Genomic DNA, 55,028 nt, shown 5'->3' with positions numbered 1-55,028 from the left:
GGGCACTCAGCCCCGGCCTGACACAGGCCGCGCAGCAAAAAGCCGCCCGGAGGCGGCTTCGAGAGGCGGCGGAAGGCCGATCAGGCCGAGAAACTCGAGCCGCAGCCGCAGGTGCTGGTGGCGTTCGGATTCTTGATCACGAACTGGGCGCCCTGCAGGTCTTCCTTGTAGTCGATCTCGGCGCCGAGCAGGTACTGGTAGCTCATGGCGTCGATCAACAGCGACACGCCGTTCTTGGTCATGGTCGTGTCGTCTTCGTTGGTGATTTCATCGAAGGTGAAACCGTACTGGAAGCCCGAGCAGCCTCCACCCTGCACGAACACGCGCAGCTTGAGCTCGGGATTGCCCTCTTCGGCGATCAAGTCGGCCACCTTGGCGGCCGCGCTGTCGGTGAAGACGATCGGCTCGGGCATTTGGGTCTGGATGTTTTCGGCAACAGCGCTCATGGGGGGTAACTCCTTGGGGGCCGTACATGCGGCCAATGAACCAATGCTACTGCAATGCCGCATTCCTGGGTGGACGGCGGCACCGAGCACCCATTGGAAGTGGGGTCGAACGCCGCCGGACCAAGGCGCGGTAGAAAAAAGAAAAGCCGCCCGGAGGCGGCTCGTTCTTGTTCGCAGCGAACAGAATCAGCGCTTGCTGAACTGCTTGCGGCGGCGTGCAGAGTGCAGGCCGACCTTCTTACGCTCGACTTCACGTGCATCGCGCGTGACGTAGCCGGCCTGGCTCAGCACCGGCTTGAGGCTTGCGTCGTAGTCGATCAGCGCACGGGTGATGCCGTGGCGCGTGGCGCCGGCCTGGCCCGATTCGCCGCCGCCCGCCACGTTGACCATGACGTCGAACGCTTCGGTGTTGTTGGTCAGCACCAGGGGCTGCTTGGCAATCATGATCGAGGTTTCGCGGCCGAAGAACTCTTGGATGTCCTTGCCGTTGACCGTGATCTTGCCGGTGCCCTTCTTCAGAAACACACGGGCGACGCTCGATTTGCGACGGCCGGTGCCATTGTTCCATTCACCAATCATTCTCAAGGCTCCTTACAGTTCCAGCACTTTGGGCTGTTGGGCGGTATGCGGGTGCTCTGCACCACCGTACACCTTGAGTTTCTTGATCATCGCGTAGCCAAGCGGACCCTTGGGCAGCATGCCCTTGACGGCCTTTTCCAGGGCGCGGCCCGGGAACTTGGATTGCATGTCGCGGAAGTTGGTGGCACTGATGCCGCCCGGGTAGCCCGAGTGACGGTAGTACACCTTGTCGATGGACTTGGCGCCGGTGACGCGCAGTTGCGCGGCGTTGATGATGACGATGAAGTCACCGGTATCGACGTGAGGCGTGTAAATGGCCTTGTGTTTGCCGCGCAAACGGAGAGCAACTTCGCTGGCTACTCGTCCGAGGACCTTGTCGGTCGCGTCAATCACAAACCACTCGTGCGTCACGTCAGCGGGCTTGGCGCTGAACGTTTTGGTCATGAGTTTTCTCTTGAAAAGAGGGTTTGGCGAGCCCTTTTCCACGGTCGGCGTTCCTCTGATGGGAATCTCTTAGGTGGGTTGCACAATGCCCGCAGAGCGGAAAATGCGTCTTCGCCGCGGGACTACTGAAACGCTGCGAAGCCTGCCATTATACGAAGAACCGGCCAATGCGGGCAAATACCTGCCCTGCGACCGCCTTGCCGTTACCATCGACCCATGTTCAGTTACCGCCACGCCTTCCATGCCGGCAACCACGCCGACGTGCTCAAGCACACGGTGCTGATTGCCACGCTCGAGCACCTGCTCGAGAAAGAGACCGCGCTCACCGTGGTCGACACCCATGCCGGCGCCGGCCTGTACCGGCTCGACGGCGACTATGCCGGCACCAGCGGCGAGGCGGCCGAAGGCATCCTGCGGCTGGTGCCGAACGACAAGCCGGCGGCCGCGCCTGCGGCGGAGGCCAAAAAGAAGCCGGCCGCCGCGGCCGAAGCCCCGCTCGCCGATGCGATCGCGCGCTACCTCGGCGTGATCCACGACTTCAACCCCAAGGGCGGCGCGCGCGTCTACCCCGGCTCGCCGTTCATCGTGCAGCACCTGCTGCGCGACCACGACCGGCTCAAGCTGTTCGAACTGCATCCGACCGATGCCCGCACGCTCGACGCCAACATCGCGCAGCTCGAGGCGGGCCGGCAGATCGCGGTGCTGCCCGAAGACGGTTTCGGCAGCGCCACCAAGTTCCTGCCGCCGCCGTCGCGCCGCGCGCTGGTGCTGATGGACCCGAGCTACGAGATGAAGACCGACTACGGTCGCGTGCTCGACTTCACGGCCGAGGCGCTCAAGCGCTTCGCGACGGGAACTTACGCGATCTGGTATCCGATCATTCCGCGCCCCGAGGCGCACGATCTGCCGCGCCGGCTCAAGACCCTGGCAACCAAGGCCGGCAAGCCGTGGCTGCACGCCACGCTCACGGTCAAGTCGAGCAAGCTGAGCGTCACGCCCACGGGCGAGACCCAACGCCCTGGGCTGCCTGCCAGCGGCATGTTCCTGATCAACCCGCCGTACACGCTGAAACCGCAGCTGGCCGCTGCCCTGCCGCAGCTCGCGGAACGGCTCGCGCAGGACCGAAACGCGGGGTTCTCGCTCGACGCGGGCGGCTGAGGCACCGCTCGCAGCCCCTTACGGGCGGCGGCGTTTCTGTGCGCTCACCTTGCGGCGCGCCGGCTTGGCCGGCGCTTCAGCATCGGTTCCTGGCGCCTGCGCCATCGTGGTCTCCCCCGGCTCCACCGACTCGCCGCCGCAGCGCATGCCGTCCTGGTCGATGATGGTCAGCGCCACCTGCTTGATGCCGAGGCTGATCAGGTCGATGCGCTCGGCGGCCGCGCGGCTCAGGTCGATGATGCGTCCCTGGGTGAAGGGCCCGCGGTCGGTAATGCGCACCAGCACCTCGCTGCCATTGACGAGGCTGCGCACGCAGACGCGGGTGTTGAACGGCAGCGTCTTGTGCGCCGCCGTCATGGCGCCCATGTCGAAGAGTTCGCCGCTGGCCGTCTTGCGCCGATGGAACTGAATGCCGTACCACGAGGCTCCGCCGCGCTCGAAGATCTTGCGCGGCGCGCTGTCGCCCGGCACGCCGTCGTCCTCGGGCCCGTCCATCTCGGACACCGCCAGGTCGTACCGAACCGACGGCACGTTCGAGCGCGGCGCGGCGCCCGCCGGGACCGACAGCTTGCGCTGGAGCGGCAGCAGGCGGACTTCGCTTTCACTCTTTTCGCCCGTCGTTGCCGCGCCTTCTGTCGCAGGCGGCATGGCGCAGCCGGCCAGCGCGCAGGTCACGGCGACGAGCGCGACGCGCAACGGGTTTCCCGATCGCACGCCCCACGCCATCAGTCGAGGCGCTCCAGCACGGCCAGCGTCGCCGCCGACTGGTTCATCGTGTAGAAGTGCAGCGCCGGCGCGCCGGCATCGCGCAGGCGCGCGCAGAGTTCGGTCACCACATCGAGGCCGAAGGCCTTGATCGATGCGGTGTCGTCGCCGAAGCCTTGCAGCCGCAAGCGGATCCAGCGCGGGATCTCGGCGCCGCAGGCGTCGGAAAAACGCATGAGCTGCGTCGAGCTGGTGATCGGCATGATGCCGGGCACGATCGGCGTATCGAGACCGAACTTGCGCACGTCGTCGACGAAGCGGAAGTACGCCTCGGGGCTGAAGAAGTACTGCGTGATTGCCGAATCGGCGCCGGCCTTCACCTTGGCGGCGAAGGCTTGAAGGTCGGCTTCGGGCGAGCGCGCCTGCGGATGCACTTCGGGGTAGCAGGCCACCTCGATGTGGAAGTCGCGGCCGGTCTCCTCGCGGATGAAGGCCACGAGGTCGCTCGCGTACATGAACTCGCCGCCGACGCCGTAGCCGCTCGGCAGGTCGCCGCGCAGCGCCACGAGGCGCTTGACGCCCATGGCCTTGAGCTCGGCCAGCTGCTCGCGCACGGTGGCGCGCGTGGCGCCGATGCACGAGAAATGGCTGGCGGCGTCGACGCCTTCGGACAGGATCTCCTGCACCGCACCGAAGGTGCCCTGGTGCGTGGAGCCGCCGGCGCCGTAGGTCACCGAGCAGAACTCGGGCTTGCGCGCATAGAGCTGCTGGCGCACCGCGCGCAGCTTGACCGCGCCCTCGGGCGTCTTGGTCGGAAAGAATTCGAAACTCAGCGGAAGGCGCACAGGCGTCCCCTCAGGCGCCGTCCGCAGGGACGGCATGGATGAAAAACTCGCGGTTGCCGTCGCCACCGGCGATCGGGCTCTCGAACCACTGCACCACGCGCAGGCCGAGCGCCTCGCAGGCGTCGCGCAGGCGCTTCTCGACGATCTGGTACATCGCCGGATCGCGCACGATACCGCCCTTGCCTACCTGCCCGGGCTGCAGCTCGAACTGCGGCTTGACGAGCATCAGCAGGCGGCCGTCTGCGGCCAGGAACTGCACCACGGCCGGCAGCACCAGCGTGAGCGAGATGAAGGACAGGTCGCCGACGATCAGGTCGAAACGCGGTTCGGCTGGCGCGTCGGTCTCTGCGGCGCCCTCTTCCTCATCCTCGCCCTCTTCCAGCAGGTCCTCCGCCGACAGCGCACGCGCATTGACACCCTCGATGGCGAGCACGCGCTCGTCCTCGCGCAGCTTCGCATGCAGCTGCCCGTGGCCGACATCGACGCCCACCACCCGGGCCGCGCCGCGCTGCAGCAGGCAGTCGGTAAAACCGCCGGTCGACTGGCCGACGTCGAGGCACAGCAGGCCGGCCGGGTCCACCCCGCTCACGGCCAGTGCGCCTTCGAGCTTGAGCCCGCCGCGCGAGACGTAGCGCGCCTCGGCCGCATCGTCCAGCGCGAGCTCGGCGGACTCCGGCACCTCGTCGCGGTTCTTCACGACGGTGCGCCATGCGTCGGCCGTGCCCGCATCGCGCCAGCGCATGCCGCCGGCAATGAGCCGCACGGCCTGCGAGCGCGAGGCGGCAAGGCCGCGTTCCACCAGCAGCTGGTCGGCGCGCATCAGTAGCGGTACGTGTCCGGCTTGTAGGGGCCGTTCTTGTCCACGCCGATGTAGGCGGCCTGCGCGTCGGTCAGCTCGGTGAGCATGGCGCCGACCTTCTTCAGGTGCAGGCGCGCGACCTTCTCGTCGAGGTGCTTGGGCAGCACGTAGACCTTGCCGGCCTGGTAGGCGTCGGGCTTGGTGAAGAGCTCGATCTGCGCGATGGTCTGGTTGGCGAACGACGACGACATCACGAAGCTCGGGTGGCCCGTGCCGCAGCCCAGGTTCACGAGCCGGCCCTTGGCCAAGAGGATGATCTTCTTGCCGTCGGGGAAGGTGATGTGGTCGACCTGCGGCTTGATCTCTTCCCACTCGTACTTCTCGATCGACGCGACATCGATTTCGTTGTCGAAGTGGCCGATGTTGCAGACGATGGCCTGGTCCTTCATCTTCACCATCGTGTCGTGCGTGATGACGTCCTTGTTGCCCGTGGTCGTCACGAAGATGTCGGCCTTGTCGGCGGCATATTCCATGGTGACGACCTTGTAGCCTTCCATCGCGGCCTGCAGGGCGTTGATCGGGTCGATCTCGGTCACCCACACCTGGGCGCTCAGCGCACGCAGTGCCTGGGCCGAGCCCTTGCCCACGTCGCCGTAGCCGGCCACGCAGGCGACCTTGCCGGCGATCATCACGTCGGTCGCGCGCTTGATGCCGTCGACCAGCGACTCGCGGCAGCCGTACAGGTTGTCGAACTTGCTCTTGGTGACCGAGTCGTTCACGTTGATGGCGCGGAACAGCAGCGTGCCCTTGGCGCTCATCTCGTTGAGGCGGTGCACGCCGGTGGTGGTTTCCTCGGTCACGCCGATGATCTCTGCCGACTTGCGCGTGTACCAGGTCGCATCGACCGCGAGCTTGGCCTTGATGGCCGCGTAGAGGATGCGCTCTTCCTCGCTGCCCGGGTTGGCGAGCACGCCGAGATCCTTCTCGGCGCGCTGGCCCAGGTGCATCAGCAGCGTGGCGTCGCCGCCGTCGTCGAGGATCATGTTCGGGCCTTCGCCCTTCGAGCCCTTGGGACCGAAGTCGAAGATCGCGTGGGTGTAGTCCCAGTAGTCCTTCAGCGACTCGCCCTTGATCGCGAACACCGGCGTGCCTGCGGCGGCGATCGCGGCGGCGGCATGGTCCTGCGTCGAGAAGATGTTGCACGAGGCCCAGCGCACCTCGGCACCGAGCGCCTGCAGCGTCTCGATCAGCACCGCGGTCTGGATCGTCATGTGCAGCGAGCCCGTGATGCGCGCACCCTTGAGCGGCTGCGCCTTCGAGAACTCCTCGCGGATGGCCATCAGGCCGGGCATTTCGGTTTCGGCGATCCTGATTTCCTTGCGGCCCCAGGCAGCGAGCGAGAGGTCGGCGATTGCCTGGTCGGCGGAGGAGACGGGGATGGGCTTGAGAACAGCGCTCATGAGAACTCCAACAAAGCTGGTTTGAAAGATGCCACTGCGTTCGGGGAAAAAAGACTCACCGCGAGAACAGCGGATGAGCGTGGTTGCGATGTGGTCCGAGCCTCACGCCTGATGGCGCTGCAACGCTCCTCGGAAGCGGGGATTGTAAGCGTGAGGCCTTCCGGGGCCAATCGACGGGACTTCCCACATTGAGAAAAACGGGCGGCCGGCGTATCGTGGCGGCGGCACTTCGCCGCCCGGGCGGCCAAGCCTTTCTCTCTCTTCCTCACACGACGCAACAGGAGATGTCACCATGGCCACTGCCAGGAAAGCCGCCCCCCGCAAGACCACCGCGAGCAGCAACGCAAGCGCCACCGACACGAAGAAGACGCCCCCCGGCGCCGCGGAGATGTTCAACCCCCTCAAGGCCATGGCCGACCGCCTGCAGGACCTCGACCTCACGGGCGGTGCCGGCAAGGTGCTGGAAAGCAGCCGCAAGGACCTGCAGGCGCTGATGCAGGCCAACGAGAAGTCGTTCCAGGGCCTGCAGACGGTGGTGCAGCGGCAGACCGAGATGATCAAGCAGGCCATCGGCGAATGGCAGACCGCGGCCAAGGGCATGCCCGGCAAGGATGCGAAGGAGAACCTCGCCAAGCTCGACGAGCTCGGTCGGCAGTCGTTTCAGCGCGCGGTGGACGACATCCAGGAACTCGCCGGCCTCGCCGCCAAGTCGCAGGCCGACGCGTTCGAGGTTGTGCGCCAGCGCATCCAGGCCAACGTCGACGAAGTGACGCAGATGCTCAAGCGCAAGTAGGCGCGGCCCCCGGCCGTAGGCGCCGGCCGCTCAGTCGATCAGCGCGCGCCGGACGTCTTCCTGGAGGCTGCGCAGATGCTCGCGCATGGCCGCACGGGCACTTTCAGCGTTGCGGGTGCGCAGCGCGCCGACGATTTCGCGGTGCTCGTCGTGGTTTTCGCTGTGGCGGTGCAGTGGGCTGTGCAGCCGGAACAGGCGCGCATTGACGCGCAGTTCTTCCACCAGCCGCGGAAACACCACGTTGCCGCTGGCGTTGGCGATCAGCAGGTGGAAGCGGTCGTCGAAGTGCCAGTGCTCCGTCTCGCTGTGCTCGCCCTCGCCGAGTGCGCGGATCTCGGCTTCGAGCGTTTCGATCTCGGCGTCGGTGATCTTGCCGACTGCAAGCGCGATGGCCTCGCATTCGATCACCTCGCGTGCGCGCATGCAGTCGAAGTACTCCTTGGTGCCGAGCGCCCGCACCGCATACGAGCGCGCATCGCGCCGCACCAGCAGGCCTTCGCCCGCGAGCCGCACCAGCGCCTCGCGCATGGGCGTGCGCGAAATGCGCAGGTCTTCGGCCAGCCTGGCCTCCTGCAGTGGGCTGCCCGGAGAGATCTGGCGGTCGAGGATCAGCATGCGCAGCCGTTCGTAGGCCTGCTCCGCGAGGCTGGCGGAGCGCACCTCCAACGGGGCGATCGTGATGGTGGCGGGTTGCGTGGGACTGGGAAGGCTGGGCATGCGGAGATAGGCGAAAGCCACGAAGGGCGATCGAGCTTAGCAGGGCATGGCGCGCCGCGCCCGCGCGGTCAGAGCCATTTGTCCAGCGGATTGCCGGCGTTCGGCGCGCGCGGGCGCAGGCACGGCAAGAACTGCCCCGAGCCCGGCTCGGCCTGGAAGACGCCGTCCTGCCACACCACGCGCCCGCGCGAGATGGTGAGGCCCGGCCAGGCGCGCAATTTCATGCCTTCGTAGGGCGTGTAGTCGGCATCGTGGTGCAGCATCTCGTTGGCGAGCACTTTCTCCGCGCCTTCGTCGAACTGGTCCCAGACCACGAAGTCGGCGTCGCTTCCCACGGCGATCGTGCCCTTGCGCGGGTAGAGGCCGTAGAGCCGCGCCGGATTGGTCGCGGTGAGTTCGACGAAGCGATGCACGTCGATGCGACCCTTCAGCACGCCTTCGCTCATCAGGAGCGGCAGCCGCGTCTCGACGCCCGGAATGCCGTTGGGGATGCGGTCGAACGATGCGTCGTCGCCGGCCACGCGCTTGCCGTCGCTGCCGCCCATGTTGAAGGGCGCATGGTCGGACGAGACGATGGTGAACAGCCCGCTCGACAGCCCGTTCCAGATGAACTGCTGGTTCGCCTTGTCGCGCGGCGGCGGGCTGCAGATGCAGCGCGCGCCATGCATCGGGTCGTCGGGGTCGATGCCCAGGTCTTCGGCGCTCAGGAACAGGTATTGCGGGCAGGTCTCGGCAAAAATCGGCAGGCCGCGCCCGCGCGCCCAGTGGATCTGCTCGACCGCCTCGCGGCCCGAGACGTGGACGATCAGGATCGGCGTGTCGACCAGCTCCGCGAGCGCGATGGCGCGGTGCGTGGCCTCGCGCTCCACCGCCATCGGCCGCGAGCTGCCGTGGTAGCGCGGCGCGGTGAGCCCGGCCTCGAGCAGCTGCTCGGTGAGCCAGGCGATGCAGTCACTGTTCTCGGCATGGACCATCGTCATTGCGCCATGGCGCCGCGCCGTCGCGAGCACCTCGAGGATCTGCCGGTCGTCGAGCTTGAGATCGTCGTAGGTCATGTAGATCTTGAAGGAGGTGTAGCCCTTCTCGATCAGCTGGGGCAGCTCGCGCTGCGTCACGTCGCGCGTGGCATCGGCCACGATCAGATGGAAGGCGTAGTCGATCACCGCCTTGCCCTCGGCGCGGCGGTGGTAGTCGTCCACGGCCTCCTGGATGCTGTGGCCCTTCTGCTGCGCCGCGAACGGCAGCACGGTGGTGGTGCCGCCGCAGGCGGCCGACCGCGTGCCCGAAAGAAAGTCGTCCGCGAAGCGCGAGCCGTCGTTCGTCGGTTGGTCGAAGTGGCAATGGCCGTCGACGCCGCCGGGCGTCACCAGCCGGCCGCGCGCATCGATCTCGCGTGCGGTGCTGCCCTCCAGGCCCTGGGCGATGGCGCAGACGCGCCCGTCGCGCACGCCGATGTCGGCGTTGTAGCGGTCGCCCACCGTGGCGATGTCGGCGTTGCGCAGGATCAGGTCGTAGCTGGTGCTCATGAGAAGCGGGCGTTTGTCAGCGCTGCTCGAGCGCGGGTTCAGGGGGCATGGCCGGTGCGCTGGCATTGCCGTAGGCGCGGCCGTAGTAGCGCTCGATGCGGCGCTGAATGAAGTCCCAGGCGGTGGTCAGCAGCAGGTAGTAGATGGCCGCCACGATAAAGAGCTCGAGCACCATGAACTTCTCCTGGATCAGCACCTGCGTGCGGCGCAGCAGCTCTTCCATCGAGATCACCGAAGTGATCGAGGTGGTCTTGAGCAGTCCGTTGATGCTGTTGCCCAGTGTGGGCACGATCAGGCGCATGGCTTGCGGCATCACGATGTAGCGCATGGTCTGCGCACTGCTGAACCCCACGGCGCGCGCCGCGTTGGTCTGCCCGGTCGAGATCGACTGGATGCCACCACGCACGATCTCCGCCAGGTAGGCGGCCTCGTTGAGGATCAGCCCGACGAGCGCCGACTCGATCACCGAGAGCTTGAGCCCGAGCTGCGGCAGCCCGGTGTAGATGATGATCAGCTGCACCAAGAGCGGCGTGCCGCGGAACACCCAGATGTAGAAGTGCGCCGGCGCGTTCAGCCAGCGGTGGCGCGACAGGCGCGCGAGCGCCAGCAGAAAGCCCAGCACGAGCCCGCCCGCAATGGCCACGAGCGTGAGCCACAGCGTGGTGACCGCGCCGTTGAGCAGGTACGGATTGAACAGATAGTCGAAGAAGCCCGACCAGCTCCAGCCTTGTCCCATGAATGTTCCTTTTGTGTGCGCTTTGGCTCTACGGCGATGGCGCTGCGGCTCAACCCGCGGGGCCCTTGACGACGACCGTGCCGTCGATGGCCTTGACCCCGTACTGGTCGAACAGCTTCTGGAAGCTGCCATCGGCCTTCATGTCGTTCATGACCTTGGCCATGGCGGCCGACAGGTCCTTGTTGCGCGCGGCCAGTGCCACGGGCGTCGGGAACAGGCCATGCAGCACGCGGTCGAAGTCGCCGCGCTTCTGGTATTCGGCGCCGGTCGAGTCGATCGACAGGGCCACGTCGACCTGGCCTGCGCGCAGCGACTGATAGGCCATCGCGAAGTTCTCGAAGGTGCGAATGTTCATGCCCTTCAGGCCCTTCTCGGTCAGCTGCTTGTCGAGCTCGCGCGCCTTGCGCTCCTCGAAACCGCCGATCTCCACGCCGATGCTCTTGCCCGCGAGGTCGTCGACCTTGGTGATCTTCTGCGGGTTGCCCTTGGGGGTGCTGATGCTGATCGCCTGGTCTTCGTAGACCACCATGTGCATCAGCTTGGCGCGCTCGTCGGTGTAGAAGATGCCGGTGTTGATCACGTCCCAGCGGCCCGCCTGCAGGCCCGGGATCATGGCCGAGAACTCGATGCGAATGTATTCGGGCGTGAGGCACAGGCGCTTGGCGATCTGCTCCCCGAGTTCCACGCGCATGCCCTTGAGCGCGCCGGTCTGGTCGACGAACTGCATCGGCGGCAGCGTCGGGTTGACCGACATGATCAGCGTGCCCTTCTTCACGAGCGCCGAGTCCGGCACGGGCGATTTGCAGGCCTGCGCATACGCGGTGCCTGCGCCGAAGATGAAGAGTGCCGTTGCCGACGCGAGAGCGGGTAGCAGTTTCATGGTGTGGTCCTCCTGAGATTGAACGAACGGGTAGCGAACTGGGAAACGTGAAGCAACGGCTGGCGTTCCGGCGCGGCCTCAGGCGCGGATCGAATCCAGCAACCCGAGCCGGGCGAGTTCTTGGCGCAGATCCGCGGCGTCGGCTTCGGGCAGCGGCAGGCGCGGCGCGCGCGGCTGGCCGACCGGCAGGCCCATCATCGTGAGGCCGTCCTTCGAGGCCGCGACATAGCGGTGGCCGCCGACCCAGCGAACGATCGGCAGCATCTCCTTATAGAGCGCGAGCGCCGCGGGCATGTCGCGCTCGTCGGCCACCAGCTCGAACAGCCGCGCCGACATCCTCGGGATCAGGTTGGAGCACACCGCCACCCAGCCCTGCGCGCCGAGCCAGAACGACTCGTAACCCAGGATGCCGGCAAACACCGTCATGCGGTCGCCGCAGAGTTCGATGATGTCGCGCACGCGTGTGACCTCGAGCGTCGACTCCTTGATGTACTTGCAGTTGTCGATGCGCGAGAGGCGCGCCACCAGCTCGGGCTTGAGGTCGACGTTGGCCGTGGCCGGGTTGTTGTAGACCATGATCGGAATGCCGATGGCCTCGCCCACCTTGCGGTAGTGCGCGAACAGCTCGTCGTCGGTGGGGGTGCTGTAGAAGGGCGGAATGATCATTACGCCGTCGGCGCCCATGGTCTCGGCCTCGCGGCTCAGCCGCACGCATTCGTCAGTCCACTCCGCACCGGTGCCGATCAACACCGGCACGCGTTTTGCTGCCGTCTCCACGCACGTCTCGATCACCAGCTGCCGCTCATCGGGCGTGAGCGACAGAAATTCCCCGGTGCTTCCCAGAGGGATCAGGCCGTGGATGCCCTCTTCGATCTGCCAGTCGACCAGCTTGCGCAGCGCCGGAACGTCGACACCGCGGCCATCGGCGGTCATGGGGGTAATGAGCACCGTGTAGGTGCCGCGAAACGCTGTCATGGGGCGTGTGTCCTTCGGAAGTCGGGGTAACTCGGTATTTGTATACGTCGAGTATACGTATACACTCGATCGCGTCAACGCCCTTCTTGTTCTCGCTTCCCCTAACCCATGCCCGCCCGACTGCACCATTCCTCGATCACCCCGGCCGGCCGCCCCGTGCGCTTCTGGTACGACGGCGCGCCGGTCGACGGGCTGGAAGGCGAGACGATCGCGGCCGCGCTGGCCGCCGGCGGCCACAAGGCGCTGCGCCACACGCGCGCTGGCGAACGCCGCGGTCTCTATTGCGGCATGGGCGCGTGCTTCGATTGCCTGGTCACCGTCGACGGCATGGCCAGCCAGCGCGCCTGCCTCACGAAAGTCGCCGACGGCCAGCAGGTGCGCTCGGCGCAGCCCGCCGGCACCGCCGAGGACCCGCTGCGCCCGCTCGCCCCCGAGGCCCACGCGCAACCGGCGCGCCTGCAGGTCGATGTGCTCGTCGTCGGCGCGGGCCCGGCCGGCCTGTCGGCGGCGCTGGCCGCGCGCCGTGCCGGGGCCCAGGTGCTGGTGCTCGACGAGCGCCTGCAGTCCGGCGGCCAGTTCTACAAGCCGCTCGCGCCTTCGCACGCGGCCGCCACACCGGCGGACCGCCAGTTTGCGCAGGGCCTGGCGCTCGAACGCGAGGTCCGCGCGGCCGGCGTCGACATCCTCCAGGGCGCGCAGGTGTGGGCCGCGTTCTCCGCGCAGGAAGTGGCGGCCATCGTCAATGGCCGCGCCACCGTGGTCGACTGCCGGCAGTTGGTGATCGCGCCTGGCGCCTACGAACGCCCGGTGCCGTTTCCCGGCTGGACGCTGCCCGGCGTGATGACCACGGGCGCCGGCCAGACGCTCGCGCGCGCCTACCGCGTGGCGCCGGGCCGCCGTGTCGTGATCGCGGGCAACGGCCCGCTCAACCTGCAGCTCGCGGCGGAACTGCTCGCGGGCGGTGCCGAAGTGGTCGCGGTGCTCGAATCGGCCGCGCGCCCAACTGCACGCCAGTGGCGCGAACTGCTGGCCGCCGCCCGCACTGCCCCCGACCTGCTGCGCGACGGCTGGCGCTACCTGCGCACGCTGCGTGCGCACGGGGTGCCGCTGCTGTGGGAACACACGGTCGTGGCGGCCGAGGCCGCCGCCGGCGAGGGCCTGCGTGCAATACAGATCGCGCGCATCGACGCGAAGGGCCGGGCGATGCCAGGGACCGAGCGGCAGCTCGATGCCGACACGCTGTGCCTGGGCTTTGGCTTCATCCCGTCCACCGAACTCGCGCGCATGCTGGGCTGCACGCACCACGTGAACCCGCGGCACCTGGGCTATCTCGCCACCGTCACGCAGGAAGACGGCGCGACGAGCCTGCCCGGCGTGTTCGTGGTCGGCGATGGCGCCGACCTGGGCGGCTCGCGCGTGGCGCTGGCCCGCGGCACGCTGGCCGGCACCGCGGCGGCGCGCAACCTGGGGCTGCAGGCGGGCGAGCCCGGCGAGGCGCGCCGGCAACTGCAGCGGGCCGAGTGCTTCCAGCAGGCGCTCTGGTCGCTCTATGCGCCGCCGCCCGTCTCGCTGGCCGCGGTGCCCGACGACACGTTGCTGTGTCGCTGCGAGGAAATCAGCTTCGGCTCCGTGCGCGAACAGATCCGCGCGGGCGCCGACACGCTGGCCGCGCTCAAGCGCAACACGCGGCTCGGCATGGGCCGCTGCCAGGCGCGCTATTGCGCCGCCACCGCGGGCCGCCTCGTCGGCGAACTCACGGGCCGCGCGCCCGAGGCCGAACAGTACTTCGCGCCGCGCCCACCGGCCAAACCCGTGCCGGCCGGCGCGCTCGGCTTCGAGAAGCCCGAGTGGGGCGGCCACAAACCCGCCATCACGCCGAACCTTGCGCGCCCCGTCACGGAGGCGCCGTTCGAGGCGCTGCGCACCGACGTGCTCGTGATCGGCGCGGGCGTGCTGGGCGCCTGCCTCGGCTATTACCTCTCGAAGGCCGGGCAGGACGTGACCGTGGCCGACCGCGACGACATCAACCTGCAGGCCTCGGGCGCCAACGCGGGCAGCCTGCACGTGCAGCTGCTCTCGTTCGACTTCGGCGCCAAGGCGCAGCAGGGCGGCGGGCCGGCCGCGGCCACGCTGCCGCTCGGACCGATGTCGGTGCGGCTGTGGCAGGAGATCGAGGCCGACTGCGGCGAAGACCTCGAGATCAAGATCACCGGCGGCCTGATGGTGGCCGACAGCGAGGCCGGCATGCGCTTCCTCGAGGCCAAGGCGGCACTGGAGCGCAGCCATGGCATCGATGCACAGGTGATCGACGGCAACGCACTGCGGCGCATCGCGCCGGCCCTGTCGGGCGCGCTGCTCGGCGCCGAGCTGTGTCCGATGGAAGGCAAGATCAACCCGCTGCGCGCCACCTACGCGGTGGCGCGGCGTGCGCAGGCGCAGGGCGCGCGCCTGCTGCGCGGCTGCGACGTGCAGGGCATCGAGGCGCGGCCGGGCGATGGCGCGGGCTATGTGGTGCGCACCTCGCGCGGCACCATCCATGCCGGGCGCATCGTCAACGCGAGCGGCGCCTGGTCGAGCACCATCGGCCAGATGCTCGGCGTGGCGATCCCCGTCAAGGGCGCGCCGCTGCAGATGATCGTGACCGAGCCCGCGCCGCCGCTGGTCAACCACCTCGTCGCGCATGCCGACCGCCACCTGAGCCTCAAGCAGGCCGCGAGCGGCGGGCTGATCGTCGGCGGCGGCTGGACCGCGGCCTTCGCCGAGGACATGCGCCTGAACCGCGCGGTGCGCGACAGCATCGAAGGCAACCTCTGGGTAGCGCGCCATGTGCTGCCCGCGGTGCGCGGCCTGCACGTGGTGCGCTGCTGGGCCGGCATGAACGTCAACATCGACGGCGCCCCGATCCTCGGCGAGGTGCCCGGCCACCCCGGCTTCTTCAACGCCGTCACCTCCAACGGCTACACGCTCGCGCCGATCGCGGCGCGGCTGGTGGCTGACCTGCTCGTGCACGGTCGCACCGACGTCGACCTCACGCCTTTCCTCATCGACCGCTTTCTCTGACGACCGCATGACCACCCTGACCGACACCTCCCCGGCGCGCGCCACGCTGCGCGACTTCATCGACACGCATTTCGACGAACAGGTGCGCACCCTCGCCGAACTGGTGCGCTGCCCTTCGGACAACCCGCCCGGCGACTGCGCGCCGCATGCCGAGCTCACGGCCGGGCTGCTCGAGGCGATGGGCTTCGAGGTCGAGCGCCATGCCGTGCCGGCCGAATTCGCGGCCGCGCACGGCATGCGCAGCGCCATCAACCTGATCGTGCGCGAACGCTTCGGCGAAGGCGGCCCCGTGGTGGCGCTCAACGCGCACGGCGACGTGGTGCCGCCCGGCGCGGGCTGGAGCGTCGACCCCTACGGCGGCGAAGTGCGCGACGGCTGGCTCTACGGCCGCGGCGCCGCGGTGTCGAAGTCGGACTTCACCACCTACGCCTTCGCGCTGCGCGCGCTCAAGCACCTGGCCGCCTCGGGCACCGCACTGGCCGGCGCGGTCGAGCTGCACCTGACCTACGACGAGGAAACCGGCGGCATGACCGGCCCCGGCTGGATCCTGTCGAAAGGCCTGAGCCAGCCCGACTACGTGCTGTCGGCCGCCTTCTCGCACCACGTGGTGGTGGCGCACAACGGCTGCCTGCACCTCGAGGTGACGCTGCGCGGCACCTCGGCGCATGCCGCGCGGCCCGACACCGGCCATGACGCGATCGAAGCCGCGGCCACGCTGCTGCCCGCGCTCTACCGCTACCGCGACGGCCTCGCCGCACACCCCTCGCGCACGCCCGGCATCGGCCATCCCACGATGGTGGTCGGCCTGATCGAGGGCGGCATCAACACCAACGTGGTGGCCGACAAGCTGAGCCTGCGCATCGACCGCCGCATCGTGCCCGAGGAATCGCCCGAGGCCGTCGAGGCCGCGCTGCGCGAGGTGATCGAGGCGGCCTGCCGCGGCCTGCCCGGCATCTCGGTGGAGATCCGCCAGATCCTGCTGGCGCGGCCGTTCGCGCCCGCGCCCGGCGCCGACGCTTTTGCCGCGCTGGTGTGCCGCGAGGCCAGCGAGGTGATGGGCAAGCCGGTCACGCCGATCGGCGTGCCGCTCTACACCGACGCGCGCCTCTACAGCGAGGCCGGCATCCCGACCGTGATGTACGGCGCCGGCCCCGAGTCGCTGCTCGAGGCCAACGGCCACCGTGCCGACGAGCGCGTGCCGCTCGACGACCTGCGCCGCGCCACCTGCGTGGTCGCCAACGTTCTCCATCAACTGCTCGCGCGCTGAAGCACTGCGCAGGAACCCGCCATGATCGACATCAGCCACGTCAACAAGCACTACGGCGCCTTCCAGGTGCTGACCGACTGCACCACCCAGGTCCGCAAGGGCGAAGTGGTGGTGGTCTGCGGGCCTTCGGGCTCGGGCAAGTCCACGCTCATCAAATGCGTCAACGCGCTGGAGCCGTTCCAGAGCGGCAGCATCACCGTCGACGGCGTCTCGGTGGGCCACCCCAAGACCGACCTCAACAAGCTGCGCGCGCGCGTGGGCATGGTGTTCCAGCACTTCGAGCTCTTTCCGCACCTGTCGATCGAGGAGAACCTCTCGATCGCGCAGCAGAAGGTGCTGAAGCGCTCGGCCGGCGAGGCGCGCACCGCCACCATGGCGCTGCTCGAGCGCGTCGGCATGCGCGCCCATGCGCACAAATACCCCGGCCAGCTCTCCGGCGGCCAGCAGCAGCGCGTGGCCATTGCGCGCGCGCTTGCGATGAACCCGGTCGCGATGCTGTTCGACGAGCCCACTTCGGCGCTCGACCCCGAGATGGTCAACGAGGTGCTCGACGTGATGGTCGAGCTCGCACGCGAGGGCATGACGATGATGTGCGTCACCCACGAGATGGGCTTCGCGCGCAAGGTCGCGCACCGCGTGATCTTCATGGACCAGGGCCGCATCGTGGAGGACTGCCCGAAGGAGGAGTTCTTCGGCAACCCGGCGGCGCGGTCGGACCGGGCGCAGCAGTTCCTGTCGAAGATCCTGCAGCACTGACGCGGAGGCTGCGCCGATGGGCTAAGGCGCTTTGCCGGCGGCCACCAACTCGGCAAGAAGTGCTGCGAACGGCCGGATGTCCCGCCCGACGCTCGCTGCCTCGAGCGCGGCCATGTAGCGGGTCCGCTGGGCCAGCGGAATGATGGCCCATGGATACCCGCCCGATGCCAGCATCGCATTCATGAGGAAGCGGCCCATGCGTCCATTGCCGTCGAAGTACGGATGGATGTTCACGAAGAAGAAGTGGCCGAGCACGACCCGCACCGAAGCTTCCGGCTCCTCGCGCAGGAGATCGAAGAAGGCGGGCATCAACGCCCGCACGGCTTCGCTGCGCGGCGGCACATGCATGGACTGGCGAATGAACACGGGCCCGCTGCGATAGCCCGCGAGATCCGCAGGCTTCAGGATGCCTGCCGCGACGCTGGGGCCGAACATCTCCCTGTACCAGGTGCCGTGGTCGGCTTGCGCGGCCTCCCCTGCGTTCAGCCCTTGCAGAATCCGGCCCAGCGTTTCCTTGATCTTCTGGAAGGCCTGCCAGTAGCCACGGGCCGCCAGTGCGTCCCGATGCGCGCGGTCTGCCGCGGTGTCGGGGTTCCAGCTGCCGGAACGCACGCGCTCGATCAGTTCGGCGCTGACCCGGTAGCCCTCGATGGAGAGGGAGTTGTACGCGTCGGCCACGTAGACGTCTTCCACCTGGCGCAGATACGCCGCGGCGTCGACGGGCAGGCCGGGCGCACGCGGAAAGCGCTCCAGCACGGGCCCGCGCATTTCTGCCCAGGACATGCGCAGCCGGTTGACGGAGGGAGATGTTTCCCGCTGTCCGATCGCGACCGACGGGCGGTCGTTGAAGGGATCGGTTTCGTTGACGGTGTAGCCAGCCGTGCGCATCGTCGCGGTGATCGTCTCCGCAATCGGGTCGCGGCCGATGTTGCGGAAGGCGCCGGCGAGCCGTCCGGCGATGCTGCTGTGTCCCCCGTCGAGCAGGCGCGCCAGAACGTCGGAGGCATCGGCAATCATGGCGAGTGCTGCCCGCATCTCGACCGCGTGCGCCGCGAAGTGCCCGGGCGCGCAGGCAACCAGGGCCGTGGGCAGGCGCATGAGACGCAGGCCGTCCACCACCTCGATGTCTCGGGCAGCGGGAACTTCGAGGCGCAGGTCGAAGATCGACGTGTCGTGCAGCAGCCCGGTCGGCTTGTTGCCGCCGCGTGTCGCGCGCACGAGGAGCTGACGCGGCACGTCCCAGTTGCCGGTATGCAGCGCGACGGAATGCTCTGCGCCGAGGCACCAGTCCTCCCCGAACCGCTCCGTCAGGTAGGCTGCGCAGAAGGGCCAGAACGAGGCATACCAGTCGGTGCTCTCCCCGGCCGCGCCGTCAGGCCTGGCCGGGACATACCAGCCCTTCATCACTTCACGGATGAAGCCATTCCTGAGCAGGCGCTCCCGATGAACGCGCGTCAGGTCGGAGGCTCGAATGGCGACCGCCCGCGTGTCCTGTAGTGCCTTCAAGGCAGCGAGGGACTGGGCGAGCTTGTCTGCGGGCGTTGCCATTGTTAGGGAATTCTGCTTCGTGATAATTAGGTTTTATTGTTGCACGAATTCTAGGTTTTGATGTCAAGTAATTTTTAGGTTATTATGCTGCATTGCTCCCCTGGAGCAGCTTTGAAAACGCGCACAACTGTGTGCACACAGACAAGAGAGTGATCAATGGCTCACGGCCCATTCACTGATGAAGTCAGGCGCAGACGGACGTTTGCCATCATTTCCCACCCCGACGCCGGCAAGACCACGCTGACCGAGAAGCTGCTGCTGTTCTCGGGCGCGATCCAGATCGCCGGTTCGGTGAAGGCGCGCAAGGCCTCGCGCCACGCCACCTCCGACTGGATGGAAATCGAGAAGCAGCGCGGCATCTCGGTGGCCTCGTCGGTCATGCAGATGCTGTACCGCGACCACGTGATCAACCTGCTCGACACGCCCGGCCACAAGGACTTCTCCGAAGACACCTACCGCGTGCTCACGGCCGTCGACTCGGCGCTCATGGTGATCGACGCGGCCAACGGCGTGGAGGCGCAGACGCGGCGGCTGATCGAGGTCTGCCGCCAGCGCGACACGCCGATCATCACTTTCGTCAACAAGATGGACCGCGAGGTGCGCGAGCCGCTCGACATCCTCGACGAGGTGGAGCGCGAGCTCGGCATGCCCTGCGTGCCGATGACCTGGCCCGTGGGCCAGGGCAAGAGCTTCCGCGGCATCATGAACCTGCGCACGCAGGCGATGACGGTGTTCGAATCGGGCAGCGAGCGGCTGCCGCACGACTTCGAAACCATCCCGCTGAGTGAACGCGACACCCTCACCAAGCGCTTCGGCGCCGATTTCGAGTCGGCGATGGAAAGCATGGAGCTCGCCACCGGCGCCTCCCCCACCTGGGACCGCGAGGCTTTCCTGGCAGGCAAGCAGACACCGGTGTTCTTCGGCTCCGGCGTCAACAACTTCGGCGTGATGGAAGTGCTCGAGGCGCTGGTCGACCTCGCGCCCTCGCCGCAGTCGCGCACCAGCACCACGCTGGTCAACCGGCAGCCGGTCGTCAAGGAGATCCAGCCCGAGGACCGCGACTTCGCGGGCGTGGTCTTCAAGGTGCAGGCCAACATGGACGCCAACCACCGCGACCGCATCGCCTTCGTGCGCATGGCCTCGGGCAAGTACACGCCGGGCATGAAGCTCAAGGTGCAGCGCACCGCCAAGGAGCTGCGGCCGACCAGCGTCGTCACCTTCATGAGCCAGCGCCGCGAGGCGGTGGAAGAAGCCTACGCGGGCGACATCGTCGGCTTCACCACGCACGGCGGCGTGCAGCTCGGCGACACCATCACCGACGGCGCGTCGCTCCAGTTCACCGGCCTGCCGTTCTTCGCGCCCGAGCTCTTCATGACCGTGATCCTGAAGAACCCGCTGCGCACCAAGCAGCTGCAGCAGGGCCTGGCCCAGCTCGGCGAGGAAGGCGCGATCCAGGTGTTCCGCCCCGAGATCGGCGGACCGATGCTGCTCGGCGCCGTGGGCCAGCTGCAGTTCGAAGTGGTGCAGCACCGCCTGAAGGCCGAGTACGACGCCGACGTGCGGCTCGAAGGCTGCCAGTACACCGGCGCGCGCTGGATCACGGCCGACGCGCCGCCCGAGCTGCGCGAGTTCGTCAACGCGTACCCGCAGCGCATGGCGAAGGACGCGGCCGACACGCTGGCCTTCCTGTGCACCTCGCCCTACGACGTGCGGCTGGCGCAGGAGCGCTTTCCGAAGATCCACTTCCATCCGCTGCGCGAGCATGCGGGGTTGGCGCTGCAGAACGCCGGGTAGCCTGCTCTTTGTTCAGCTGCCGGTGGAAGCGTAGCGGCGCAGGCCCACGCGCCACGCGCCGAACGCCGCCGCAAGGAACACGAAGCCCGCGAGCGGCGAGACCCAGCCCAGCCACGGCGGCGCGCCGAGCGGATCGGGCTTGCCGAGGATCGCGAGCACCGGGTAGTAGGCGACGCAGGCCAGCGGCACGATGAAGGTCAGCACGCGGCGGAACCACTGCGCATAGAGCGCCAACGGATATTGCGCCGCCTGCACACCGCCATAGGTCAGCACGTTGGCGAGCTCCAGGCTTTCGACGGTCCAGAACGACAGCGTGCCCTGCAGCACGAGGATGCCGAGGAACAGCGCCACGCCGCCGGCCAGCGCAAACAGCGCCACCGCCACCGCATCGGGCGTCCAGCCGATGCCCGTCTGCGCGGTGCCGAGACCCAGCACCAGCACGCCCTGCAGCAGGCGTCCCAGGCGGCTGATGCGGAAGTCGTGGCCCATCAGTTGCAGCACCAGCGGCCGCGGGCGCAGCAGCAGCCGGTCGAAGGCGCCGGTGCGCAAGAACTCGGTGCCCAGCACGTCGAAGCCGCGCCCCAGCGCATCGGCCACGGCGAACATGCAGTTGACCAAGCCGTAGAACACGGCGACTTCGCCGAGGGTCCAGCCCTGCACGTCGCCGAAGCGGTGGAACAGCGCCCAGACCGCGACCACCTCGATGCCGGTCGCGAGGAACTGCCCCAGCGTCAGCATCAGCGCCGACGCCGGATAGCGGGCCTGCCCGGCGAGCGAGGCGCGCACGAGGCGCAGGAAGAGCGCGGTCGATCCCATCGCTTCAACGCCCCTCAGCCGCCCTGCACTTCAAGGCTGCGCATCGTGCGGTGCATCGCCCGGTGGCCGATCGCGACCACCGCCGCGATCCAGAAGCACTGCAGGCCGAGCGCGGCCAACGCCTGCGGCCCTTGCACCATACCGAAATACAGCCGCGCGGGAATGTCGACGATGCCCGCAAAGGGCTGCAGCAGCAATGCCAGCTGCCACGCATCGGGCAGCAGCGCCAGCGGCAGCAGGTTGCCCGAGAACACGATGACCACCGGTGCCGCCAGCGCATTGATGCCGCGTTCGTTGAGCGCCGCCGCTGCCGCGATGTTGAGCAGCATCACCATCGACGTCGACAGCAGCAGCGCCAGCACCGCCGACGCGAGGAACGCGGCCGCGGCGGCCAGGCTCGCGGGCGGCTGCCAGGCCCAGTTGTCAAACCCGGCCAGAGGCAGCGCGACGGCCGCGAAGGCGGCCATCAGCGCCACGCGCGGCAGCACGCGCGCGGCGATCCAGCCAGCGCTGCGCGCGAACCACAGCGCATAGGCATCGACCGGGCGCAACCGGTCATAGGCCACGGCGCCGGTGCGCACCGCCTGCGCCACTTCGGGGTCGCCGAGCCACGGCAGCAGCGCGAGCAGGCCCTGCGCGAGCCAGGTGTAGGTCACGGCCTGGGCCAGCGACATCGGCGAGCCTGCGACTGCCGCGCCGCCATAGAACGCAGCGAGCACCATCACCTTGATGCCGCCCCACCAGCACTGCGTGGCAAAGCCCGCGAGCGCGGCGGTGCGGTACTGCAGCATCTGCAGGAAGCGCGACGCAAAAGCGGCCGCGTAGGGACGCGCGCGGGTCCGGAGGTTCACGCTTCGGCCGCTCCGTGCATGGCATAGAAGCGCGCGATCACGGCCTCGATCGGCAGGCCCTCGAGGCGGATGTCTTCCACGGCATGCGCGGCCGCGATGCGCGAAATCAGCGCGGGCGCGGCGGTCTTGGCCGGATCGAAGTCGAGCACCAGCGTCTGGCCGTCGCGCGAATGCACCCGCGCGCCGTCCACTTGCGCGGGCAGTTCCGCACCGGCAGCGAAATCGACCACCAGGCGCCGCTCGGCCAGTACCTGCGCGCGCAGCGCCTCCACCGGGCTGTCGGCCAGCACGCGGCCGTGGCCGATCACGATCACGCGCCGCGCCAGCGCCTCGATGTCGTGCATGTCGTGCGTGGTCAGGAGCACTGTGGTGCCGCGCTCGCGATTGGCACGGCGCACGAAGTCGCGCACCGCGAGCTTCGAGGGCGCGTCGAGGCCGATGGTGGGCTCGTCGAGAAACAGGATCTCGGGCTCGTGCAGCAGCGCCGCCGCGATCTCCGCGCGCATGCGCTGGCCGAGCGACAGCTGCCGCACCGGCTGGTCGAGCACGCGCTCGAGCTGCAGCACTGCAACCAGTTCGTCGCGCGTGCGGCGGTAGCGCGCGGCGTCCACGCGGTAGATGTCGCGCAGCAGGTCGAAGCCGTCGCCCACGGGCAGGTCCCACCAGAGTTGGGTGCGCTGGCCGAACACCACACCGATGCGCGCCACGTGGCGTTCGCGGTCGGCAAAAGGATCGCGCCCGTCGACCGTCACGCTGCCCCCGTCGGGCCGCAGGATGCCCGCGAGGATCTTGATGGTGGTCGACTTGCCCGCGCCGTTCGGCCCGATGAAGCCCAGCAGCTCACCGCGCTCCAGCGAGAACGACACGCCGGAGAGCGCCTCGACCGTGCGGTACCGGCGCTGCACCAGCCCGCGCAACGCGCCCATCACGCCCGGGTCGCGCTCGGAGATGCGGTAGGTCTTGCGGAGTCGGTCGACGGCGATGTGGGACATGGAAGCAGGCGGCGCACCGCCCGATGGCGCTGCGGGGGCGGGATGCTACACCACGAAAGCGCCGTAGGATCACGGCTCCCCACCGATTCACCGCCATGCAACCGCCGCCTCCCCTGCCCCCTTCGCCCCATCACCTGCTGTCGCTCAGGCAGTGGCCGACCGCCGCGCGCGCCAACCTGATGGGCGTGTTCACCGACATCGACGACACGCTGACAACCGACGGTGCGATCACGCCCGACGCGCTGCAGGCGCTTGCCGACCTCAAGGCCGCCGGGCTGCACGTGGTGGCCATCACCGGCCGCCCCGTGGGCTGGAGCGAGCCCTTCGTCTCGGCCTGGCCCGTGGATTCGATCGTGGCCGAGAACGGCGCGGTGGCGCTGCTGCCGCTTCCGGGCGGCAAGCTGCAGAAGCGCTACCAGCAGGACGCGGCGACCCGCGCCGCCAACTTCGCGCGCATGCAGGCCGTGCTCGCACGCATCGAGCGCGAGATCCCCGGCGCCCGGCGCGCCACCGACTCGGCCGGCCGCGAGACCGACATCGCCATCGACCACAGCGAGTTCGTGCAGCTCGGCGACGACACCATCGCGCAGGTGGTCGCCCTGATGCGCAGCGAAGGGATGCACGCCACCGTGAGCAGCATCCACGTCAATGGCTGGTACGGCGACAACGACAAGCTCGAGGGCGCGCGCTGGATCACGCGCGAACTCTGGGGCCGCACGCTCGACGACGAGATCGACCGCTGGGCCTACGTGGGCGATTCGACGAACGACCAGCTGATGTTCCGCAGCTTCGCGCACAGCATCGGCGTGGCGAACGTGGCGCGCTTCGTGCCGCAGCTGGAGCACCTGCCGCGCTATGTGACGCAGGGCGAGAGGGGGGCGGGCTTTGCGGAGGCGGTGCGGGCGGTGCTGGGGGCGCGTTGAGTCGGCGATCCAAAAGCCGAGAAACGCGGGCGCTGCTGCAGGACTTGCCAGGACTAGTTTTCGTAGCTACATTAACAATGTGCGAATCACCTACGACAAGGCCAAGCGCGAAGACACTCTGAACGAGCGAGGCTTGGACTTTGAAGACGCCAGGCACGTCTTCGCAGGGATGACATTCGAGGCCGTCGATCAACGCAGGGACTACGGCGAAAAGCGGATCATCTGCTTCGGGCTGCTTGAGGATCGACTTGTCGTGGTGGGCTACACGCCGCGTGGCGCGGATCGCCATGTCTTCAGCATGAGGAAAGCAAATGACCGCGAGCAAGCACGCATTGGCCCCATCCTTGGGCTCTGATATGAAGCGTGTCGAAAGACATGTCATTCAGCCGGCCGAGTACGAAGAGCTTCCCGAACTCACCGATGAAATGCTCGAGCGTGGCGTTGTCAATAAAGGAGGAAGGCCCAGATCGGAGAATCCGAAGAGGCTGATCTCCATTCGCCTGACCGAAGACGTCATTCAACGCTGGCGTGCCACCGGTCCGGGATGGCAGACGCGGATGGCGGAAAAGCTCAGTAGATTGGCGCCTAAATGATGCAGAACATTTCGCTCCATCGGACCACCTTAAGCGTCCACTGAGCTCGAACGTGTACCAGATCAAGTCGTTCGAATCCTGTTCGCGTTCGCTACTCGGGACCTCGGGAATTTCCCCCTTCAGTCTTCCACCAGCGCCAGCACCCGCAGCGGACTCCCCGACCCGCCCCGGATCTTCAGCGGCGCCGAAACAATCAGCGCGCCGGTCGGCGGCAACTGGTCCAAATTCCGCAGGCATTGCAGCCCATATTTGTTCGCGCCGTGCATCAGCGTGTGGCACGGGTACGCGATCGGCCAGCCATAGGACTGGCCCGCATCGGTGTTGATGGTCTCGACGCCGAAGCCGTGCACCCGTCGCTCGCCGATCAGCCATTCGACAGCCTGCTGCGTGGGCCCCGGCGTGTGCGCGCCGTCCTCGCGCATATTGACGAAGGCCGCCGGGTCGCCGACGCGGCGGGACCAATCGGTGCGAAGAAGCACCCATGCGCCTTCGGGGATGTGGCCATGCCGCGATTCCCAGGCCTGCAGGAACGGGACATCGAGCAGCCAGTCGTCGTTCTGCGCCACCTCGGCGCTGGCGTCGATCACCACCGCGGGCGCGATGAAGGCGCCCGGCTCGATGGTGTCGACCGTGTTGTGCGGATGGTCCTTGCCGGTGATCCAGTGCGCGGGCGCATCAAAGTGGGTGCCGGTGTGCTCGCCGCACGAAAAGTTGTTCCAGTACCAGCCCGGTCCCGCCTCGTCGTAATGGGAGATACGCTCCATCTTGAAGCCTGCCACCTGGCCGAACTGCGGCGGCAGCTGCAGCGCGGGGAAATCCTCGCTCAGGGTGTGCGTGAGGTCGATGGTGCGGACCGAACGGTTGCCCATGGCCTGGGCGAGTTGCGTGAGAAGGCTCATCGAAGGATCCTTGGCAAGAACAGTGAACAAGAACAACAAATGGATCGCCTGACCGCCGCTTCAGGCGGAATCCGGCGCGCCTCGGCGCCGCCGCGCAGTCACCTCGAGCTCGACCTTCGCCTGCGCCACCGCGAGCGGGCAGCACACGGTGGTGTTGGCGGGACGGTTCGCGCCGAGCCGGCGGCGCAGCACCTGGCTGACGGCCACCACGTCGCCGCGGTCGGGCACGTAGACGCGCACGCGCAGCACGTCGCCGAGATCGGACTGCGCCTCGGCCAGCGCCGCTTCGATGGTGTCGAGTGCCAACTCGCATTGCGCTTCGGCCGAGTCCGGAAATTCGCCGCTCGCGAAGTCCTGCCCGATGGTGCCGGACACCATGATCCAGTCGCCGTCGACCACGGCGCGCGAATAGCCGGCGAGTTCCTCGTACGGCGATCCGCTCTGGATGAAACGGCGGCCGGTGCCGGGTTCGTCGATGCTTTTCATACCGGCTTGAATCCGGTCTCGCGGATCACGCGGCCCCAGTGCGCCGTGGCATCGACCACCCATTGCTGCACCTCGCGCGCGGGCGCGGCCAGTACTTCGTTGCCCATGCGGGCCAGCTTCTCCTGCAGATCAGGCTGCGCGAGCACCGCCTTCACCGCGCCGTCGAACTGCAGCACGAATTCCTGCGGCAGCCCCTTCGGACCGAAGAAGGCCAGCCAGGGATTCTTGTCGACCCCCTTGAAGCCGAGCTCCAGAAAAGTGGGGATGTCCGGCGCGGTACGGCTGCGCTCAGTGCCGGAGCTGGCGAGGATGCGCACCTTGCCCGCGCGGTGGTGTTCGATCAGCTCGGTCATGGACGCGATGCCGATCGGCACCTGGCCGGCCAGCAGATCCTGCACCATCGGTGCGCCGCCCTTGTAAGGCACGGGGTTCACCGCCACGCCGAAGGAGCGGCCGACGATCTGGCCGATGAACTGCGGCACGCTGCCGGCAGCGGGGATGCCGTAGTTGGCCTCCTTCGGGTTGGCCTTCATCCAGGCGCCGAGTTCGGGCAGCGTCTTGACGCCGATGCGCGAGCTCACAGCGATCACGTTGTAGTAGGTGGCCACGCCGGCCATCGCGGTGAAGTCGGCCACGGGGTCGTAGCCCGCCGCGGCGATGGTGAGCGGCACGATCACCTGGGTGTGGTCGATCGACAGCATGATCGTGCCACCGTCGGGCGGTGCCGCCTTCAGCAGCTGCGCCGCGATCTGTCCGCCAGCGCCGGGCCGGTTTTCGACGATGAAGAGCTGCCCGTCCATGGCCTTGCCAAGGCGCTCGATCAGCGCACGCGCCACCACGTCGGTGGCGCCGCCAGGCGAGAAGCCCACGAGCACGCGGATCGGTCCGCCCGGGCGCTTCGCACGCGCCGGCAGCGGCGCCGACAACCAGGGCGCCAGCAGGGTGGCCGCGAGGGCCGGACCGAATGTTCGTCGTTGCATGATGTCTTCTCCAGGGTTGTCAAAGAGGGGCGGCGGGAGGTGGCAAAGCCTGCAGCGCCATCAATTGCGCTTCGATCAGCAAGACCTCCACCTCGTGGCAGCGCACCAGCCGCAGCCAGCGTGCATCGTCCATGCCAGGTGTGCGCTCCGCGTGCAGGCCGATGTGGCAGGCGGTTCCGTTGGAGGTGGGCTCGACCGTGGCGCGGATGCGCGGGACCAGCGTGGCCGCCGAATCGCCGACGTGGTAGGTCACGCCGAAGCCCTGCGCATCGGCCACGGGCCGGACCCACGCGGGCTGCCCATCGAACAGCGAATGGCCGCGCACCACGCCGTCGCCGACCGGCTCCGCCTGCCAGCAGCCCAGCGCCCAGCGGCCGAGCCGCAGGCCGTCGGCCAGGAACGCCTGCGCGCGCCCTGCCGTCACGCTGCACCGTACCGACGCGCAATGGGCCGTGGTCGTCATCGGGTCAGCTGCGCCAGCGCGCGCAGTGCGCCGACCACTTCGTCGGCCGTGTTGTAGAAGTGCGGCGCGATGCGCACCACGTCGTTGCGCGCCGAGACCACGTAGCCGGCCTTCAGCATCTGCGCTTCGAGCGCGGCCGAGTTGCCGGGCACGCGAATGGCCGTGTTGGCGCCCTTCACGGCCGGCAGCGCCGGGCTCGCGACCGACAGCCCGAGCTGCGCGGCTTCCTCGAGCGCCACGGCCGAGAGCCCGGCCAGATAGGACTCGATGGCCGGAATGCCGATCTCGTTGAGCAACGCCATGCTCGCGCGCGCCACGCTGGCGCACATCATGGGCGGCGTGCCGGTGTTGAAGCGCGCCGCGCCGTCGGCAAAGTCGAGCCCCGCGGGATCGAAGGCGAACGGGTCCACGCGGCCGAACCAGCCCGTGACCGTCGGCGTGAGCTGCTGCGCGAGTGCGGGCCGCACGTAGAGAAAAGCGATGCCGGGAATGCCGAGCAGGTACTTCTGCGCACCGGCGGCGAGCACGTCGACGTCTTGCGCGCGGACATCGATGTCGATAGCTCCCGCCGACTGGTACGCATCCACGAACTGGATGGCGCCGGCGGCGCGCGCGGCGCGGCCGGTGGCGGCGATGTCGACGATCTGCCCGTCGTAGTAGCAGGCCTGCGATACCGAGACCAGCGCGGTCCGCGCATCGATCGCCTCGACGATCCGGTCGGCGGCGCGAGCCTCGCCGGCCTGCGCCTGCACGAGGCGCACCTGCGCGCCGCGCGGCTGCTGCGCGAGCCACACGTGGCACAGCGACGGGAAGTCCAGCGTGGTGGTCACAACGGTGTCGCGCCCCGGTTCGAAGCGCAGCGTCGAAGCAATGCTCGAGGCCGCATCCGAGACGCTGCCGAGCACCGCCACGTCGTTCGCGTCCGCGCCGATCATCCGCGCGAACTCGGCGCGCGCCAGCGCCACCTGCTCCATCCAGTAGCCCCAGTCCGCGCCGCGGCGGACCCAGACATCGAGATAGTCGTCGATCGCCTGGCGCACCGGCAGGCTCAAGGCGCTCTGCGAGCAACTGGAGAGCTGGGCCGTGTGCGCCAGGATGGGAAAGAGCTTTCGGTAGGAAGAGAATGGATGTTTCATGAAACTGCCTTGCACCACGGCAAGGCCTTGGAGCGATGAACAAGACTGCCGACCCGGCGAGAACGCCCTCTGCGTGGATCGAACTGCCGCATTTCTGCTGGAAAGCGCTGACAGCCGCCGACGACGCACCTCTCGTGCGTTTCGGCAAGGGCGAGACCCTGTTCTTCCAGGGCGACCCCGTGCGCCACGTCTACGTGGTGGAAGAAGGCCGCGTGCGGCTGGTGCTGTTGTCGGCCGCGGGGCATGAGAAGCACATGGCGATCGTGGGAACGCACGGCATGGTGGGCGAATGCAGTGCCTTCCTGGACGGCAGGCATTCGGTGACGGCCGTGGCCTCGTCGGACGTGGTGGCGCGCCAGGTCGGGCGAGCGCAGTTGCTCCAATGCATGGAACGCGACGCTGCCTGCCTGCGCCAGGTGCTGTGGCTGGCCAACGTCAAGCTGCGCATACTCGCCAACCAGAACCTGCTGCTGAGCCAGGCCACCGCCGCACAGCGCGTGATCCATCACCTGGTGCAGCTTGCCGACACCTACGGCGAGCCGTCGACGGTCGGCACGGTGATCGGCATCGCCTTCACCCACCAGGAAATGGCCAACATCACCGGACTGAGCCGCGTCATGGTCTCGAACGTGCTGATCCAGCTTCAGGAGCAGGGTCTGACCAACAAAATCAATGCGCATTGCGTCATCCGTGACATCGAGGGGCTGCGACGGCGCGCCACCTGATGTGATGGCGTGCGCGCGTCGAACTGCGGGCGAGTCTAGGAAGACCGCGCAGTGCCGTATGTCAACGGGTTTACAAGCGGCGGAATTTCGGCATTCCGCGCGCCGCGTGGATCACTTCTCCTTCGCAAGCCCCAGCTTGTCGATCACCGCCTTCTCGCGCTTCACCGTGTCCCGCGCGAACTGGGTGTAGTCCGCCGAGCTCTTGTAGTCGGGCAGCATGTCGTAGCGGGCGAGCGCGGCCACGTAGCTCGGCTCTTCCATTGCCTGCTTGAAGGCATCGTGCAGCTTCTTCACCACCTCGGGCGGTGTGCCCTTGGGGGCGCCGATGCCGAACGGCGAGGTCTGCACGATGTTGTAGCCCAGCTCCTTCAGCGTGGGTGCATTCGGGAACTTGTCGAGGCGCTTCTCGCCCCAGGTGTTGAGTACGCGCAGCTTGCCCGACTCCACGTGCGGTGCAAAGCCCGTGCTGTCGGACACCGCCATGATCTGACCGCTGAGGATGGCGAACATCGCCTCGGAATTGCCTTTGTACGGCACGTGCTGCAGTTCGATACCGGCCTGCTGCGCAAGGATCTCGGTCGTGAGGTGCGGGCTCGTGAGGTTGCCGGTGGAACCGTAGGTGAGCTTGCCGGGGTTGGCCTTGGCGTAGGCGACGAAATCGGCCCAGGTCTTGAGCGGACTGTCGGTCGGCACCACGATGCCGAAGGCATAGCCGGTGACGTTGAGCACGTAGCTGATGTCCTGGAGCGGGTCCCAGTTGATCTTGGTGGTGTAGCCAATGCGGAACACGCCGAGCGGGATCTGCGCCAGGGTGTAGCCGTCGGGCTGCGCGATCTGCAGCGTCTGCGCCGGCAGGGTGCCACCAGCGCCGGGCTTGTTCTCGATGAGGACCGGCTGACCGAGGATCTTGCTCGCGTTGTCGGCGAGCTGGCGCATCGTGACGTCGGTCGGACCGCCGGCCGAGAAGGCGATGATCAGCTTGATGGGCTTGGCGGGAAAGTTCTGCGCCAGCGCTGACAAAGGCGAGGCGATCCCGCAAAGCGCGAGCGCTGCGGCACACAGAAGAGACGTTCGGCGAGACATGGCTTCCTCCTGAAGTATGAGAAAGCGCATTGGGCTCGCCTGCCACTGCCGCGGCAATCAGGGCTCGCCCTTGCCCTGTCGCGCATGCAACTCCAAAACGTTAGCAAGAAGGCTCCACGGCCTTCTTGCCTGTCTTCTTACTTCTGCTTCGCGAGCCCCAGCTTGTCGATCACCGCCTTCTCGCGCACGACCGTGTCCTGCGCGAACTTGGTGTACGTGGCCGAGCTCATGTAGTTGGGCAGCATGTCGTAGCGGTCCAGCGACGCGACGTAGCTTGGCTCTTCCATCGCCTGCTTGAACGCATCATGCAGCTTCTTCACCACCTCGGGCGACGTGCCCTTGGGAGCGCCGATGCCGAACGGCGAGTTCTGCACGATGTTGTAGCCCAGCTCCTTCAGCGTGGGCGCATCTGGGAACTTGGCCAGGCGCTTCTCGCCCCAGGTGTTCAGTACGCGCAGCTTGCCGGCCTCGACCTGCGGCGCAAAGCCGGTGCTGTCGGCGGCGGCCATGAGCTGGCCGCTGAGCACGGCGAGCATCAGGTCGGCGCTGCCCTTGTAGGGCACGTGCTGCAGTTCGATGCCGGCCTGCTGCGCAAGGATCTCGGTCGTGAGGTGCGGGCTCGTGAGGTTGCCGGTGGAGCCGTAGGTGAGCTTGCCGGGGTTGGCCTTGGCGTAGGCGACGAAGTCAGCCCACTTCTTGAACGGACTGTCGGTCGGCACCACGATGCCGAAGGCATAGCCGGTGACGTTGAGCACGTAGCTGATGTCCTTGAGCGGGTCCCAGGTCAGCTTGGTGGTGTAGCCGAGGCGGAACACGCCGAGCGGGATCTGCGCGACGGTGTAGCCGTCGGGCTGCGCGGTCTGCAGCGCCTGCGCGGGCAGGGTGCCGCCGGCGCCGGGCTTGTTGTCGATGATGACGGGCTGGCCGAGGATCTTACTGGCGTTCTCGGCGAGCTGGCGCATCGTGATGTCGGTGGGGCCACCGGCGGGGAAAGCGATCACCAGCTTGATCGGCTTGGCGGGAAAAGCCTGCGCCAGCGCCGACAGCGGCGAAAGGATTCCGCAAGCGGCGAGCGTTGCGGCACAACAGAGAAGGGAGCGGCGGGACATGGCAGATTCCTGAAGAAGAAACGGATGAAAATAAAACGAAAGCGCGCATTGGGCCCTGCGCCGGGGCCGGAGGCAATCGGGGCAACCCGATGACTGTCGCGTGCGCGGCAGGGGGCCTATTTTCTCGCGGCCTGCGCGAAGCCCTGCAGCACGTTGACCGCATTCACGCCGACCTCGTCCACCGCATAGCCGCCTTCGAAGACGAAGACCGTCGGCAGGCCGGCGCGCGCGAGGTCTTCGCCCATGCGCAGGTAGTCGTCGCTTCGAAGGCGAAAGCCCGCGACGGGATCGCCTTCGAAGGTGTCGACGCCGAGCGAGACCACGAGCGCGCCGGCCTTCACAGCGGCGATCCGTTCGAGCGCGGTTTTGAGCGCCGCACGCCAGCCCGCGAAGTCGGTGCCTCGCGGCAGCGGCAGGTTGTGGTTGAAGCCCTCGCCCGCGCCGGCGCCGCGCTCGTCGGCATGACCGAGGTAGTACGGGTAGTCGGTCAACGGATCGCCGTGCAGGCTGGCGAAATGCACGTCGCCGCGTTCGTAGAAGATGGCCTGCGTGCCGTTGCCATGGTGGTAGTCGACGTCGAGCACGGCCACGCGCTCCACGCCCGCATCGCGCAGCGCCTGCGCCGCAACCGCGGCATTGTTGAGAAAGCAGTAGCCGCCGAAGAAGTCGGCGCCCGCATGGTGGCCCGGCGGACGCGTGAGCGCAAAGGCCGCGCCCGCTCCAGCGGCCACCCGCTGCGCCGCGGTCCAGGCGCAGGCGGCGCCGTGGCGCGCCGCGGCCCAGCTGCCGGCCATGAGCGGCGTGCCCGCGTCGAAGGCGAACAGGCCCATGCGCGCCGGAAAGCTCTTTGGCAGCACGTCGGTCCGCATGCCGCGCGTGGGCCAGTACGAAGGCAGCGCATCGCGCGCGGCGTTCGACGGATCGAGCGCCACCCACTCGTCCCACGCATGGGCGATGAAGTCGAGGTAGCGCGGCGCATGCACGCGGGCCAGCAGCGCTTCGTCGAAGGCATCGTCGGGCGCCGCGAGCGGGCCGAGGCCGCGGCGCAGCAGCTCGTCCTTCACATGGTCGACGCGCGCGGGCACCTCGAAGCAGGGCACCAGTTCGCCGCGGAACATCTCCACCTTGCCCTGGTGCAGCGCATGGCGGTCGTTGTAGATGGTGAGCATCCCGCCATCATGCCGGAGCGCGCTGAGCGCGCTCAGCGCGCCAGCACCGGCGCCAGCGCCACGCCGGTGTGCGTGCCGAGCCGCACAACCTCTTCGGGCGGCGCCGCCGCCACGATGCGGCCGCCGGCGTTGCCGCCTTCGGGGCCGAGGTCGATGATCCAGTCGGCCTCGGCGATCAGGTCGAGGTCGTGCTCGATCACGACCACGCTGTGGCCGCCGTTCACCAGCCGGTGCAGCACATGGATCAGCCGTTCGACGTCGGCCATGTGCAGCCCCACCGTCGGCTCGTCGAGCACGTACAGCGTGTGCGGCGCCTTCTGGCCGCGCCGGGTCACGTCGTCGCGCACCTTGCTGAGCTCGGTCACGAGCTTGATGCGCTGCGCCTCGCCGCCCGACAGCGTGGGCGACGGCTGGCCGAGCGTGAGATACCCCAGGCCGACATCCTTCAGCAATTGCAGCGGATGGGCGATGTTGGGCATGGCGGCGAAGAACGCCACCGCCTCGTCCACTTCCATCTGCAGCACCTCGCCGATGCTCTTGCCGCGCCAGCTCACGGCGAGCGTCTCGGGGTTGAAGCGCGCGCCGTGGCAGACCTCGCAGGGCACCTTCACGTCGGGCAGAAAGCTCATCTCGATGGTGCGCACGCCGGCACCGTCGCAGCCGGGGCAGCGGCCTTCGCCGGTGTTGAAGCTGAAGCGCGCCGGGCCGTAGCCGCGCGCCTTGGCTTCCAGCGTGTCGGCGAAGAGCTTTCGAATGGTGTCCCAGAAGCCGATGTAGGTGGCGGGGCAGCTGCGCGGCGTCTTGCCGATCGGGGTCTGGTCGACCTCGAGCACGCGGTCGACGGTCTCGTAGCCCTCGACCTTGCGGCAACCGGACCAGGCCGCGCGCTTGCCCGCGGCATCGGCGTCGCGACCGGCCTTGGTCATGCGCTGGATCACGATGCCCTGCACGCTGGCCAGCAGCACATCGCGCGCGAGCGTCGACTTGCCCGAGCCGCTGACGCCGGTCACCACCACGAGGCGGTGCAGCGGCAGCGTGGCCGTCACGTCCTGCAGGTTGTGCAGGTCGGCGCCGTGCACGGTGAGCCAGTTGCCGCTGCCCTCGGCCTTCGGATCGGGCGAGGGAATCAGGCGCCGGGCCTGCAGCGGATGCTTGATGGCGTCGCGCAGGTAGCGGCCGGTCTGCGACTCGGGCGCGGCCTGCACGTCGGCAACCGAGCCTTCGGCCACCAGGCGGCCGCCGCGCTTGCCGGCACTCGGGCCGATGTCGATGATGTGGTCGGCGCGCCGGATGGTGTCTTCGTCGTGCTCCACCACCACCAGCGTGTTGCCCTTTTCGCCGAGCTTGTGCAGCGCGTTCAGCAGGATCTGGTTGTCGCGCGCATGCAGGCCGATGGTCGGCTCGTCGAGCACGTAGCACACGCCCTGCAGGTTGCTGCCGAGCTGCGCCGCCAGGCGAATGCGCTGCGCTTCGCCGCCCGAGAGCGTGGGCGCGCCGCGGTCGAGCGTGAGGTAGCCGAGGCCCACCTCCTCGAGAAACTCGAGCCGGCTCTTGATCTCTGGCACCAGGTCGCGGGCGATCTCGGCTTCGCGCCCCGTGAGCGCCAGGCCCTCGAACCACTGCCGCACCTCGGTCACGCTCATGCGTGCGAGCTCGGTGATGCCGATGCCGCCCGAGCCGTCGCCCTGCGAGACGCCGAAGCTCACCGCGCGCGCGGTGGCATTGAGGCGCGTGCCTTCGCAGGTCGGGCAGGCGGTGTCGGCCAAGTCCTCCACCTCGGGTTCGGCAAAGGTCTGCTCGCGGCCCTTGCTGTCGTCGCCGAGCACCGAGTCGTCGAACACCTTGCGCTGGTCCTTGCTGAGCTTGACGCCGGTGCCCACGCAGTCGGGGCACCAGCCGTGCTTGCTGTTGTAGCTGAACAGGCGCGGGTCGAGCTCGGCATAGCTGGCGCTGCAGACCGGGCACGCGCGCAGCGTCGAGAACACATGGACGCGGCCTATGCCCGCGGCCGGCGCGCCGGCCATCATGGCGGCCCTGAGGCCGTCGAGTTCGCTCAGCACATGCACCACGCCCTTGCCGTGCTCGAGCGCCCGGGACAGTGCCTCGCGCAGCTCGGTCTCCTGTGACGGCAGCACGTCGAGGCTGGCCACCGGCAGCTCGATGCTGTGCTCCTTGAAACGGTCGATGCGCGGAAAGCCGGTGGTGGGCAGGAACTCGCCGTCTACGCGCAGGTGCGTGAACCCGCGCGGGCGCGCCCAGTCGGCCAGCTCGGTGTAGACGCCCTTGCGGTTGCTCACCAGCGGCGCGAGCAGGCCGATGTGCTGGCCCTTGAAGTTGCGCATCAGCTGCGCGGCGATGCTGTCGGGCGTTTGCGGCTGCACCGCCGCGCCGTCGCGCGTGCAGTGCTGCACGCCGAGCTTCACGTAGAGCAGGCGCAGGAAATGCCAGACCTCGGTGGTGGTGCCCACCGTGCTCTTGCGGCCGCCGCGCGACAGGCGCTGCTCGATCGCCACCGTCGGCGGAATGCCGTAGACCGCGTCGACCTCGGGCCGGCCCGCGGGCTGCACGATGCTGCGCGCATAGGCATTGAGCGATTCGAGGTAGCGGCGCTGCCCTTCGTTGAACAGGATGTCGAAGGCCAGCGTGGACTTGCCCGAGCCGCTGACGCCGGTCACCACGCTGAACTTGCCGCGCGGGATCTGGACGCTGAGGTTCTTCAGGTTGTGCTCGCGCGCATTGACGATCTCGATCGCCTTGCCGCCGGGCGTCGCCTTGGCATTGGCGACGTAGCGCCGCGCGGCGCGCTCGGCCACCTTGTAGGCCTCGGGCCCGACCGCGAGCTCGTAGTCGGCCAGCGCCGCGCCGGTGAGCGAGGCGCGGTTCTCGCGCAGCTGCTCGGGTGTGCCCTCGGCCACCACCCGGCCGCCGCCCTCCCCGCCTTCGGGGCCGAGGTCGATGCACCAGTCGCTGGCGCGGATCACGTCGAGGTTGTGCTCGATCACGATCAGCGAATGGCCCGCGTCGAGCAGCTTGCGCAGCGCGCGCATCAGCCGCGCGATGTCGTCGAAGTGCAGGCCCGTGGTCGGCTCGTCGAACAGGAACAGCGTGCCCCGGCGCGCGACCGATTGCCTGCTGGCCGTCGCGCTCTTGGCGGCGTCGGCCAGGAAGCCCGCGAGCTTGAGGCGCTGCGCCTCGCCGCCGCTCAGCGTGGGCACCGGCTGGCCGAGCTTGACGTAGTCGAGCCCCACGTCGGAGATCGGCTGCAGCACGCGCACCACGTCGCGGTCGGCCTCGAACACCGCGGCCGCCTCGGCCACGGTGAGCTCGAGCACGTCGGCCACGCTGTAGCTCCTGCCCTTGCGCTCGACCTTGACCTCGAGGATCTCGGGCCGGTAGCGCCGGCCGTCGCAGTCGGGGCAGCGCAGGTACACGTCCGACAGGAACTGCATCTCCACATGCTCGAAGCCCGAGCCGCCGCAGGTCGGGCAACGTCCGTCGCCCGAGTTGAAGCTGAACTTGCTCGCGGTGTAGCCCCGCTGGCGCGAGAGTGCGGCGGTGGCGAAGATCTCGCGGATCGCGTCCCAGGCGCCGACGTAGCTTGCCGGGTTGGAGCGCGCGGTCTTGCCGATCGGCGACTGGTCGACGAAGACCACGTCGCCGAGGTGATCGGCGCCGAGCATCCGGTCGTGCGCACCCGGCGTCTCGGTGGCCTTGCCGAAGTGGCGCATCAGCGCGGGCGCGAGCACGTCCTGCACCAGCGTCGACTTGCCCGAGCCGCTGACGCCGGTCACGCACACCAGGCGCGCGAGCGGAAACTCCACGGTGATGTTCTGCAGGTTGTGCTCGCGCACGCCCTCGAGGATGAGCCGGTGCGTGTTCTCGCTCACCAGCCGCTTGAAGCCCATGCCGATCTTCTTGCGCCCGCCGAGATACTGGCCAGTGAGCGTGTCGGCATCGCGCAGCTGGTCGGTGCTGCCGTCGAACACGATCTGCCCGCCGCGGATGCCGGGCCCGGGCCCCATGTCGATCACGCGGTCGGCCGCGAGCATCACGGCCGGGTCGTGCTCGACCACTACCAGCGTGTTGCCGGCATCGCGCAGACGCAGCATCGCTTCGGTGATGCGGTTCATGTCGCGCGGGTGCAGGCCGATGCTGGGCTCGTCGAGCACGAACAGCGTGTTGACCAGCGAGGTACCGAGCGCGGTCGTCAGGTTGATGCGCTGCACCTCGCCGCCGCTCAGCGTGCGGCTCTGGCGGTCGAGCGTGAGGTAGCCGATGCCCACGTCGTGCAGGTAGCGCAGCCGAGTGGTGATTTCCTCGAACAGCAGCTTCAGCGCCTGCGCCTCGCCTTCGCTCGCGGGTGTGCCGTTGCCGTGGTGCTCGACCCGGTCGAAGAACCGCCGCAGCCGCTCGATCGGCAGCAGCATCAGGTCGTGCAGGCAGAGGCCGGGCAGCGCCTCGAGCTGCGCGCGCGTCCACTTCACGCCCTGCGGCATGAAGCGCTTCTCGGGCGGCAGCACCGCGTCGGCGTCTTCCTTGCTGCCGATGCGCCAGAGCAGGCTCTCGAGCTTGAGCCGCGCGCCGCTGCACACCGGGCACGGCGTGTAGCTGCGGTACTTCGACAAGAGCACGCGGATGTGCATCTTGTACGCCTTGCTTTCCAGGTAGCCGAAGAAGCGGCGCACGCCGTACCACTGCTTGTTCCAGTTGCCCTGCTTGAAGTTGGGCGTGCCCTCGATCACCCATTGCTTCTGCTCGTCGGTGAGCTTGTACCAGGGCGTGTCGCGCGGAATTCCGGCCGCCTCGGCGTGGCGCATGAGGTCGTCCTGCGCCTCTTTCCAGGCCGGCGTCTGGATGGTCTTGATGGCACCGGCGCGCAGCGTGAGCTTGTCGTTCGGGATCACCAGTCCCAGGTCGACGCCGATCACGCGGCCGAAGCCGCGGCAGGTCTCGCAGGCGCCCACGGCCGAGTTGAACGAGAACATCGACGGGATCGGGTCGGTGTAGCGAACGTCGCTTTCGGGGCAGTGCAGGCCGGTCGAGAACTTCCAGACTTCGGCGGGCACGTTCTCGTCCGCTGCCAGCGCGTGCACGGTGACGCGCCCGCTGCCGCGCTTGAGCGCCACCTCGATCGCCTCGACCACGCGCGCGCGCTCGGCGCTCGACACGCGAAAGCGGTCGGCCACCACATCGAGCACCTTGCGCGGCCCCGTGGGCGTGGCCACCTCGCGCTCCGACTGCACGCGCGTGAAGCCGCTGGCCGAGAGCCACTGCGTGACTTCCTCGGCCGACGTGCCCGCGGGCAGCTCGACCGGAAAGGTGACCAGGATGCGCGGATCGCCCGCCGCCGCCGCGCGCTCGGCGATCCGGGCGTAAATGCTGTCGGGGGAATCGTGGCGCACCGGCAGCGCGGTCTCGCGATCGAAGAGCTGCGCCGCCCGTGCGTAGAGCAGCTTCAGGTGGTCGTTGAGCTCGGTCATCGTGCCGACCGTCGAGCGCGAGGAGCGCACCGGGTTGGTCTGGTCGATGGCAATGGCGGGCGGCACGCCTTCCACCTTGTCGACCGCCGGCTTGTCCATGCGGTCCAAGAACTGGCGCGCGTAGGCCGAGAAGGTCTCCACGTAGCGCCGCTGGCCTTCGGCATAGAGGGTGTCGAAAACGAGGCTCGACTTGCCCGAGCCGCTGGGCCCGGTGACGACCGTCATCTCGCCGGTGCGGATGTCGAGGTCGAGGTTCTGGAGGTTGTGCTGGCGCGCGCCGCGAATCCGGATGGAGCCCTGTGTCATGAGTGCCTTGGGGGGTGGGGCAAACATTCTAGGGAGCCAACCATGACGCTCAGGCGCCCCGCGCCAGATGCTCCGCGCCCGCGCAGGGGTTTGTACGGATGCATGTTGTGACAATTTATTAACAAATAGGACTTTTGCTTACGTCTAAGCCAGGCATCCGAAAGTGACTTCATGAACAAGCTGCACCTGCTCTGCGCCGCCCTGATGGCCGGGGCCGCCACCGCCGTCCCGGCGCAGATCCTGATCGGCCAGACCGCGGGCCTGACCGGCTCGGTCGCCGCCAGCGTGAACGAGACGATCGGCGGTGCCCAACTGGTGATCGACGCGGCCAATGCCGCGGGCGGCATCCACGGCGAGAAGATCGAGGTGATCCGCATGGACGATGCCTTCGACGTCAAGCGCGCCGGCGAGAACGCCCGCGTGCTGATCGAAGAGAAAAAGGTGGTCGCGCTGTTCCTGAGCCGCGGCACGCCGCATTCGCAGGCCATCGTGCCCTGGCTCGACCGGCACGAGGTGGCGCTGATCGCGCCCTCCACCGGCGCGATGGTGCTGCACAAGCCCGTGCAGAAGCATGTGTTCAACGTGCGTTCCACCTACCAGCGCGAGGCGGAGAAGGCGGTGCAGCACCTGCTGACCACTGGCATCTCGCGCATCGCCGTGGTCCATGTCACTGATTCGTTCGGTCTCGATGCGCTCGAGGGCGCGATGGCCGGCTTTGCCAAGGGCCAATCCAAGCCCACGGTGACGCTGCCGGCCGACCGCGACAAGCCCGACTACCCGGCGATCATTGCGGCCGTGAAGGGCGCCAATGCCCAGGCGGTGCTGTGGATCGGATCGGGCACGGTGGTGGTCGAAGGCATCAAGGCACTGCGCGCGGCCGGTTCCGCCGCGCAGGTGGTGACGCTGTCGAACAATGCGTCCTCGGGTTTCGTCAAGCAGCTCGGCGAAGCGAGCAAGGGCGTGATCGTGACGCAGGTCTTCCCGAACGAGCGCTCGATCAGCTACCCGATGGTCAAGGAAGCCCTGTCGCTGGCGCGCACCAAGGGGCAGGCCGAGCTGTCGCCAGCCGCGCTCGAGGGCTTTGCCGCCGGCAAGGTGCTGGTCGAGGCGCTGCGCCGCGCCGGGCCCAAGCCCACGCGCGCGAAGGTGCTGGCGGCACTCGACGGCCTGCGTGCCTACGATCTCGGCGGGCTGGAGGTGAGCTATTCGCCCCAGGACCATTCGGGCATCGACTTCGCCGATCTTTCGATCATCAGCGACGGCCGCTTCAAGCGCTGAGCCGGGCGCGCCCCGCGCCGCTCGCCTGCCGACCTATTTCTGGCCCGCGGGCGCAGGCTCGTGCATGACGTCGCCGCCGTGCTTCTCGCCGGACATGTCGATCTTGTCGCCGGCCTGCGAGATCACGTAAAGGGCGATGGCGGCAAAGATGACGAAGCCGATGGCGATCTTCCACATGGGTGCTGTCTCCTGGTGATGTCTGGGGTTCAAGAAAAGGGCCTCGTGCCGGACCGGCATGAAGCCCCTTTGTTGAACGGAAGGCCTACGCCTTCCTGAGAATTCCCGAAGCCCGCCGGCGCATGCGCCGCAAGCAGCTCAGCCAAGTGCACCCGCGGAACTGGCTTTGCCAGGCCGCTGGGTGCGCCCCCCAGTGGGGGGAGGCGCCGAAGGCGCTTCGGGGGGCGTCTCAATCATTGGCGTAGATGTCGACGTCCTTCGTTTCGCGGATGAACAGCGTGCCGATGACGAGCGTCATGGCCGCGATGATGATCGGGTACCAGAGGCCGTTGTACATGTTGCCGGTGGTCGCCACGATCGCGAACGCGGTAGTCGGCAGCAGGCCGCCGAACCAGCCGTTGCCGATGTGGTACGGCAGGCTCATCGAGGTGTAGCGGATGCGCGTGGGGAACAGCTCGACCAGCATGGCGGCGATCGGGCCGTACACCATGGTGACCAGCAGCACCAACCAGAACAGCAGCGCGATGACCACGGCCTTGTTCATCTTGACGGGGTCGGCCTTGGCCGGGTAGCCCGCGACCTTCAGGTCGTCGGCCACGGCCTTCTTGAAGGCGGCGATCTCCTTGGCGGAGCCCTCGTCGAACTTCAGGTTGACCACGTTGCCCACGGGCGCCTCGATGGTCTTGTCGCCGATCTTGACGATGGCCTTGGAGCCCGGCGCGCCCTCGACGTTGTCGTAGCTCACCGAGTTCTGCACCAGGTAGCGCTTGGCTATGTCGCACGAGCTGCGGAAGTCGATCTCGCGTGCCACCGGGTTGCCCTGGAACGAGCAGGACTTCGGATCCGCCGTGACCGTGACGCCAGCCGTCGCCTGGGCGCGGGCCAGGTCGGGGTTGGCGTACTCGGTGATCATCTTGAAGACCGGGAAGTAGGTCACCACGGCCAGCAGGCAGCCCGCCATGATGATCGGCTTGCGGCCGATCTTGTCCGACAGGATGCCGAACAGCACGAAGAACGGCGTGCCCAGCAGCAGCGAGGCGGCGATCATCAGGTTGGCGGTGGTGGGGTCGACCTTGAGCTGCTGCGTGAGGAAGAACAGCGCATAGAACTGGCCCGTGTACCAGACCACGGCCTGGCCGGCGGTCAGGCCGACGAGCGCCAGGATCACGATCTTGAGGTTCTTCCATTCGCCGAACGACTCGGCCAGCGGCGCCTTCGAGGTCTTGCCTTCGGCCTTCATCTTCTGGAAAGCCGGCGATTCGCTCAGCGACAGCCGGATCCACACCGAGATGCCGAGCAGTGCGATCGACACCAGGAACGGAATGCGCCAGCCCCAATCGCCGAACGCCTGTTCGCCGAGCCAGGTGCGCACGCCCAGGATCACCAGCAGGCTCAGGAACAGCCCGAGCGTGGCGGTGGTCTGGATCCACGAGGTGTAGGCGCCGCGCTTGCCGTGCGGGGAGTGCTCGGCCACGTAGGTGGCCGCACCGCCGTACTCGCCGCCGAGCGCCAGGCCCTGCAGCATGCGCAGCGCGATGAGGATCACGGGTGCGGCGACGCCGATGGTCGCGTAGCTGGGCAGCAGGCCGACGATGAAGGTCGACAGGCCCATGATCAGGATCGTGACCAGGAAGGTGTACTTGCGCCCGATCATGTCGCCGAGGCGGCCGAACACGATGGCGCCGAACGGACGCACCAGGAAGCCCGCGGCAAAGGCCAGCAGCGCGAAGATGAAGGCCGCGCCCGCATCGAGGCCGCTAAAGAACTGCTTCGCGATGATCGCGGCGAGCGAGCCATAGAGATAGAAGTCGTACCACTCGAACACCGTGCCCAGGGAGGAAGCGAAGATGACCTTCTTTTCCTCCGCGGACATGGGCCGGGGGGCCGGATGCGGCACCCCCTTCGAATCCAGTGTCGTTGCCATTTGCGTCGTCTCCTGTGTAATGCGTACGTTCGACCCCGGCATCCGGGACCGTGACGCATTCTTGGAGCCGCGACTGACCCGAGCCTTTCGCGAAACTGAATCGACGCTTACGAATTAGGGTGAAACCCGCGGGGCACGTTTCAGCTTGTAAGAAATCGTCGTTTTGTCAGCCTTTGCTGCTGCGCAACATGGACGGGCGCTGGGCGGCGCCGTCCCATTGCGTGCCAGCAAACCACGGATCGCCCGCAAGGTAGCCGCGCAGCATCGAGAGGCCGTCGAAGCCCCAGAACAACCGGCCGTCGACCACGCAGGCCGGCGTGCCGAACACCCCGGCCTGGATCGCCTCGTCGGTGTTGCGCTTGAGCAGCGCCTTGTTCTCGTCGCCGTTGGCGTCGCGCAGCGGCGTGCCGAGTTGCGCCGCCGCCGCGGCCAGGCGCGCGGGATCGGCGGCTTCCTCGCCACCGCGCCATACATGGCGAAACAGCGTCTCCGCGGCGAGGCGGCTGATGCTGCCGTCGCTCGACGTCGCCAGCGCGAGCCGCAGGTGCGCGAGTGGGTTGTACGGGTGCGAGGCCGGCATCTCGATCTGGATGCCGTTGGCATGGCCGAGCCAGAGCACATGGCGGTAGGTCCAGGCGCGCTTGGCCGGGATCTCGGCCGGGCCGAGCTGGCCGTGGTGCTTGAGGATCGCACCGAGCAGCACGGGCTTGTAGGCCACGCTGTAGCTCAAGCCTTCGAGCGCCTGCGGCAGGTGCTCGAACGCGAGGTGCGCGTAGGGCGAGATGAAGTCGAGATAGAAGTCGATGTGCTTCATGTGTCGTTGTCTCCAGATGGGTCCGGCATGCGCCAGATGCCGGCGCGTGCCCGCCACTCTATCGCGCGCCACACGCCGCGCCGGCCATCGTCGTCCATGCGGCTCCAGCCGGCGATCTCGGGGATGGTGCGCAGGCACCCTTCGCACAAGCCGCTCAGGCGGTCCATGCGGCAGACCGAGGTGCACGGCGACGGCGTGGCGTCCGCCGACTGCTGCACGGCGGCCGCACGTTCGGCCAGTGTTCGCGCCGCGTCGAGGTTCACGTCACACGACGTCTGCCACGGGCGCGCCGTCGGTGAGCTTCTCGAGGTCGTGCGGCCGCAGCTGGAACACCGCATGCGGATGGCCGGCCGCGGCCCAGATCTCGTCGAAGCGGAACAGCTCGCGGTCGATCAGCACCACCGGCTTCGTTGCATGCGCCACCGGCGACACGCCGCCGATCGTGAAGCCCGTGCGCGCCTTCACGAACTCGGCGTCGGCGCGGCCGGTCTTGCCGACCAGCGCATCGACCTTCTTCTCGTCCACGCGCTTGTCACCCGAGGTGATGACCAGCACCGCCGCGTCGTCGCTCTTGCGCCGGAAGATGATGCTCTTGGCGATCTGTCCGACCGCGATGCCGAGCGCGTCGGCCGCCTGCTGCGCGGTGCGGCAGGCGTCGTCGAGCATGCGCGGCGCGTGTGGATGGCCCGCGTCCTGTAGGGCGCGCGCCACGCGCTGCACGGAATCGGGAAGGGAGTGGAGTTCAGCGCCGCACATCGTGGTTCAACGGAAATGAAGAAATACGGCGCCGATTGTCGGCCATGCGGCGGTGCCGCGCTGGCGGGCCTACCCGGCCAGCACGCGCTCGAAGGCGTTCACGGCCCGTGCGATCGCCGCATCGTCGATGTGGCGGTGCGTCACGCAGCGCAGCGCGCGCGGCCCCCACGGCCGCACCTGCAGGCCGGCAGTGCCCAATGCCGCCACCCAGTCGCCGCTGCTGCGGCCGGTGGCCGAGACATCGACCAGCACGATGTTGGTCATCGGCCGCGAAATCTCCAGTGCCGATCCGAGGGCGCGCAGTGCTTCGCTCAGGCGCTGCGCACGCGCGTGGTCTTCGCCGAGCCGCTGGCCCATGGTCTGCAGCGCTTCCAGGCCGAAGGCCGCCAGCACGCCGATCTGCCGCTGCGTGCCGCCGAGCATGCGCCGCAGCGTGCGCGCCCGGTCGACCAGTGCGCGGCTGCCCACCAGCACCGCGCCGGCCGGTGCACTCAATCCCTTCGACAGGCACAGCGAAACGCTGTCGACATGCTGTGCCAGGTGCGCCACCGGCGCGTGCAGCGCCACTGCGGCGTTGTACAGGCGGGCGCCGTCGAGGTGCACCGCCGCCCCGTGGCGCTGCGCCAGCGCATGCACCTGCGCCATGTGCGCGAGCGGCAGCACCGCGCCGCCGGCGTTGTTGTGCGAGGTTTCCATGGCCACCAGCGACGTGCGCAGCCGATGGCCGCCGGCCGAGAGGTCCTCTTCCAGCTGGTTCGCGTCCATGGCGCCGTCGCTGCCGGGAATGCCGACATAGAAAGCGCCCGTCAACGTGGCGCTGCCGCGCTCGGCCGTGATCATGTGGGCGCTGGCCTCCGTCACCACCTGGCCATGGCGCGGCACCTGCGCCAGCACCGCGAGCAGGTTGCCCATGGTGCAGGTGGGGACGAACAGGCCGGCCTCCTTGCCGAGCTCGACGGCGGCAAAGGCCTCGAGCTCGACGGCCGTGGGGTCGCCGTCGAGGCCGTCGTCGCCGAGCGCCGTGCTGCGCGCCCGTTCGAACATGGCATCGGTCGGCCGGGTGACGGTGTCGCTGCGCAGATCGACGGCGTCAGCGGCTTCGGAAAGGATTGTCTGGGTGCTCATCGGATGACGGTCTTGCGTTGTTCCAGCAGTCGAACGATCTGCGAAGCGGTGCCGCAGATCACCATGTAGACGACTGCGACGAACAGGTACATCTCGACCAGCCGGCCGTCGCGCTGGCCGACCTTCGCGGCGGCACCGAGAAAGTCCGTCAGCGACAGCACATAGACCAGCGAGGTGTCCTGGAAAAGGATGATCAGCCGCGTCACCAGCGCCGGCATCATGTTGCGCACGGCCTGGGGCAGCACGATGTGGCGCAGGCTCTGCCAGTGCGTGAGCCCGAGTGCCTGCGCCGCGGCGGACTGGCCGCGCGCGATCGACTGGATGCCGGCGCGCATGATCTCGCAGAAGTAGGCGGCCTCGAACAGCGTGAAGGTGATCACCGCCGACTTGAACGCCCCCACCGCCACCGGCCGCGAGGCGCCGGTGATCCACGCGCCCAGGTAGGGCATGAGGAAATAGAACCAGAAGATCACCAGCAGCAGCGGCACCGAGCGCAGCGTGTTGACGTAGATGCCCGCCGGCCAGGAGATCAGCCGGCGCGGCGACAGCCGCGCGATCGCCAGCACCGTGCCGAGCGCCAGCCCCATCACGGCGGAGAGCCCGGCCAGGGTGAGCGAGAAGCGCATGCCCTCGGCGAAGAGGTAGGGGGCCGCGTCGAGAATGACCGACCAGTCGAAGGAATAGGCCATGCGTGTTCAGCCCTTGCGGTCGCCCGCGCCGATCAGCCCCGGCACCGCAAGCCGGCGCTCCATGCTGCGCATGCCGAGCACCACCACGCCGTTGATGACCAGGTAGCCCGCTGTCGCGGCGCTGAAGGCCTCGAAGATGTGGAAGGTGTATTCCTGCATCGAGCGCGCCTGGCCGGTGAGCTCCAGCAGGCCGATCGTCAAGGCCACCGACGAATACTTGATGATGCCGGTGAACTCAGAGGTCAACGGCGGGATCACGATGCGCATGGCCTGCGGCACGATGACGTGGCGGTAGAGCTGGAACTCGGTCAGCCCCATCGCGGTGGCGGCGTTGAACTGCCCGCGCGGCAGCGACTGGATGCCCGAGCGCACCTGCTCGGCCACGCGCGCCGACCCGTAGAAGGTCAGGCAGGCCAGGGCGGGCAGAAACTGGCCCCAGGGTTGCGGCATCTGTTTCATCGCGTCGCCCCACGCCTTCGGCAGCAGTTCGGGCAGCACGAAGTACCAGAGGAACATCTGCACCAGCAAAGGCACGCTGCGGAACGCCTCGACGTAGATCGTCACGCCGAACCGCCAGCCGCGCCCGCTGGTCGTGCGCATCACGCCCAGCAGGCTGCCGCCCAGCAGCGCCAGCACCCAGGCCACCAGCGCCAGGGCCAGCGTCCAGCCCACGCCGACCAGCAGCATCTCCCAGTAGGGGTTCACCCCGTCCAGCGACAGCTCCTGGAAGACCGCCCAGCTCCAGTCGTAGTTCATGCGCGTGCGCCGTGCCCAGCGGGAGCGTTACTCGTAGGCCTTCGGGTCGCCCGAATCGGTGGGCTTGGCCAGCGCCCGCTTGAGCGCGTCGCTCATCGGAAACTGCAGGTTGATCTGCTTGGGCGGGATCGGTACATTGAAGTACTTGTCGTACAGCTTGGCGACAGTGCCGTCCTTGATCAGCGCCACCACGGCGTCGTCGACCACCTTCTTGAAAGCAGGGTCGTCCTTCGGCTCCACGATCCCGTAGGGCGCGAGTTCGAGGCCGCGGGTGCCGACCACGAAGTCGGCAGGGTTGCGCGCCGAGGCCACCGCGCCGTAGGCCAGGCCGTCGTCGCTGATGGAGCCGGCGGCGCGCCCGGTTTCCACCATCAGGAAGCCTTCGGCCGTGTTCTTGGCGGGCGCCACCGTGATGCCCAGGTTCTCGCGCGCATTGATCTGCGAGATCAGCTTGAAGGTCTGGCCGCCGGCCTGCGCGGCAATGGTCTTGCCGCGGAACGAGGCCGGGTTGTTCACGTCCACGCCCGCATCCTTGCGCGCCACCAGCACCACCTGCGCCACGAAAGTGGTCGGTGCGAACGAGACCATCTTGTGGCGCTCGGGCTTGTTGGTGGTGTTGCCGCACTCCAGGTCGATCGTGCCGTTGGCCAGGAGCGGCAGGCGGGTGGCCGAGGTGGTCGGGTTGTAGCGCACCTGCAGCGTCTCGAGCTTGAGCGACTTCTGCACCGCGCGCGCCACGTTCTCGCAGATCTCGACCATGTAGCCGACCGGCTTCTGGTCGCCGTCGAGGTAGGCAAAGGGCACCGAGGTTTCGGGATGCCCCAGCACGATGGCGCCGGTTTCGCGGATCTTCTCGAGGCGGCCGGCCTGAGCCTGGGCGGCGACGACCAGCAAGGCGGCGCCGAGAACGATCGATGGACCGAATTTCATGTTTTCTACCCCTTCGGTTTGGTATGGCGGGCGGACCGCTTCCGGCGGCTCGCCCGAGGCTGCTGCCCCCGCGAACTGTTCGCTGTAGGCGGCGTGTAACGAAAAAGTATGCTCGGTCTGCGCCATGGCGGCCAATGCCGCTTCACCAGTCTTCCATACAGATCTGATATGACTAACCGCATGGCCTTGCGCCACATCGAAGCCTTCAACAGCGTGATCCGCCTGGGCACCATGACCGGTGCCGCGGTGGCGCTGCACACCTCGCAGCCGCAGATCAGCCGGCTGATCGGCCAGCTGGAAGCGATCGTCCAGTTCAAGCTGTTCGAGCGCAGTGGCAGCCGGCTGAAGCCGACGCTGGAGGGCCTGCGCTTTCACAACGAGGTGCGCAAGACCTTCGACGGGCTGACCAGCCTGGAAGCGGCGGCCACCCACATCCGCGCATTCGGCACGCAGCGCCTCAGCGTCGCCGCCATGCCGCGGCTGGCCGGCGGGCCGATGGCCCGCGCCGTGGCCAGCTTCAAGCTGGCCCATCCGCGGGTGCTGGTGGCCATTCACTCAGGCGATGCGCAGGCGGTGCACCGCTGGGTTCATTCGGGCTTCTGCGATGCCGGTCTCGCCATGCTGTACGACGAAGAGGCCGATGCGCAGGACCTGCAGGTCGAGGTGCTGCACCGCGCGAACTTCGTGGTGGTGCTGCCGCCCGACCATCCGCTGACGCAGCTTCGGGTGGTGCACGCGCGCGACCTTGACGGCCACGCGCTCGTCGCCGCGGCCCAGGGCAGCAGCCTGCGCCAGCGCTGCGACCTGCTGCTGGCCGAGGCCGGTGCCAGTTGCACCATCACGGCCGAGGCCAATCTCGGTTCGACGGTTTGCGCGCTGGTGGCGGCGGGCATCGGCATCGGGCTGATCAACCCGCTGGCCGCGCAGGACGAATTGCGCGAGGCGCGGCTGCAGGTGCGGCCGTTCCTGCCGGAGACCTCGATGTCGGTGGCGCTGCTGTACCCGACGCAAATGGAGCAGCACCGGCTGGTGCAGACCTTCGCCGACTCGGCGCGCGGCGCCTTGCGGCGTGAGTTCGCGAGCCTCCCGGGCACGGCGGCGGCCGCGCCCGACGGCAGCGCCTGAAGCGGAGGCGCGCGCCCCCCGCCTATCCCGCGCGTTTGGTGCGGATCGCCTTCGACGCGCGCGAGTTCGGCTCGCGCCCGAGCGCCTCGCTGATGTACACGCCCGCGTCGATCAGCCGGTCGAGGTCGATGCCGGTATCGATGCCCATGCCGTGCAGCATGTAGACCACGTCCTCGGTCGCGACGTTGCCGGTCGCGCCCTTGGCGTAGGGGCAGCCGCCCAGCCCGGCGGAGGACGACTGGAAGTTCCAGACCCCCATCTCCAGCGAGGCCAGCGTGTTGACCAGCGCCTGGCCGTAGGTGTCGTGGAAATGGCCCGATATCTGGTCGACGCCGAAATGCGCCAGCGTCGCCTCGATCGCGGCCTGCACCTTGCGCGGCGTGCCCACGCCGATGGTGTCGGCCACGTCCACGCGCTGCACGCCGATGTCCTTCATCAGCCCGGCCAGCATGCCCACGCGTTCGGGTGCGATGTCGCCCTCGTACGGGCAGCCCACGGTGCACGACATGGCGCCGCGCACGCCGATGCCCTTCGCGCGCGCCGCGGCCACCACGGGCGCGAAGCGTTCGATGCTCTCGGCGATCGAGCAGTTGATGTTCTTCTGGCTGAAGGCCTCGCTCGCGGCGCCGAACACCACGATCTCGTCGGGCCACTCTTCGCGCGGCGCGGCGATGGCGGCCTCGAAGCCCTTCATGTTGGGCGTGAGCACCGAGTAGCGCACGCCGGGCTTGCGCCGGATGCCATGCATCACCTCGGCGTTGTCGGCCATCTGCGGCACCCACTTGGGCGACACGAAGCTGGTGACCTCGATCTCCGTCAGGCCGGTCTCCTGCAGGCGGTGCACGAGGGCGATCTTGACTTCGGCGGCGACGGGCTGCTTCTCGTTCTGCAATCCGTCGCGCGGGCCGACATCGACGAGCTGGACCTTGGCGGGGAGTTTCATGGCGTGTCTCTGAAGAAGAAAAAACCGTTCGGCGATTGTCGGCCACCTGCACCGCACGTGCGGCGCGAGGGGTTGCAATGCGCGCCAGCGGGGTTGCAGATCGCGCCAGTCGGGCCGCGACGCTTCAGTACGACTTGGGCAGCCCCAGCGCCTTTTCCGCAATGAAGTTCAGGATCATCTGCGGGCTCACGGGCGCGATGCGCGGGATGTAGCTCTCGCGCAGCAGCCGCTCGACGTGGTATTCCTTCGCGTAGCCCATGCCGCCGAGCGTGAGCACCGCGTTCTGGCAGGCGTCGTGCGCGGCTTCGGCCGCCAGGTACTTGGCGGCGTTGGCCTCGATGCCGCAGGGCGCGCCGGCGTCGTACAGCGTGGCGGCCTTGAGCATCATCAGGTCGGCCGCCTCGAGGTTGGCCCAGGCCCGCGCGAGCGGATGCGCCACGCCCTGGTTCTGCCCGATGGGCCGCCCGAACACCACGCGCTCCTGCGCGTACTGCGAGGCGATGCGCAGCGCGGCGCGGCCGATGCCGATGGCTTCGGCGGCGATCAGGATGCGCTCGGGGTTGAGCCCGTGCAGGATGTACTCGAAGCCGCGCCCTTCCTCGCCGATGCGGTCTTCCTCCGGCACCGCGAGCCCGTCGATGAAGAGCATGTTCGAGTCGACCGCCGCGCGGCCGAGCTTGTGGATCTCGCGCACCTCGACCTTGCTGCGGTCCAGCGCGGTGTAGAAGAGCGTGAGCCCCTGCGTGGGCTTCTTCACCTGGTCGAGCGGCGTGGTGCGCGTGAGGATCAGCATGCGGTCGGCCACCTGCGCGGTCGAGATCCAGATCTTGCGGCCGTGCAGCAGGTAGCCGCCGCCGGGCTGGCGCACGGCCTGCGTCTTGAGGTGCGTGGTGTCGAGCCCCGCGTCGGGTTCGGTCACCGCGAAGCAGGCCTTTTCGGTGCCCGCGATGAGCGGCGGCAGGAAGCGCTGGCGCTGCGCGTCGCTGCCGAACACCACCACCGGGTTGAGCCCGAAAATGTTCATGTGCACCGCGGAGGCGCCCGACATGCCCGCGCCCGAGGCGCTGATGGCGCGCATCATCAGCGCGGCCTCGGTGATGCCGAGCCCCGCGCCGCCCTGGGCCTCGGGCATTGCGATGCCGAGCCAGCCGCTCTGGGCCACGGCGCGGTGGAATTCGTGCGGGAACGCGGCGCGTTCGTCGTGGTCGCGCCAATACTCGATCGGAAAGTCTTCGCACAGCCGTTCGATGGCCGCGACCAGCGAGCGCTGGTCTTCGTTCAGGGAAAAATTCATTTGCCTTCTTTCTCGGGTGGATCGGGCTGCAGCGTGATGCCGCGCGCGCGCATCGCATCGATGGCCGCTTCGTCGTAGCCGGCTTCACGCAGCAGCTCGACGCTGTGCTCGCCAATGCGCGGCGCGGGGCGGTGCAGCGAGGCGGGCGTGGCGCTGTAGCGCCCCACCGGCGCCATGGTGCGGATGCGGCCTTCGGTGGGATGGTCGACCTCGGGAAAGAAGCCGACCGCGCGCAGGTGCGGATCGCCGAGCAGGCTCTCGGTGCTGTGCAGCCGTGCGACGGGAATGTCGGCCGCTTCGAGCAGCGCGAACCATTCGTCGCTGCTGCGCGTGGCCATGACCTCGGCCACGAAGGCATAGACCTCGGCGATGTGCGCCGCGCGCGCGGTGTGGGAGCCGAACATCGGCGAGTGGCGCAGCTCGGGCCGGCCGATCACGTCGAAGAAGGCCAGCCAGTGCTTGTCGTTGTAGATCAGCACGCTCAGGTGGCCGTCGGCCGTGGCGTAGGGTTTGCGGTGGGGCGCGAGCAGACGCGCATAGCCCGTGGGGCCGAGCGGTGGCTCGAAGCTCTGGCCGCCGAGGTGGTCGCCCATCACGAACTGCGAGAGCGCCTCGAACATCGGGACTTCCACCGCCTGGCCCTGGCCGGTGCGTTGCGCATGCAGCACCGCGGCCAGCAGTGCGATGGCGGCCTGCAGCCCGACCGCGCGGTCGGCGAGGGTGACCGGCGCATAGCGCGGCGCGCCGCCGCTTTGCTGCGCGAACAGCGAGGCCACGCCAGCCGCGCCCTGGATCAGGTCGTCGTAGGCGGGCTTGCCGGCATAGGGGCCCTGCTCGCCGTAGCCGAAGGCGCCGAGATAGACGATCTTCGGATTGGCCGCCGCGACCGCCTCGTAGCCCAGGCCGAGCCGCGCCATCGCCTGCGGCCGCGTGTTGTAGATCAGCGCATCGCAGCCCGCCGCCAGCCGCAGGCAGGCCTCGCGGCCTTCGGGCTGCTTGAGGTCGAGCACGATCGAGCGCTTGTTGCGGTTCAGGTGCAGCGCCATGGCGCCCATGCCCGCATGGCGCATCGGCCCGACGGCGCGCAGGTTGTCGCCCGAGGGCGGTTCGACCTTCACGATGTCGGCACCGAGATCGCCGAGCGTCTGGGTGGCGTAGGGGCCCATCACCACGGCCGTGAGGTCGAGGATGCGGATGCCCTGGAGGGGGCCGGTGATGTTCATGTCTTGGCTCCTTCCCCCTCTGGGGGAAGGTTGGGATGGGGGCGGGCAGGGCGCGCGATGGATGCGCCGCTGGCCCCCACCCCTGCCCTCCCCCGGAGGGGGAGGGAGAAATACGATGGCGTGCTCATTCGGGTTGAATGCCCGCGGCCTCGATCAGCTTCTTCCACTTGGTCAGTTCGGACACTGTGAAGGCGCCCAGCGCTTCCGGCGTGCTGCCGAACGCATCGAAGCCCAGCTTGCTCACGCGCTCGCGAAACACCGGGCCGTTCGCCATCTCCGCGAGCGCCTTGTTGAGCTTCAGCACGATGTCCTTCGGCGTGCCCGCGGGCGCGAAGACGCCGTTCCACGAGGTGATGTCGAAGCCCTTGAGCTCGGGCGTGTCGGCCAGCGGCGGCAGCTCGGGAAAGAGCTGGGTGCGCTCCTGCGTGGTGACCGCGATCGCGCGCATCCGGCCGGCCTTGACCGTCGCGAGCCCCGCGGCGAGGTCGACCACCATCATCGACACCTGCCCGCCGATCAGGTCGGCGATGGCGGGCGGCGTGCTCTTGTAAGGCACGTGGAGCATCGGCACGCCGCTCATGCGCGACAGCGTGGCGCCGCTCACGATGCCCGTGCTGTTGCCGCTCGCATAGGTCAGCTTGCCGGGGTTCGCGCGGCCCCAGGCCAGCAGCTCGGCCACGCTCTTCACGGGCAGGTCGTTGTTGACCACCAGCATGAACGGCAGGTTGCCCATGCGGCTCACGGGCGCGAAGTCCTTCACCGGGTCGTAGGGCAGCGACTTCATGAGGCTCGGGTTGGCCGAGTGCGTGGTGTTGGTGGTCATGAACAGCGTGTAGCCGTCGGGCGGCGCCTTCGCCACGAACTCGGCCGCGATCACGCCGCTGGCGCCCGCCTTGTTGTCGACGATGACCGAGCCCTTGAGCGCCTCGCCGAGCATCTGCGCGGTGATGCGCGCCACCGCATCGGTGCCGCTGCCGGCCGCGAACGGCACGATGAGCTTGATCGGCTGCTTGGGGTAGCCCTCTTGCGCAAAGGCCCAGGGCGCCGCGCCTGCCAGGCCCGCCGCGGCGCCGATGGAAATGAAACGGCGGCGGCTGGCCACCGCGACCGTCCGTTGGGATTCTGTCGCGTTCTTCTTCGTCGTCTGCATGGGGTTGTCTCCGGTTGGGGTTGTCAGGGCCGGATCACGCGCTCCGGCGATTCTTCGTAGGGCGGGCTGTAGATCACCAGCACGCGCACGGGCTCGTCGCTCACCACCGTGAAGGTGTGCATCGCATCGGCCGGAAAGAAGCAGCAGTCGCCCGGCTGCAGTTCCTGCCGCTGGCCGCCGACCTCGGCGACGGCCCGGCCTTCGAGCATGTAGCAGACCTGCTCGATGCCGGGGTGCGCATGCGGCAGCGCGCCCTTGCCGTTCTGGATGTGGCCGACCAGCACCTCGAGCTGCTTCGCGCCCACGGTCTCGGGGCCGATCAGGCGCTTGTTGAGCGTGCCGACGTGGTTGGCGGGGTGGTAGCCGGCAATCTCTTGTTCTCGCACGAAGTAGCGGGGCGTGGGCTTGTCGGTCATCGGGGGCTTTCGGTCGGGTTCGGGGTCTGCGTCTGGGGTTCGAGCGACAGGCAGGCCGCGCGCAGCATCGCGGCGATCTCCTCGAGGCGCGGCTCGACGCGGTAGCGCGGGCCGGCGATCGAGATCGCATACGCCTCGCCGCCCAGGCGCAGTGGCCATGCGAGGCCGGCGAGGTCGGGGATGCTTTCGCCCAGGTTGCCGTACCAGCCGCGCGCAGCGCCGCGCACGAGCTCCTGCTCGATGGCCTCGGGCGTGGTCAGCGTGGCCTCGGTGAGCGGCGCGAGCGGGCTGGCCGCGAGCAGTGTGCGGCGCGCCTCGGGCGCCAGCGTGGACAGCAGCGCGCGCCCCATCGAATTGGCATAGGCAGGCCGGGTTTCGCCCGACTCGGCGGTGTAGCGGATGCGCTGCGGCGCGCTCAGCACCTCGAGGTAGATCACGGTGCCGGGCTCGCGGAACTTGCCGAGCAGCACGGTCTCGCGCGCACTGTCGCGCAGCTCCTCGAGCGTGGCGCGCACGCGGTCGAGCACGGGATCGTGCGCCGCGATCACCTGTGCCATCGCGAGCAGCCGGCCGGTCGGGTAATAGCCCTGGCGGCGGCCGGTCTCGTACATGTAGCCCTGCGCCTCGAGCGTGCGGATCAGGCCGAGGCAGCTCGACACCGGCATCTCGAGCAGACGCGCCATTTCCGAGAGCGCGAGCGGCTGCTTCTCGCGCGCGAAGAGCTCGACGATCTCGATCACGCGGAAGGCAGTCTTCACAGTCATGAAAATATTTTCACATACATGAAGAAAAATGCGCCCTGGGGATTCCCCTGCCTTCGGCGCCACCCGCGGCCCCGGCCTCGGCCGGGTGAAGGTCAGTACCCGCGCGTCGGGTCGACCACGCCCGTGATGGACTGGCCTTGTTCCATCGCGCGGATCTTCCCGGCGATCTGGGTGATCGATTCCTCGCGCAGCGTGCGCGCCGAGCCGTGCGGCGTCACGGTGATCTTCGGATGGCGCCAGAACGCATGGTCGGCGGGCAGCGGCTCGACCTGGAACACGTCGAGCGTCGCGCCCGCGAGTTTGCCGCTGTCGAGCAGCGGGATCAGGTCGCCCTCGACCAGGTGGGCGCCGCGCGCGATGCTGATCAGGTAGCCCTCGGGCCGGAGGCGGCCGAGCGTGTCGCGGTTGAGGATGCCGCGCGTGGCATCGGTCAGCGGCAGCAGGTTGACCAGCACGCGCGTGGACGCGAGGAATTCGTCGAACTGCGCCTCGCCGCTGAACACCTTCACGCCGTCGATCGCCTTGGGCGAGCGGCTCCAGCCCAGCACCGGAAACTCGAAGTGCGCCACCGCCTTCGCCACGCGCTCGCCGAGCACGCCCAGGCCCATGATGCCGACCGGAAAGTCGCGCCGAAGCTTCGGCTTGCGGTAGCTCCAGCGGCCTTCGCGCGCATCGGCCTCGTAGACGTCGAACTCGCGAAAGTGGCGGATCAGCGTGTGGCAGACGTACTCGGCCATCTGCACCGACATCCCCGCGTCGTCGAGCCGCACGATACGCGTGTGGGCGGGCACCTCGAGCTTGAGCAACGCATCGACGCCGGCGCCGATGTTGAACAGGCCGCGCAATTGCGGCTGCTCGTCGAGCAGCTGCTGCGGCGGGGCCCAGACCACGGCATGGTCGGCCTGCGGCGCGCCGGGCTTCCAGGCTTCGATCTGCGCGCCGGGCAGTTCGGCTCGCAGGCCTTCGATCCAGGGTTCGGGGCGGTTGTCGGTGAGGGAGACGATGATTTTCATGGAACGGATCTTAGTGAGGGCGCTGACGCGACGTGGGCGGTTGGCTATGCTCGGCGCAACATCCACCAGGAGACCCCATGATCAAAGTCAGCGTGATGTATCCCTACACCGAAGGCGCACGGTTCGACCATGCCTACTACCGCGACAAGCAC

54 protein-coding genes and 1 riboswitch (1 of these 55 only partly in view) are annotated in these 55,028 nt (G+C 68.3%); of the genes, 13 read left to right on the top strand and 41 right to left on the bottom strand.

The window, feature by feature from the left end:
* Positions 1–80: 80 nt before the first annotated feature.
* The 3 genes from erpA to rplM all read right to left on the bottom strand — a co-directional run bounded on the left by erpA (position 81) and on the right by rplM (position 1,469).
* A complete protein-coding gene (gene erpA / locus AC3A6G_RS16835; protein ID WP_487862401.1) occupies positions 81–446 on the bottom strand; it encodes an iron-sulfur cluster insertion protein ErpA in 366 nt (121 codons plus the stop codon).
* Positions 447–632: 186 nt separating this feature from the next.
* Positions 633–1,025: a 30S ribosomal protein S9 gene (gene rpsI, locus AC3A6G_RS16830; RefSeq protein ID WP_021012545.1), complete on the bottom strand. Its 393-nt coding sequence runs from the start codon at positions 1,023–1,025 to the stop codon at positions 633–635.
* A 12-nt stretch (positions 1,026–1,037) separates the two neighbouring features.
* Positions 1,038–1,469 (bottom strand): 50S ribosomal protein L13, encoded by a 432-nt coding sequence (gene rplM / locus AC3A6G_RS16825; RefSeq protein WP_013543664.1) that lies wholly within the window; start codon positions 1,467–1,469, stop codon positions 1,038–1,040.
* Between the two features lie 216 nt (positions 1,470–1,685).
* Here rplM and AC3A6G_RS16820 point away from each other — a divergent pair, with 216 nt between their 5' ends.
* Positions 1,686–2,627, top strand: a complete 942-nt coding sequence (locus AC3A6G_RS16820) for a 23S rRNA (adenine(2030)-N(6))-methyltransferase RlmJ (protein WP_487862400.1) — start codon at positions 1,686–1,688, stop codon at positions 2,625–2,627.
* Between the two features lie 18 nt (positions 2,628–2,645).
* Here AC3A6G_RS16820 and AC3A6G_RS16815 read toward each other — a convergent pair whose 3' ends face one another.
* Genes AC3A6G_RS16815 through ahcY form a run of 4 tightly spaced genes read right to left on the bottom strand, consistent with a single transcriptional unit; the run spans position 2,646 to position 6,436 of the window.
* Positions 2,646–3,341, bottom strand: a complete 696-nt coding sequence (locus AC3A6G_RS16815; RefSeq protein WP_487865069.1) for a septal ring lytic transglycosylase RlpA family protein — start codon at positions 3,339–3,341, stop codon at positions 2,646–2,648.
* Between the two features lie 11 nt (positions 3,342–3,352).
* Entirely contained in the window at positions 3,353–4,177 is an 825-nt protein-coding gene (gene metF / locus AC3A6G_RS16810; protein ID WP_487862398.1) for a methylenetetrahydrofolate reductase [NAD(P)H], read from the bottom strand.
* Between the two features lie 10 nt (positions 4,178–4,187).
* On the bottom strand, positions 4,188–4,997 hold the full coding sequence (locus tag AC3A6G_RS16805) for a TlyA family RNA methyltransferase (RefSeq protein WP_487874110.1): 810 nt from the start codon (positions 4,995–4,997) through the stop codon (positions 4,188–4,190).
* Positions 4,997–6,436, bottom strand: coding sequence for an adenosylhomocysteinase (ahcY, locus tag AC3A6G_RS16800; RefSeq protein ID WP_487874109.1), 1,440 nt, complete (start codon positions 6,434–6,436; stop codon positions 4,997–4,999). Before ahcY ends, AC3A6G_RS16805 begins: the two co-directional genes overlap by 1 nt.
* Positions 6,437–6,504: 68 nt before the next feature.
* Positions 6,505–6,572: riboswitch (S-adenosyl-L-homocysteine riboswitch) on the bottom strand.
* Between the two features lie 156 nt (positions 6,573–6,728).
* On the opposite strand from ahcY, the gene phaP reads away from it, so the two are divergent.
* Entirely contained in the window at positions 6,729–7,229 is a 501-nt protein-coding gene (phaP, locus tag AC3A6G_RS16795; RefSeq protein ID WP_487862395.1) for a TIGR01841 family phasin, read from the top strand.
* 30 nt (positions 7,230–7,259) lie between these two features.
* On the opposite strand, the gene AC3A6G_RS16790 is transcribed toward phaP, so the two are convergent.
* The 5 genes from AC3A6G_RS16790 to AC3A6G_RS16770 all read right to left on the bottom strand — a co-directional run bounded on the left by AC3A6G_RS16790 (position 7,260) and on the right by AC3A6G_RS16770 (position 12,063).
* On the bottom strand, positions 7,260–7,946 hold the full coding sequence (locus AC3A6G_RS16790) for a GntR family transcriptional regulator (RefSeq protein WP_487874108.1): 687 nt from the start codon (positions 7,944–7,946) through the stop codon (positions 7,260–7,262).
* Positions 7,947–8,014: 68 nt separating this feature from the next.
* Complete coding sequence (gene hydA / locus AC3A6G_RS16785; protein ID WP_487874107.1) at positions 8,015–9,472, bottom strand: dihydropyrimidinase; 1,458 nt, start codon at positions 9,470–9,472, stop codon at positions 8,015–8,017.
* A 16-nt stretch (positions 9,473–9,488) separates the two neighbouring features.
* Positions 9,489–10,208 (bottom strand): amino acid ABC transporter permease, encoded by a 720-nt coding sequence (locus tag AC3A6G_RS16780; RefSeq protein ID WP_487874106.1) that lies wholly within the window; start codon positions 10,206–10,208, stop codon positions 9,489–9,491.
* A 49-nt stretch (positions 10,209–10,257) separates the two neighbouring features.
* Positions 10,258–11,088 (bottom strand): ABC transporter substrate-binding protein, encoded by an 831-nt coding sequence (locus tag AC3A6G_RS16775; protein WP_487874105.1) that lies wholly within the window; start codon positions 11,086–11,088, stop codon positions 10,258–10,260.
* Between the two features lie 78 nt (positions 11,089–11,166).
* Complete coding sequence (locus AC3A6G_RS16770) at positions 11,167–12,063, bottom strand: dihydrodipicolinate synthase family protein (protein ID WP_487874104.1); 897 nt, start codon at positions 12,061–12,063, stop codon at positions 11,167–11,169.
* Positions 12,064–12,171: 108 nt separating this feature from the next.
* Here AC3A6G_RS16770 and AC3A6G_RS16765 point away from each other — a divergent pair, with 108 nt between their 5' ends.
* Genes AC3A6G_RS16765 through AC3A6G_RS16755 form a run of 3 tightly spaced genes read left to right on the top strand, consistent with a single transcriptional unit; the run spans position 12,172 to position 17,146 of the window.
* Entirely contained in the window at positions 12,172–15,123 is a 2,952-nt protein-coding gene (locus AC3A6G_RS16765; protein WP_487874103.1) for an FAD-dependent oxidoreductase, read from the top strand.
* A 7-nt stretch (positions 15,124–15,130) separates the two neighbouring features.
* Positions 15,131–16,390: a M20/M25/M40 family metallo-hydrolase gene (locus tag AC3A6G_RS16760; RefSeq protein ID WP_487874102.1), complete on the top strand. Its 1,260-nt coding sequence runs from the start codon at positions 15,131–15,133 to the stop codon at positions 16,388–16,390.
* Positions 16,391–16,411: 21 nt separating this feature from the next.
* Complete coding sequence (locus AC3A6G_RS16755; RefSeq protein WP_487874101.1) at positions 16,412–17,146, top strand: amino acid ABC transporter ATP-binding protein; 735 nt, start codon at positions 16,412–16,414, stop codon at positions 17,144–17,146.
* A 21-nt stretch (positions 17,147–17,167) separates the two neighbouring features.
* On the opposite strand, the gene AC3A6G_RS16750 is transcribed toward AC3A6G_RS16755, so the two are convergent.
* Positions 17,168–18,694: a Fic family protein gene (locus AC3A6G_RS16750; RefSeq protein WP_487874100.1), complete on the bottom strand. Its 1,527-nt coding sequence runs from the start codon at positions 18,692–18,694 to the stop codon at positions 17,168–17,170.
* Positions 18,695–18,850: 156 nt separating this feature from the next.
* On the opposite strand from AC3A6G_RS16750, the gene AC3A6G_RS16745 reads away from it, so the two are divergent.
* Positions 18,851–20,488: a peptide chain release factor 3 gene (locus tag AC3A6G_RS16745; RefSeq protein ID WP_487862391.1), complete on the top strand. Its 1,638-nt coding sequence runs from the start codon at positions 18,851–18,853 to the stop codon at positions 20,486–20,488.
* Positions 20,489–20,500: 12 nt separating this feature from the next.
* Here AC3A6G_RS16745 and AC3A6G_RS16740 read toward each other — a convergent pair whose 3' ends face one another.
* The 3 genes from AC3A6G_RS16740 to AC3A6G_RS16730 are packed head-to-tail and all read right to left on the bottom strand — an operon-like array spanning position 20,501 to position 23,147.
* Positions 20,501–21,304 (bottom strand): ABC transporter permease, encoded by an 804-nt coding sequence (locus tag AC3A6G_RS16740; protein ID WP_487862390.1) that lies wholly within the window; start codon positions 21,302–21,304, stop codon positions 20,501–20,503.
* 14 nt (positions 21,305–21,318) lie between these two features.
* Positions 21,319–22,095: an ABC transporter permease gene (locus AC3A6G_RS16735; RefSeq protein ID WP_487874206.1), complete on the bottom strand. Its 777-nt coding sequence runs from the start codon at positions 22,093–22,095 to the stop codon at positions 21,319–21,321.
* A gap of 56 nt (positions 22,096–22,151) precedes the next feature.
* The gene (locus AC3A6G_RS16730) at positions 22,152–23,147 is read right to left on the bottom strand and encodes an ABC transporter ATP-binding protein (protein ID WP_487874099.1); all 996 of its coding nucleotides are present in this window, start codon (positions 23,145–23,147) and stop codon (positions 22,152–22,154) included.
* Between the two features lie 95 nt (positions 23,148–23,242).
* Between AC3A6G_RS16730 and AC3A6G_RS16725 the strand changes: the two genes are divergently transcribed.
* The 3 genes from AC3A6G_RS16725 to AC3A6G_RS16715 all read left to right on the top strand — a co-directional run bounded on the left by AC3A6G_RS16725 (position 23,243) and on the right by AC3A6G_RS16715 (position 24,663).
* Positions 23,243–24,070, top strand: coding sequence for an HAD-IIB family hydrolase (locus tag AC3A6G_RS16725; RefSeq protein WP_487874098.1), 828 nt, complete (start codon positions 23,243–23,245; stop codon positions 24,068–24,070).
* A 79-nt stretch (positions 24,071–24,149) separates the two neighbouring features.
* On the top strand, positions 24,150–24,425 hold the full coding sequence (locus tag AC3A6G_RS16720) for a BrnT family toxin (RefSeq protein WP_487874097.1): 276 nt from the start codon (positions 24,150–24,152) through the stop codon (positions 24,423–24,425).
* A 1-nt stretch (position 24,426) separates the two neighbouring features.
* The gene (locus tag AC3A6G_RS16715; RefSeq protein WP_487874096.1) at positions 24,427–24,663 is read left to right on the top strand and encodes a BrnA antitoxin family protein; all 237 of its coding nucleotides are present in this window, start codon (positions 24,427–24,429) and stop codon (positions 24,661–24,663) included.
* Positions 24,664–24,782: 119 nt separating this feature from the next.
* On the opposite strand, the gene AC3A6G_RS16710 is transcribed toward AC3A6G_RS16715, so the two are convergent.
* From AC3A6G_RS16710 to AC3A6G_RS16690, 5 genes are read right to left on the bottom strand one after another with little or no spacing between them, the layout of a single operon-like run.
* A complete protein-coding gene (locus AC3A6G_RS16710) occupies positions 24,783–25,562 on the bottom strand; it encodes a cyclase family protein (protein WP_487874095.1) in 780 nt (259 codons plus the stop codon).
* Positions 25,563–25,622: 60 nt separating this feature from the next.
* Positions 25,623–26,048 (bottom strand): RidA family protein, encoded by a 426-nt coding sequence (locus tag AC3A6G_RS16705; RefSeq protein ID WP_487862385.1) that lies wholly within the window; start codon positions 26,046–26,048, stop codon positions 25,623–25,625.
* A complete protein-coding gene (locus AC3A6G_RS16700; RefSeq protein ID WP_487874094.1) occupies positions 26,045–27,028 on the bottom strand; it encodes a Bug family tripartite tricarboxylate transporter substrate binding protein in 984 nt (327 codons plus the stop codon). The genes AC3A6G_RS16705 and AC3A6G_RS16700 overlap by 4 nt, the downstream gene beginning before the upstream one ends.
* Positions 27,029–27,047: 19 nt before the next feature.
* The gene (locus AC3A6G_RS16695; RefSeq protein ID WP_487874093.1) at positions 27,048–27,491 is read right to left on the bottom strand and encodes a hypothetical protein; all 444 of its coding nucleotides are present in this window, start codon (positions 27,489–27,491) and stop codon (positions 27,048–27,050) included.
* Entirely contained in the window at positions 27,488–28,627 is a 1,140-nt protein-coding gene (locus tag AC3A6G_RS16690; RefSeq protein WP_487874092.1) for an aminotransferase class V-fold PLP-dependent enzyme, read from the bottom strand. Before AC3A6G_RS16690 ends, AC3A6G_RS16695 begins: the two co-directional genes overlap by 4 nt.
* Positions 28,628–28,662: 35 nt before the next feature.
* Between AC3A6G_RS16690 and AC3A6G_RS16685 the strand changes: the two genes are divergently transcribed.
* A complete protein-coding gene (locus AC3A6G_RS16685; protein ID WP_487874091.1) occupies positions 28,663–29,352 on the top strand; it encodes a Crp/Fnr family transcriptional regulator in 690 nt (229 codons plus the stop codon).
* A 111-nt stretch (positions 29,353–29,463) separates the two neighbouring features.
* Here AC3A6G_RS16685 and AC3A6G_RS16680 read toward each other — a convergent pair whose 3' ends face one another.
* From AC3A6G_RS16680 to uvrA, 4 genes are all read right to left on the bottom strand, one after another.
* Positions 29,464–30,435, bottom strand: coding sequence for a tripartite tricarboxylate transporter substrate binding protein (locus AC3A6G_RS16680; RefSeq protein ID WP_487862380.1), 972 nt, complete (start codon positions 30,433–30,435; stop codon positions 29,464–29,466).
* A 137-nt stretch (positions 30,436–30,572) separates the two neighbouring features.
* A complete protein-coding gene (locus tag AC3A6G_RS16675; RefSeq protein WP_487874090.1) occupies positions 30,573–31,544 on the bottom strand; it encodes a Bug family tripartite tricarboxylate transporter substrate binding protein in 972 nt (323 codons plus the stop codon).
* A 116-nt stretch (positions 31,545–31,660) separates the two neighbouring features.
* Positions 31,661–32,713 carry a histone deacetylase family protein gene (locus AC3A6G_RS16670; protein WP_487874089.1) on the bottom strand — a complete coding sequence of 351 codons (1,053 nt, stop codon included), beginning with the start codon at positions 32,711–32,713 and terminating at the stop codon, positions 31,661–31,663.
* Between the two features lie 32 nt (positions 32,714–32,745).
* On the bottom strand, positions 32,746–38,499 hold the full coding sequence (gene uvrA, locus AC3A6G_RS16665; protein WP_487874088.1) for an excinuclease ABC subunit UvrA: 5,754 nt from the start codon (positions 38,497–38,499) through the stop codon (positions 32,746–32,748).
* Positions 38,500–38,670: 171 nt separating this feature from the next.
* Here uvrA and AC3A6G_RS16660 point away from each other — a divergent pair, with 171 nt between their 5' ends.
* Positions 38,671–39,777 (top strand): ABC transporter substrate-binding protein, encoded by a 1,107-nt coding sequence (locus tag AC3A6G_RS16660; RefSeq protein WP_487862376.1) that lies wholly within the window; start codon positions 38,671–38,673, stop codon positions 39,775–39,777.
* Between the two features lie 33 nt (positions 39,778–39,810).
* Here AC3A6G_RS16660 and AC3A6G_RS16655 read toward each other — a convergent pair whose 3' ends face one another.
* From AC3A6G_RS16655 to AC3A6G_RS16615, 9 genes are all read right to left on the bottom strand, one after another.
* Positions 39,811–39,954 carry a hypothetical protein gene (locus AC3A6G_RS16655; protein WP_487862375.1) on the bottom strand — a complete coding sequence of 48 codons (144 nt, stop codon included), beginning with the start codon at positions 39,952–39,954 and terminating at the stop codon, positions 39,811–39,813.
* 229 nt (positions 39,955–40,183) lie between these two features.
* Positions 40,184–41,878, bottom strand: coding sequence for an MFS transporter (locus AC3A6G_RS16650; RefSeq protein ID WP_487862374.1), 1,695 nt, complete (start codon positions 41,876–41,878; stop codon positions 40,184–40,186).
* Between the two features lie 166 nt (positions 41,879–42,044).
* A complete protein-coding gene (locus AC3A6G_RS16645; protein WP_487874087.1) occupies positions 42,045–42,692 on the bottom strand; it encodes a 2-hydroxychromene-2-carboxylate isomerase in 648 nt (215 codons plus the stop codon).
* Complete coding sequence (locus AC3A6G_RS16640; RefSeq protein WP_487862372.1) at positions 42,689–42,955, bottom strand: DUF1289 domain-containing protein; 267 nt, start codon at positions 42,953–42,955, stop codon at positions 42,689–42,691. Before AC3A6G_RS16640 ends, AC3A6G_RS16645 begins: the two co-directional genes overlap by 4 nt.
* Before the next feature lies 1 nt (position 42,956).
* Positions 42,957–43,448, bottom strand: coding sequence for a YbaK/EbsC family protein (locus AC3A6G_RS16635; RefSeq protein WP_487862371.1), 492 nt, complete (start codon positions 43,446–43,448; stop codon positions 42,957–42,959).
* Positions 43,449–43,517: 69 nt separating this feature from the next.
* On the bottom strand, positions 43,518–44,573 hold the full coding sequence (locus tag AC3A6G_RS16630; protein ID WP_487874086.1) for a threonine aldolase family protein: 1,056 nt from the start codon (positions 44,571–44,573) through the stop codon (positions 43,518–43,520).
* The gene (locus tag AC3A6G_RS16625; protein ID WP_487862369.1) at positions 44,570–45,262 is read right to left on the bottom strand and encodes an amino acid ABC transporter permease; all 693 of its coding nucleotides are present in this window, start codon (positions 45,260–45,262) and stop codon (positions 44,570–44,572) included. Before AC3A6G_RS16625 ends, AC3A6G_RS16630 begins: the two co-directional genes overlap by 4 nt.
* Before the next feature lie 6 nt (positions 45,263–45,268).
* Positions 45,269–46,018: an amino acid ABC transporter permease gene (locus tag AC3A6G_RS16620; RefSeq protein WP_487865623.1), complete on the bottom strand. Its 750-nt coding sequence runs from the start codon at positions 46,016–46,018 to the stop codon at positions 45,269–45,271.
* 27 nt (positions 46,019–46,045) lie between these two features.
* Entirely contained in the window at positions 46,046–46,948 is a 903-nt protein-coding gene (locus AC3A6G_RS16615; RefSeq protein ID WP_487874085.1) for an amino acid ABC transporter substrate-binding protein, read from the bottom strand.
* A 180-nt stretch (positions 46,949–47,128) separates the two neighbouring features.
* Between AC3A6G_RS16615 and AC3A6G_RS16610 the strand changes: the two genes are divergently transcribed.
* Positions 47,129–48,073, top strand: coding sequence for a LysR family transcriptional regulator (locus tag AC3A6G_RS16610; RefSeq protein WP_487874084.1), 945 nt, complete (start codon positions 47,129–47,131; stop codon positions 48,071–48,073).
* A 22-nt stretch (positions 48,074–48,095) separates the two neighbouring features.
* Here AC3A6G_RS16610 and AC3A6G_RS16605 read toward each other — a convergent pair whose 3' ends face one another.
* From AC3A6G_RS16605 to AC3A6G_RS16575, 7 genes are all read right to left on the bottom strand, one after another.
* Positions 48,096–49,016 carry a hydroxymethylglutaryl-CoA lyase gene (locus tag AC3A6G_RS16605; RefSeq protein WP_487874083.1) on the bottom strand — a complete coding sequence of 307 codons (921 nt, stop codon included), beginning with the start codon at positions 49,014–49,016 and terminating at the stop codon, positions 48,096–48,098.
* 124 nt (positions 49,017–49,140) lie between these two features.
* On the bottom strand, positions 49,141–50,310 hold the full coding sequence (locus AC3A6G_RS16600; protein ID WP_487874082.1) for an acyl-CoA dehydrogenase family protein: 1,170 nt from the start codon (positions 50,308–50,310) through the stop codon (positions 49,141–49,143).
* The gene (locus AC3A6G_RS16595) at positions 50,307–51,533 is read right to left on the bottom strand and encodes a CaiB/BaiF CoA transferase family protein (RefSeq protein WP_487874081.1); all 1,227 of its coding nucleotides are present in this window, start codon (positions 51,531–51,533) and stop codon (positions 50,307–50,309) included. The genes AC3A6G_RS16600 and AC3A6G_RS16595 overlap by 4 nt, the downstream gene beginning before the upstream one ends.
* A gap of 124 nt (positions 51,534–51,657) precedes the next feature.
* Entirely contained in the window at positions 51,658–52,683 is a 1,026-nt protein-coding gene (locus AC3A6G_RS16590) for a Bug family tripartite tricarboxylate transporter substrate binding protein (RefSeq protein ID WP_487862362.1), read from the bottom strand.
* A 23-nt stretch (positions 52,684–52,706) separates the two neighbouring features.
* Positions 52,707–53,099 (bottom strand): cupin domain-containing protein, encoded by a 393-nt coding sequence (locus AC3A6G_RS16585; protein ID WP_487862361.1) that lies wholly within the window; start codon positions 53,097–53,099, stop codon positions 52,707–52,709.
* On the bottom strand, positions 53,096–53,863 hold the full coding sequence (locus AC3A6G_RS16580) for an IclR family transcriptional regulator (RefSeq protein WP_487862360.1): 768 nt from the start codon (positions 53,861–53,863) through the stop codon (positions 53,096–53,098). The genes AC3A6G_RS16585 and AC3A6G_RS16580 overlap by 4 nt, the downstream gene beginning before the upstream one ends.
* 92 nt (positions 53,864–53,955) lie before the next feature.
* Positions 53,956–54,876 (bottom strand): 2-hydroxyacid dehydrogenase, encoded by a 921-nt coding sequence (locus AC3A6G_RS16575; RefSeq protein WP_487874080.1) that lies wholly within the window; start codon positions 54,874–54,876, stop codon positions 53,956–53,958.
* A gap of 77 nt (positions 54,877–54,953) precedes the next feature.
* Between AC3A6G_RS16575 and AC3A6G_RS16570 the strand changes: the two genes are divergently transcribed.
* On the top strand, positions 54,954–55,028 hold the beginning of the coding sequence (locus AC3A6G_RS16570; RefSeq protein ID WP_487862358.1) for an EthD family reductase. 240 nt of this gene lie beyond the right edge of the window; only the first 75 of its 315 coding nucleotides appear in the window; the start codon lies at positions 54,954–54,956; the stop codon falls past the right edge of the window.

It is taken from the genome of Variovorax sp. Soil_C_26, assembly GCF_057657075.1.
The sequence above is the reverse complement of the archived record's forward strand: the minus strand, read 5'-3'. Positions and strand labels throughout refer to the sequence as shown.

Coding starts and splice junctions, on each gene's coding strand:
- erpA (WP_487862401.1), bottom strand. CDS start 446: ATGAGCGCTGTTGCCGAAAACATCCAGACCCAAATGCCCGAGCCGATC.
- rpsI (WP_021012545.1), bottom strand. CDS start 1,025: ATGATTGGTGAATGGAACAATGGCACCGGCCGTCGCAAATCGAGCGTC.
- rplM (WP_013543664.1), bottom strand. CDS start 1,469: ATGACCAAAACGTTCAGCGCCAAGCCCGCTGACGTGACGCACGAGTGG.
- AC3A6G_RS16820 (WP_487862400.1), top strand. CDS start 1,686: ATGTTCAGTTACCGCCACGCCTTCCATGCCGGCAACCACGCCGACGTG.
- AC3A6G_RS16805 (WP_487874110.1), bottom strand. CDS start 4,997: ATGCGCGCCGACCAGCTGCTGGTGGAACGCGGCCTTGCCGCCTCGCGC.
- ahcY (WP_487874109.1), bottom strand. CDS start 6,436: ATGAGCGCTGTTCTCAAGCCCATCCCCGTCTCCTCCGCCGACCAGGCA.
- phaP (WP_487862395.1), top strand. CDS start 6,729: ATGGCCACTGCCAGGAAAGCCGCCCCCCGCAAGACCACCGCGAGCAGC.
- AC3A6G_RS16790 (WP_487874108.1), bottom strand. CDS start 7,946: ATGCCCAGCCTTCCCAGTCCCACGCAACCCGCCACCATCACGATCGCC.
- hydA (WP_487874107.1), bottom strand. CDS start 9,472: ATGAGCACCAGCTACGACCTGATCCTGCGCAACGCCGACATCGCCACG.
- AC3A6G_RS16780 (WP_487874106.1), bottom strand. CDS start 10,208: ATGGGACAAGGCTGGAGCTGGTCGGGCTTCTTCGACTATCTGTTCAAT.
- AC3A6G_RS16775 (WP_487874105.1), bottom strand. CDS start 11,088: ATGAAACTGCTACCCGCTCTCGCGTCGGCAACGGCACTCTTCATCTTC.
- AC3A6G_RS16770 (WP_487874104.1), bottom strand. CDS start 12,063: ATGACAGCGTTTCGCGGCACCTACACGGTGCTCATTACCCCCATGACC.
- AC3A6G_RS16765 (WP_487874103.1), top strand. CDS start 12,172: ATGCCCGCCCGACTGCACCATTCCTCGATCACCCCGGCCGGCCGCCCC.
- AC3A6G_RS16760 (WP_487874102.1), top strand. CDS start 15,131: ATGACCACCCTGACCGACACCTCCCCGGCGCGCGCCACGCTGCGCGAC.
- AC3A6G_RS16755 (WP_487874101.1), top strand. CDS start 16,412: ATGATCGACATCAGCCACGTCAACAAGCACTACGGCGCCTTCCAGGTG.
- AC3A6G_RS16750 (WP_487874100.1), bottom strand. CDS start 18,694: ATGGCAACGCCCGCAGACAAGCTCGCCCAGTCCCTCGCTGCCTTGAAG.
- AC3A6G_RS16745 (WP_487862391.1), top strand. CDS start 18,851: ATGGCTCACGGCCCATTCACTGATGAAGTCAGGCGCAGACGGACGTTT.
- AC3A6G_RS16740 (WP_487862390.1), bottom strand. CDS start 21,304: ATGGGATCGACCGCGCTCTTCCTGCGCCTCGTGCGCGCCTCGCTCGCC.
- AC3A6G_RS16735 (WP_487874206.1), bottom strand. CDS start 22,095: ATGCTGCAGTACCGCACCGCCGCGCTCGCGGGCTTTGCCACGCAGTGC.
- AC3A6G_RS16730 (WP_487874099.1), bottom strand. CDS start 23,147: ATGTCCCACATCGCCGTCGACCGACTCCGCAAGACCTACCGCATCTCC.
- AC3A6G_RS16725 (WP_487874098.1), top strand. CDS start 23,243: ATGCAACCGCCGCCTCCCCTGCCCCCTTCGCCCCATCACCTGCTGTCG.
- AC3A6G_RS16715 (WP_487874096.1), top strand. CDS start 24,427: ATGAAGCGTGTCGAAAGACATGTCATTCAGCCGGCCGAGTACGAAGAG.
- AC3A6G_RS16710 (WP_487874095.1), bottom strand. CDS start 25,562: ATGAGCCTTCTCACGCAACTCGCCCAGGCCATGGGCAACCGTTCGGTC.
- AC3A6G_RS16705 (WP_487862385.1), bottom strand. CDS start 26,048: ATGAAAAGCATCGACGAACCCGGCACCGGCCGCCGTTTCATCCAGAGC.
- AC3A6G_RS16700 (WP_487874094.1), bottom strand. CDS start 27,028: ATGCAACGACGAACATTCGGTCCGGCCCTCGCGGCCACCCTGCTGGCG.
- AC3A6G_RS16695 (WP_487874093.1), bottom strand. CDS start 27,491: ATGACGACCACGGCCCATTGCGCGTCGGTACGGTGCAGCGTGACGGCA.
- AC3A6G_RS16690 (WP_487874092.1), bottom strand. CDS start 28,627: ATGAAACATCCATTCTCTTCCTACCGAAAGCTCTTTCCCATCCTGGCG.
- AC3A6G_RS16685 (WP_487874091.1), top strand. CDS start 28,663: ATGAACAAGACTGCCGACCCGGCGAGAACGCCCTCTGCGTGGATCGAA.
- AC3A6G_RS16680 (WP_487862380.1), bottom strand. CDS start 30,435: ATGTCTCGCCGAACGTCTCTTCTGTGTGCCGCAGCGCTCGCGCTTTGC.
- AC3A6G_RS16675 (WP_487874090.1), bottom strand. CDS start 31,544: ATGTCCCGCCGCTCCCTTCTCTGTTGTGCCGCAACGCTCGCCGCTTGC.
- AC3A6G_RS16670 (WP_487874089.1), bottom strand. CDS start 32,713: ATGCTCACCATCTACAACGACCGCCATGCGCTGCACCAGGGCAAGGTG.
- uvrA (WP_487874088.1), bottom strand. CDS start 38,499: ATGACACAGGGCTCCATCCGGATTCGCGGCGCGCGCCAGCACAACCTC.
- AC3A6G_RS16660 (WP_487862376.1), top strand. CDS start 38,671: ATGAACAAGCTGCACCTGCTCTGCGCCGCCCTGATGGCCGGGGCCGCC.
- AC3A6G_RS16655 (WP_487862375.1), bottom strand. CDS start 39,954: ATGTGGAAGATCGCCATCGGCTTCGTCATCTTTGCCGCCATCGCCCTT.
- AC3A6G_RS16650 (WP_487862374.1), bottom strand. CDS start 41,878: ATGGCAACGACACTGGATTCGAAGGGGGTGCCGCATCCGGCCCCCCGG.
- AC3A6G_RS16645 (WP_487874087.1), bottom strand. CDS start 42,692: ATGAAGCACATCGACTTCTATCTCGACTTCATCTCGCCCTACGCGCAC.
- AC3A6G_RS16635 (WP_487862371.1), bottom strand. CDS start 43,448: ATGTGCGGCGCTGAACTCCACTCCCTTCCCGATTCCGTGCAGCGCGTG.
- AC3A6G_RS16630 (WP_487874086.1), bottom strand. CDS start 44,573: ATGAGCACCCAGACAATCCTTTCCGAAGCCGCTGACGCCGTCGATCTG.
- AC3A6G_RS16625 (WP_487862369.1), bottom strand. CDS start 45,262: ATGGCCTATTCCTTCGACTGGTCGGTCATTCTCGACGCGGCCCCCTAC.
- AC3A6G_RS16620 (WP_487865623.1), bottom strand. CDS start 46,018: ATGAACTACGACTGGAGCTGGGCGGTCTTCCAGGAGCTGTCGCTGGAC.
- AC3A6G_RS16615 (WP_487874085.1), bottom strand. CDS start 46,948: ATGAAATTCGGTCCATCGATCGTTCTCGGCGCCGCCTTGCTGGTCGTC.
- AC3A6G_RS16610 (WP_487874084.1), top strand. CDS start 47,129: ATGGCCTTGCGCCACATCGAAGCCTTCAACAGCGTGATCCGCCTGGGC.
- AC3A6G_RS16605 (WP_487874083.1), bottom strand. CDS start 49,016: ATGAAACTCCCCGCCAAGGTCCAGCTCGTCGATGTCGGCCCGCGCGAC.
- AC3A6G_RS16600 (WP_487874082.1), bottom strand. CDS start 50,310: ATGAATTTTTCCCTGAACGAAGACCAGCGCTCGCTGGTCGCGGCCATC.
- AC3A6G_RS16595 (WP_487874081.1), bottom strand. CDS start 51,533: ATGAACATCACCGGCCCCCTCCAGGGCATCCGCATCCTCGACCTCACG.
- AC3A6G_RS16590 (WP_487862362.1), bottom strand. CDS start 52,683: ATGCAGACGACGAAGAAGAACGCGACAGAATCCCAACGGACGGTCGCG.
- AC3A6G_RS16585 (WP_487862361.1), bottom strand. CDS start 53,099: ATGACCGACAAGCCCACGCCCCGCTACTTCGTGCGAGAACAAGAGATT.
- AC3A6G_RS16580 (WP_487862360.1), bottom strand. CDS start 53,863: ATGACTGTGAAGACTGCCTTCCGCGTGATCGAGATCGTCGAGCTCTTC.
- AC3A6G_RS16575 (WP_487874080.1), bottom strand. CDS start 54,876: ATGAAAATCATCGTCTCCCTCACCGACAACCGCCCCGAACCCTGGATC.